We start from the raw sequence: 56593 nt of genomic DNA, 5'->3' as shown, positions 1-56593 counted from the left end.
CCTGGCCGCGCTCAGCCAAAACCTCACAGAGTGGCGCAGTCAGAAAGTTGAAGATCGGCGTTGCCACGGTGAAACAGATCACCATGCCTATGATAAAAGCGATCACGCTGTGAATCAGGCGGTTCCGAAGTTCGGCCAAGTGTTCAATTAGCGGCGCGCTGGACTCTTCGATCTCGTCGCTGTGGCTCATGCCTTATCCTCGGCGGCTTTAGTGGTCTTTTTGGCGGCGGGTTTCTTGGCCGCAGGTTTCTTAGCGGTAGATTTGCTCGCCGACTTGGCCGTGCTGGCCTTTGCAGCGGGCTTTTTCGCCGCGGGCTTTTTGGCGCCAGTCTTGGGCTTAGCGGATGTAGATTTGCTTGTGGTCTTAGCCGATGTCGCCTTTGCCGCCGGTTTCTTCGCCGCGGGTTTTTTTGCAGCCGGTTTTTTGGCTGCAGGTTTCTTGGCCGGCTTTTCGTCCGTCGGTTTTGCCACCTCGTCCGCCGGCTTGGCTTCGGCCTCAACTTCGTCTTTGGGCTTACCGCTGTTCATGGTCTGCTGGACAAAGCTCTCAGATGAAGACCGAACCTCATCCGCCACGGTCTTGATCGGGTTCGATGCCGTCTTCAGCATCTTGCCCACTTCATTGACACCGCTGTCATCCGCCGCCTCGTTCATCGCCCGGCTAAACTCGCGCGCCATGCCCTTGGCCTTGCCCACGAAATTGCCAACCGTGCGGAACATGCCCGGCAGATCCTTGGGGCCAACGACGATCAGTGCAACCACGCCGATGACCATCAGCTCCATAAAGCCCAGATCAAACATCTAAGGCTTAGACCTTGTCTTTTTCGTCAGCCGGGGTCACGTCTTTGGCTGCATCAGCGGCCTCTTCGGTGGCTTCATCCAGCTCTTTGCCGCCTTCAGCCACACCCTTTTTGAACGAGGTGATGCCCTTGCCCACTTCGCCCATCAGTGACGAGATCTTGCCGCGCCCGAAAAGCACCAGCACCACAACCGCGATCAGCAGAATGCCCGGAAGGCCAATATTGTTCAGCATGTTCTTTCTTCTCCCTAGTTCGGGGTCGCTTTGGCCCCCCCGAAAAAACTTTCCCTTTATGTAAGGCGATCATCATCGAGTGAAAAGGCCAAACCACATCAAGACCCGCATTTAGCCCGGAAATCCTTTTCGGAAGACAGCTAACCCACCATTTTTATCGTATTTTCAAACGCAATGCCCGACCAGCAACCGCCGGGAAAGAAAATTCAGCCATTACAAGCGCATCCACTGCCCTTTGAGCAGCTTTTCGATTTTCTGATACACCTGTTTCCGCATGCTTTGCCTATGCGGCATGTCTTGCAGCACCGCAAGATGGGCAATTCCGCCCCACCCGCCTATTTCATCTGACCATAAATATCTCCGCCAGAGGCAAATTCCGAGGCGGAGGCCAAAGGCCGACAACGAGACATGAAGCGCGCCGCAGGCGCTCCTTTTAACTTCCTCCTCCAAACACATCTCACAATATGTATAGTCAAAACGACACAGTTTGTCGTAGACGGACAAGCGATCCAACCGTATTCCCGCAGGGTATGCGGACCAATTGCAGGAGGCTTTCATGAAAACCACGACACGTGTGGCAGTGATCGGCGGCGGGGTCGTCGGATGCTCGGTTCTTTATCACCTGACCAAACTGGGCTGGTCCGATGTGATGCTGATCGAACGCTCGGAACTCACCTCTGGCTCCACTTGGCACGCGGCGGGTGGGTTTCACACGCTGAATGGCGACACAAACATGGCCGCCCTGCAAGGCTATACCATCAAGCTCTATAAAGAGCTGGAAGAGATCACCGGCATGTCCTGTGGCCTGCACCATGTGGGCGGCGTCACCCTCGCCGACAATCAGGACCGCTTTGACATGCTGCTGGCCGAGCGCGCCAAGCACCGCTACATGGGCCTTGATACACACATTGTCAGCCCCGAAGAGATCAGCAAGATCGCCCCGATCACCAACACCGATGGTATCCTGGGCGCGCTTTACGATCCACTCGACGGCCACCTTGACCCTTCCGGCACAACCCACGCCTATGCGCGGGCGGCCAAAATGGGCGGGGCGACGATAGAAACTCACTGCAAAGTCATTGAAACCAACCAGCGCCCCGATGGCACCTGGGATGTGGTCACCAACAAGGGCACCATTCACGCCGAGCACGTCGTCAACGCCGGCGGCCTCTGGGCGCGCGAGGTTGGCGCCATGGCGGGCGTCTACCTGCCCCTGCATCCGATGGAGCACCAATATATCGTCACTGACGAGATCGCCGAGATTTACGAGCGCACCGAAGAACACCCCCACGTGATGGACCCGGCAGGTGAATCCTACCTGCGGCAAGAGGGCCGCGGTCTCTGCATCGGTTTCTACGAACAACCCTGCAAACCCTGGGCCGTCGACGGCACCCCGTGGGATTTCGGCCATGAACTGCTGCCTGATGACCTCGACAAGATCGAGGAATCCATCGCCTTCGCCTACCAACGCTTCCCGGTTCTGGAAACCGCAGGCGTGAAATCCGTGATCCACGGTCCTTTCACCTTTGCCTCCGATGGCAACCCACTGGTCGGCCCTATCCCCGGCCTGCGCAACTACTGGTCCGCTTGTGGCGTCATGGCCGGGTTCAGCCAGGGTGGTGGCGTCGGCCTGATGCTGGCGCAATGGATGATCGAAGGCGAATGCGAACGCGATGTCACCGCCATGGATGTCGCCCGTTTTGGCGACTGGATCACCCCGGGCTACACCCGCCCAAAAGTCACCGAAAACTACCAAAAACGCTTCTCGGTCTCTTACCCGAACGAGGAACTGCCCGCCGCCCGCCCGTTCCGCACCACACCGATGTACGACACGTTCGACAAGATGGGTGCCGTCTGGGGCGCACAGTATGGCCTCGAAGTGGTCAACTACTTCGCTGAGGGTGACGAGCCCCGCTATGAAACCCCGTCCTTCCGCCGCTCCAACGCGTGGGAGGCCACCGCGCGCGAGGTCAAAGCCGTGCGCGAGGCTGTCGGCATTAACGAGGTCCACAACTTCGGCAAATACCGCATCACCGGCAAAGACGCCCGCGAATGGCTTGATCGCATCATGGCGGGCCGCATCCCGAAACCGGGCCGCGTATCCCTGACCCCGATGCTCAGCCCTAAGGGCCGCCTGATCGGCGATTTCACCGTGTCGTGCATCAACGAGACAACATTCCAACTCACCGCATCTTATGGCGCGCAGGCCAACCACATGCGCTGGTTCCTGCAAAATCAATCGGGCGACGTACGGATCGACAATATCTCAGATGAGCTCAACGGTTTCCAGATTGCTGGTCCCAAGGCGCGCGACGTCCTGCAGGCCTGCACCCGCGACAATATCAGCGACATGAAGTTCATGGACCTGCGTCGCGCCACCGTCGGTATGGCCGATTGCCTGATCCAGCGCGTCAGCTATACCGGCGATCTGGGGTACGAGATTTACTGTGATCCAATGTCCCAACGCGCCCTGTGGGATGCGCTATGGTCAGAGGGCCAAAACCACGGCATGAAACCCTTTGGTATGCGCGCGATGATGTCGCTGCGGTTGGATCGTTTCTTTGGCTCGTGGTTGTCGGAGTTCTCACCCGATTACACGCCTGTTGAAACCGGCATGGACCGCTTCATCAGCTGGGGCAAAAACGCCGATTTCATCGGTCGCGCCGCGGCCGAGGCGGAACGCGCGTCTGGGTCTGCCCGCAAGCTGGTGGCGTTTGAGGTCGACGCGCTCGATACCGACGTCAACGCCTACGAGCCCGTGTGGATCGACGGCGAAGTCAAAGGCTTTTGCACCTCGGGCGGCTATTCGCACCATGCCGGCAAATCCATCGCCATGGCCCTGATCCCGACAGAACTGGCGGTTGAGGGCTTGGAGGTCGAGATCGAAATCCTCGGCCAAATGCGCCCCGCCCGGCTGATCATCGAACACCTGTTCGACCCTGATTTCAGCCGTATGCGCGGGTAATTCACACACACATAATCCTAACAAAGGCGGCACTCACCTGCCGCTTTTTTATTTCGGAGCAGGTCAACGAAACCCGCCCGAGCTTGTCTCGGGCAGCGCCCGATCTCCCCCAAGGAGGGCGCTGCCCTTGTGCAAGAAAAAATCAACATCTCCAACTGAGACAAACGGCCTTACTTAGGACAAATTTCCACACCATTAACGGGATAATATCCACGCAACTCCACCAAAGATTACATTACGTTCACTTCTCATGTCCAAATTTCGTGTTCTTCCCAGAGACCAATGGCTCATGCCTCCCTGGCTCTTTTTTTTGTTTGCAATCTACGTGTTGCTACCAATTCCGCCTGTTGTTCTAAAATTGTTTGAAATACACTACCTAGCTTCCCCAAATTGGATCGAAAGAACACGCATTTGGGATATGGCATTCGGTTTATTCTTGATATGCCTTATCGGTTTTTACTTTCTCAAACATTGGCAAAGCCGAAAAATAAACTCGCATGAAAAAACCCGACCTTTATGGATATGGGCGTGTTTTGCCATTCCCATACTAAATTATACTTTTCTGTTTGAAGAACGCCCATTGGCCTATGGAATTCCCATTATAGCTGCCGCCATAACTAACGAAGAAGTACAGTTTTCCTACACTGTTGAACGTGCATATCCTTACTCATTGGGCGAATGCAAAAATCCGATTGAGGTTCTCGAGGCAAAATCCACGCTAGACGAGATCTGTAACGCACCGAATGAACTCGTCAATCAGTTAAAAAGAGGCGACACCGTCATCGTTTCTGGCAAAGGCACACAGATGGGCCTGTTTCCCGAAAGCGTTCGCAAAGTTGAGTGACCATCACTGAAAGCTCCCGCGCGAAACAGCGGGCACAGCCCGCCGCGCATCGGCGACGCGCCCCAACGCGGCGGCGATTGGGTAAGGATGTATTGCAACGGTCACGATCGACGGATTTGGCAAGATAAAGGGGCAATCACCACTGTTCGGATCACCCCCGCGCGCGTCGCCGCTCCGCGACTCTTGGATATACTGCATCAGGTAGGATCACCCTACCCCTCAGATGCCGCCCGCGCCTCAACCGCCTCAGCCAGTGCTTCGCTTTGCGCCGCCAGTTCGGCCATCGCTTCAGTCAGCCCTTCCGGCATCACCGGCACTTCAACCTCAATCCGTTCCGCCTCTGCCGCAGGCGCGGCCTTCAACTGGTTCAATTGCGCCTGCAATTCAGTCACCCGTTCTTCGGCCTCGCGCAGCTTGTCCTGAAACCCGGCGGTTTTATCCGCCAGCATCAGCCCCGCCATCAGCAACATGCGTGATTCCGGGATGCGCCCGATTTGCGACGCCAACACACTGGCCTCGTCATCCAGCATTTTCGCGGCCGAGTGCAGGAAATGCTCTTCGCCCTCCTGACAGGCTACTTCAAAATTCCGGCCACCAATTTCAACTTTAATTTCTGGCATCACACCACCTCCGATGTGCCTTGCAAGTCCAGCACGTTTTTCAACTCACCCAGAATAGCACTTGCTTCGGCCTCTTCCGCCGCTCGATCCGCGCGCAGCCCTTCCAACTCTGCCATCAGGCCCTTGTTGATCAGATGTGGCTCCCCCACTCCCGCCGCATTGGCATCTCGCAGCGCCTGATTATTGGCCCGCAACTGCCGGTTCGCTTCGCGCAGCGACTGCAATTCACCATCAAAACGTGACACGGCGGTCATCTGATGCTGATAGTTGGTTTGCGCCTCAACCCGCGCTACATCAGATCGGGCTTCTGCCTCGGCCTTGGCCGCTTCCAGGCTTTCGACCTGCGTCTTCAGGTTTGCATTCTCAGAGCTCACTCGCTCAAGTTCCGCCCGTAGCCGGTCCAACTCTCCGGTATCCGCCGCCGGTGCTTCAGCCACGTCAGGCAAGGCTTCAACCCCCTGCTCGATCCGCTCCAATGCCGCTGAAATCCTGTGTTTCAGATCATCAATGTCACTCATAATCATTGCCCCCTCTTACTTATGCTCCAGCCCGAACGAATCGTCCGCCAGCCAGATTATGCCCAACTCTACCCAATGAGCACAAAAAATGCGCCCCCTCTTGTACCGTAACACCCTGAACGGCACGCCTGCGCTTGATCTTTGCCGCTGGGCTGATATGCAGCGCTTACTCTGTTTCCCACTGCCAAAGGACGCGCCCCCGTGGACATCGCCGCACTTCGCACAGCCAACCCTGATCACTGGTCCAAGGCCGCCGCCATCCGTGCCCTGACCCTGGATGCGGTCCATGCCGCCAACTCCGGCCACTCCGGCATGCCGATGGGCATGGCTGATGTCGCCACCGTCTTGTTTGAAAAGCACCTCAAGTTTGATGCCTCTGCCCCAAACTGGCCAGATCGTGACCGGTTCATTCTGTCGGCCGGCCACGGCTCGATGCTGCTCTATTCCCTGCTGCACCTGACTGGCTACGAGGACATGACCCTCGAGCAGGTCAAGAACTTCCGCCAATGGGGCGCTATCACTGCCGGCCATCCCGAATACGGCCACGCCAAAGGCATCGAGACCACAACCGGCCCGCTGGGTCAGGGCATCTCGAATGCGGTTGGCTTTGCCATGGCTGAAGAAATTCTGCGCGCCCGCTACGGCAAGGCGCTACAAGATCACTACACCTATGTCATCGCCGGTGACGGTTGCCTGATGGAGGGTGTGAGCCAAGAGGCGATCACACTCGCCGGTCGCCACGCACTTGGCAAGCTGATCGTCTTTTGGGACAACAACAACATCACCATCGACGGCACCGTTGATCTGGCCGACCGCACCGATCAGGTGAAACGTTTCAAGTCCGCTGAATGGCAGGTTCTGGAAATCGACGGCCACGATCCACAGGCCATTGACGAGGCGATCACTGCCGCCAAGAAAACCAACAAGCCGACGATGATCGCCTGCAAAACCCACATCGCTCTGGGTCATGCGGCACAAGACACCTCCAAGGGCCACGGTGCCCTGACAGACAACGCACAGCTGAAAGCCGCGAAAGAGGCCTACGGATGGACAGGCGGCCCGTTCGAAGTGCCTGCCGACGTGAAATCCGCATGGGAGGCCATCGGCAGCCGTGGGTCCGAGGAGCGCACCGCTTGGGAGGATCGCCTCGCTGAGAAATCCGAACGCCGTCAGGCCGAATTCGCTCGAATCTTTGACCGCGACGTGCCAAAACGTCTGGCCGGTCAGATCCGTGCTTTTAAGCGCCGCATCGCGGAAGAAGCGCCAAAGGTCGCCACTCGCAAATCCAGCGAAATGGCGCTTGACGTGATCAACCCGATCCTGACCGAAACCGTCGGCGGCTCGGCCGACCTCTCGGGTTCGAACAACACCAAATCCGGTGACATGACCGTCTTTGACACCGACAACCGCAAGGGCCGCTATGTCCACTGGGGCATCCGCGAACACGGCATGGCGGCGGCGATGAACGGCATGGTCCTGCACGGCGGCATCCGCCCCTACGGCGGCACCTTCATGTGCTTCACCGACTACGCCCGCCCCTCCATGCGTCTGGCGGCCCTGATGCAGGTCCCAACGGTTTTTGTCATGACCCACGACAGCATCGGCCTGGGTGAAGACGGCCCAACCCACCAACCGGTCGAACATCTGGCCATCTCGCGCGCCACGCCCAACACTTGGGTGTTCCGCCCCTGTGACACCGTGGAAACCGCCGAGGCGTGGGAGCTGGCCTTCACCAGCAAAGAAACCCCATCGGTTCTGTCCCTGACCCGCCAAGGCCTGCCCACCCTGCGCACCGAGTACAAGTCGCGCAACCTGACCGAGCAAGGCGCTTATGTGCTGGCCGACTCTGACAGTAAACGTCAGGCCATCCTGATCGCCACCGGCTCCGAGGTTGAGATCGCAATGAAAGCGCGCGACCTGCTGCAGGCCGAAGGTATCGGCACACGGGTTGTCTCCATGCCTTGCATGGAGCTGTTTGCCGCACAGGATGAGGCGTACCGCCGCAAAGTCCTGCCCGCTGGCGCTGTCCGTGTCGGCATCGAGGCCGCCATGCGAAACGGCGGCTGGGATCGCTGGCTGCTGGGCGAACGCGGCCGCGAAGCCAAGGCCGGTTTCATCGGCATGTCGAGCTTCGGCGCCTCCGCCCCTGCAGGCGAGCTCTACCAACAATTCGGCATCACCGCCCAGGCCACGGTCGCCAAAGTCAAAGAGCTTCTGGGTTAATCGCCGCACAGATCCAACCACGTAGGCCGGGCTTAAGCCCGGCCTTTTTTATATTCATAGGGCCACGCCCGACTCTGGGAGGGCTCGCGGAATAACAACCACCGCAATCTGCCCCTCCCAAATCAAACTCCGTATTGATCAATTCGCTCCATTTCAAACGCCCTCCCGTGGGGAGGGTCGGGCGTGGCCCGGTGTTGCCGGGCAAATGACAATAGAAGTCTTCGCTTGCACAATTCACAAGGCTGGACATTACCATTCACAACCCAGCCCCCTTACCGCATCCCTGCGCCCATCACCGTGGGGGGTGGGGTGGGCGCGCGCGCCAAAGGCGCGCAAGGCAGAATGCCCTTACCAACGCTTCGAAAGGTGGGCAATTTCTGCCCGCCTGCCCCGTCACTTCAACCGAAACCGCTGCCTGAGCCCCAAGCCTAGAAAGAATAACAACGGCAAGCTCATCACCGTCTGAAACGCCGAAAAAACCTGCAAAATAGGAGGCAATTCACGCATAAATTCCCCAGTAAAATACAATCTTCCAAAGCCAAACGGAGGGAACATATTGGAAAAACTTAAACCCATTGCTGTATTGAATGTCGGGTTATCAATGTTGCCAACAAGCGCAAACCATCCCCAACAAAAATGTAATGAAAACAACGAGACGCCCACCAACCAAAGAAAAGCCAACGCATTCGCTGGTTTTTCAATAGAATGCCCATAATTGGAAAGCTGCTTGTAAAATGTATATGGTAATCGTTGAGCAAAGGTCCCGATTTGTCGAGCTGCCTCCATTTCCCTACGAAAAAAGAAATGCTCATCTTCGGGCAGATTCTGCTTACTCAACGCATGACGAATTATTGCGCAAGATTCCATCACTTCTGTCGGTAATTGTTCACTTCTTACAGGCCAAAGGGCTGAATCCGCCGAAAAAAACCACTTTTTCAGAAAACACTGTTCCCGTGAATACAGGATAAACATTTTTGAACTTTGCACCCCGAAAAGTAACCGGCTTTAAGAAAGCACAATCGCTAAACATTATCTCATAGCCTGAATCGCTTTCGCCGATAAAAAATAGGGTGCTTATAAAATACGCATAATCAGAAAACAAAGATCGCGCAAAGATTACTGTACCAGCGAATTCAGCACTAATGAAATATGTTGCGCCATTAAAAGCCGAACCAACAAAACTCGCATGCGACTTAAACAAACAATAGTCAAAATCGACTTCGCTTTCGAACTTCGAATTGGAAAATGTTACTCGCTCAAACTCCGTCGAGAAAAACTTCGTCTCCCCATGAAAATGGCAATCTTCGAATTTGGACGTTTCAATAAATACTGTATCAGAAAAATTGACACGCTTAGAAAACACAGATGATGCAAAATCTGCACTGTCTGAAAATTCGGCCGCTTCTAAGGAAATAGAAGATTTGTATTTGGAGTTTCTGAAATTTGCATGCTTCGAAAACGTTGCATTAATGAAGAAAGCAACCGAACAAAATTCCGTTCCCTCAAATCCGGCTTCGTCAAACTTTGCCCCCTTGAAGTCCGCTATTCCTTCAAACAATACATTTGAAAAATCTGCTCTTAGATCGAAGACTACTTCTTGAAAGAGAGTATCTTGACTAAAGACAAAATCTCTACAAATCAGAAAAATCTGAAAATGGCATTTATTTAACTCAATCCCTAAACTTAAATCTGGCAAGCCCGGATAGAGAACTTCGTTTCCATTTCGCCGTATAAATTCTTCTCAATGTAGTTTTGGAATTTCCTCTTGGATTTTTTGGCGGTCTTCATTACTCGGAAGTCTACCTTTAAACTTCTTCTCAATTTTTCTCCACGTTCGACGGTCATTCACTTCGTTAATCTTAGAGTTCCAAGCCGCGACATTCTTCTCATGCAACGCCCAATCAATCTCATCCCCATCTTGCTCTCCATAAAGGGTCATCAACACATACCAGCGGTTTTCATTTGCTGGTTTCAAATCACTCATGGCACGCTCGGGTTAAAAGGTTAATCAACCCCAAATTGCCTGAACGGCGCGACATATTCCACCGCAAACTGTAAATCCGTAGGGTGGGCTTTCAACCCACCGTCCCCGGCCAGCGACCAACACCGCGCGTTTTGTACGAAACCCACGTACAACCTGTACAACTTTTACAAAACTTTGCGGCTTAATGCGCCGCTTGCTTGTCGCTCACCGCGCTCCAGATTGGCATGATGATTTTGCTCACCACCGGGATCAAAACAAACCCAATCGCCAGCCCCAAAATTCCGTCCATCACCGCCTTGGCGCACCATTCCATGAACCCGACATAGGCAGCCGGCACCATGTGCCCAACGGCATAGGCCCAGTCATGAATATGATGCCCCAGCCAGCCATAGCCCATGACTTCAAGACTGTGCACAATGATCGATCCGCCGACCCACAGCATTGCGGCGGTTCCTACAATCATGAGCAATTTCAAAAACTTGGGCATCACTCTTACAATGCCGCGGCCCAGCGATCGGGTCACGCCCAAACGGCCATTCTTGGCCATGAACAGCCCTACATCGTCGGCTTTCACGATCAGGGCAACCGCTCCGTAAACGATCACCGTAATCCCGATGGCCACCGCGGCGAGGATCGCGGTTTGCATCCAGATGTTGGTGGGCGGAATGGCCGACAGCGTGATCGTCATGATCTCAGCCGACAGGATAAAGTCAGTCTTGATCGCCCCTTTGGCCTTTTCTTCCTCAAGGTGCGCGAGATCCTCCTCCTTATCAGTTTGTTTTTCATCATGTTTTTCATGCGGAAATAAAACATGCGCGATCTTTTCAGCACCCTCAAAACACAGGTAAGCGCCACCCAGCAACAGTAGTGGTGCTATCATCCATGGCGCAAATTCAGACAGCAAAAGCGCTGCAGGTAACAAGAATAACAGCTTGTTTTTAAAAGAACCTTTGGTGATCTTCCAAACGATTGGCAGCTCACGTTTGGGAGCGAACCCCTGCACATATTTCGGTGTCACCGCGGCATCATCAATCACCGCCCCCGCCGCCTTGGACCCCGCCTTCAGCGCCTGCGCCGCCACATCATCCACCGACGCCGCCGCCACCTTAGCGATCCCTGCAACATCATCCAGCAGCGCCAGCAACCCGCTCATGGCAGTCCCCTCAATCTCGTTATACGTTTGCTTTACTGTGAAACGTCTGAATGCCGGGTGCAAGACCTGCGGACGATCACCGACACGGAAACATCCTCGTCATTTCGCACTACAGCAATTTGTGATGAAAGTTATCGCTAACACGCAGCAAAGCGGGCTTTTTACGCTTTCACCCGACTGCCACCCATTTTATACCGCAGCCAAACCGCCTGTTCAGGAGAAGACGCAATGACCATCAAAGTTGGCATCAACGGCTTTGGCCGCATCGGCCGCTGCACCCTCGCCCACATCGCAACCAGCACTCGCGACGATATCGAAGTCGTCAAGGTCAATGCGACCGGCCCGCTTGAGACCGCAGCCCACCTGATCAAATACGACAGTGTTCATGGTCGTTTCCCCAATGATATTACTCTGGGTGAGAACTCCATGGATCTGGGCAAAGGCCCGATGCAAATGTATTCGACCTATGATATGGACGAGCTGGATTGGTCCGGTGTTGACGTTGTTCTGGAATGCACCGGCAAATTCAACGACGGTGAGAAAGCCCAAAAGCACCTTGAGCGTGGTGCAAAGAAGGTTCTGCTGTCTGCTCCCGGTAAAAACGTTGATCGCACCGTGGTTTACGGCGTGAACGATGCCGAAATGCTAGCGGGTGAAAACATGATCTCAAACGGATCTTGCACCACCAACTGCCTGGCCCCGGTTGCCAAGGTTTTACACGAAGGCATCGGCATTGAATCGGGCATCATGACCACCATTCACGCCTATACCGGTGACCAGCCCACACTGGACCGCCGTCACAAGGACCTGTACCGCGCCCGCGCTGCGGCGATGTCGATGATCCCTACCTCCACCGGTGCGGCCAAAGCTTTGGGGGAAGTTCTACCAGCGCTCAAAGGTAAATTGGACGGCTCCGCCATCCGTGTCCCAACTGCCAATGTCTCTGCCGTTGATCTGACATTTGTTGCGCAAAGAGACGTGACCGAAGCAGACGTGAATGAAATCGTCGCCGAAGCGGCAGCCGGTCCGCTCAAAGGTGTTCTTGGGTATGATCCGGAGCCAAAGGTCAGCATCGACTTCAACCACACCGAGGAAAGCTCGATCTTTGCGCCAGAGCAAACCAAAGTCATCGGTGGTCGTCTGGTTCGTGTTCTGGCCTGGTATGATAACGAATGGGGATTCTCTTGCCGGATGGCTGATGTGGCCGTTGCGATGGGAAAACTTGGTTAATAATCAAATCCTTGCACTTCAAGGTCCCGTCGGGCATACCCGGTGGGACCTTTTCTTTTGGGTGCGCCAAATGACCAACCAAGTCGCTGTTGCATTAGGTATTTTGATCGTCATCGCCCTTTGCGTCGATGGCATTGTGTTTGACTGGGCGAACACGGTCTTCGTCGGTCAGAAATTCGTCACTCTCGTGGAATGGCTTGCCTTTTGGCGTTAAACCTTACTTTCCGAAACGTTCGATCAGCGCGGATTTGACCGACGGCGTCACGAATTTGGAGATGTCTCCGCCAAGGCGGGCAATTTCCTTAACAAGTTTCGATGCAATTGCCTGATGCCCGGCATCGGCCATCAGGAACACGGTTTCAATGCTGTCGTCGAGAGCGCGATTCATCCCGACCATCTGGAATTCATATTCGAAATCTGCCACAGCGCGCAGCCCACGAATGATAATGCCCGCATCCACATCGCGGGCACAATCGATTAGCAAATTTTCAAAAGGATGTGCAATGATTTCTGTACCGGTTTGCGCACCTAATTTTGCGCATTCTTCCTCAATCATTGCGACACGCTCTTCAAGGGTAAACAAAGGTCCCTTATCGCGATTGATCGCAACACCAATGACCAAACGGTCAACCAAGGCTGATGCCCGACGGATAATGTCGATATGACCCAAAGTGATCGGGTCAAAGGTGCCAGGATAAAGGCCAATGCGCATTTTTTATCTCCGTCTATTCTGGTGCGCACGCAACAATATTGCGCGGCCAAATGCAAGTCATAGAACGAACAGTTATTGAGTGTTTTCGCCTTCAGTGGCCCATGATCATGCCTTGCAAGGCATCTTTTTCCATCGCCAGTTCCTGCATCCGGGCTTTGACCACATCACCGATGGTGACAATCCCGATTAATTTTCCATCTTCCACCACTGGCATGTGGCGAAAACGTCCGTCCGTCATCCGCTTAAGAACCACATCAGAAGTGTCCTGACGCGTGCAGCACACCGGATTGTGCGTCATCATCTTGTCAACGTTCTCATCTAAAGTGCTTGCACCCCGTACACCCAAAGACCTGACAATATCCCGCTCTGACAAAATCCCATCTGGAGTGTTACCTGATTTCGAGACAATCAACACACCAATGCGCCGTTCAGCCAGAATTTGCGTCGCTTCTGAGACTTTGGTGTCAGGTTTAACCGTGGTGACTGCATTGTCGCCTTTGGTGCCAAGGATTTGTTGTACAAGCATGTTGGTCACCTCTTTGAGCAATTATATTTCTTAACAACAGGTTCCGGTATCCTTAAGTCTCTGTCAAGTCTGCGCCTCAAGCCGAGCAACCTCTTTGCGCATGCCATCGACAAGAGCCGCAGAAAATCGATTTTGTCGTTCCAACCGCCGATCATCGGCGTGGCGTACCAAATAAAAACTACGCGTAAGGCTGACCTGATCCGTGAGGATTTTCTTCAATCCATCAAACCAAGGCATCGCAAAATCATGCACGACACCCAAGCCACATCCTTGGCGGACCCAATTGATCTGAACCGAAACAGAATTGGAGGCCAGATGAACACGCTCTAACCCTGTTGCGCTGAGATAATCTAACTCTTTGTCGAATATCATGTCCTGAATATAGCCAATGATCCTGTGCCCTTTCAGATCTTCAAGCGTTTCAATAGGCGGATGTTTTTCCAGATACGCCTCGGAAGCGGCCAAGTGCAGTTTGTAATCGGCAATCCTTTGCACCGTCAGCCTGCGCCCTGCTGTAGGCGGGCTAACGGCCACAACCATATCCGCCTCGCGCCGTGTCAGGTTGAACACGCGTGGCAAGGCCACAATCTGAATTTCAAGGTCGGGATTGGCATTTCCGATTTCTGCGCAGACCTTTGGCAGCAGAAAGTTCGCCGATCCATCCGGGGCGCCAATTCTGATCTGTCCTGTCAGCCCGCCGGTTTTACCTGCCATCTCTTCGGATGCTTCGATCATCGCCTGTTCCATGCGCTCCGCATGGCCCATCAATCGTTGCCCTGCATCTGTCAGCGCGTAACCCGTTGGAGATTTTGCAAAAAGCGGTGCGTTCAGATCATCTTCAAGCCGCGCGACACGCCGCCCGACCGTCGCAGGATCGACTTTGAGAATGCGTCCAGCCCTTGAGAGGCTTTCGCTGCGTGCCACCGCCAAAAAGATCTTGAGATCATCCCAATGCGCATCCATTCATGCGTCCTTTGCATTTTTGCATGATACTTTTGGGATATTGCCTGTTTTACGAATAAAATTGCAATGGTAAACATCATCCAAAGTTAAATGGAGGATCCCATGCAAGAACTCACGCACTTCCTGAATGGTCAGCAAAACAAAGGCACATCGGGCCGTTTTGCGGACGTTTTCAACCCCGCCACTGGCGAAGTTCAGTCGCAATGCCCAATGGCCAGCGTTGATGAAACCACAAAGGCCATCGAAGATGCCGCCGCCGCGCAAGTCGCATGGGGAGCAACCAACCCGCAAAAACGCGCCCGCGTTATGATGGCCATGGTTGGCCTGATGAACCGCGACATGGACAAACTGGCCGAGACCCTGTCCCGCGAGCACGGCAAAACAATCCCAGACGCCAAGGGCGACCTGCAGCGTGGTCTGGAAGTGATCGAATACTGCATCGGTGCGCCTCAGATGCTCAAAGGTGAATTCACCGACAGCGCGGGCCCTGGTATCGATATGTACTCGATGAAGCAGGCTCTGGGCGTTGTGGCTTCGATCATGCCCTTCAACTTCCCTGCAATGATGCCGCTGTGGCACGTTGGTCCTGCTTTAGCCTGCGGTAACGCCGTGGTTCTGAAACCATCCGAGCGTGACCCCTCCGTGCCACTGATGCTGGCTGAACTGTTTGTTGAGGCTGGACTGCCCGCCGGTGTATTCCAGGTTGTGAACGGCGACAAAGAAGCCGTTGATACCCTGCTCGACAGCGAAATCATCCAGGGCGTGTCCTTCGTCGGTTCCACACCGATTGCACAATACATCTATTCCCGCGCAACTGCCAACGGCAAACGCGCGCAGTGTTTTGGCGGCGCCAAGAACCACCTAATCGTCATGCCAGACGCTGATATGGATCAGGCTGCTGATGCCCTGATCGGTGCCGGTTTCGGCGCGGCTGGCGAACGCTGCATGGCGATCTCTGTCGCCGTTCCGGTGGGCGAGGAAACAGCAGATCGTCTGGTTGAAAAGCTGGTACCTCGCATCGAAAGGCTACGTGTTGCCCCCTATACAGACGGCGACGATGTTGATTACGGTCCTGTTGTCACCCGCGAAGCCAAAGAACGCATCATGGGCCTGATCCAGTCCGGCGTTGATCAAGGTGCTGAACTGGTTGTCGATAACCGCGAATTCTCGTTGCAGGGCTATGAAAATGGCTTCTTTGTTGGCCCCCACCTGTTTGACCGCGTCACCCCAGACATGGACATCTACAAGACCGAGATCTTCGGCCCCGTCCTGTCTTGTGTGCGTGCTGGCTCTTACGAGGAAGCAATTGGTCTGGCGATGGACCACGAATACGGCAACGGCACCGCAATCTATACCCGCGATGGTGACACCGCACGCGATTTCGCAAGCCGGATCAACATCGGCATGGTCGGCATCAACGTGCCAATTCCAGTGCCTCTGGCCTATCACACTTTTGGCGGTTGGAAAAAATCCATGTTTGGCGACTTGAACCAGCATGGTCCAGATTCGTTCAAGTTCTACACCCGAACCAAAACCGTTACCGCACGCTGGCCCTCAGGCATCAAGGAAGGTGGCGAGTTCAACTTCAAAGCTATGGACTAAGATTTTAATTATAATAAAGAAAGGGCGGCCGAATGGCCGCTCTTTTTGGCTCTGAATTTTATTGCAACTCCCTCTAATCCAAGGCCTCGATCATCACCTTTGCATTGACACTCTGTTTGGATGCGACTTTCCTAGCGTCATGTACATCAACAGAGAGAGCCCATGACTGCAGCAGCACCAGATTTCACCATTGGCATTGAAGAAGAATATCTATTGGTCGATCAGGACAGTCTAGCTCTGTCAGAAGCCCCTTCTGAGATGATGGAGGCCTGTCAAAGCGAGCTGCAAAATCAGGTTACGCCAGAGTTCCTCAAATGCCAGATCGAAATCGGTACCAAGGTCTGCGTGACTGTCGATGAAGGCCGAGAAGAGCTCAAACGCCTGCGCGCCTGCGTTTCAAAACATGCGGCCAAATACAACCTCGCCCCGATTGCTGCCTCGTGTCATCCGTTTTCAGATTGGCGCGATCAAAGCCATACGGAAAAAGAACGTTATAACGCCCTCTCCTCAGATCTGGCCGGTGTTGTGCGGCGCATGCTCATATGCGGCATGCACGTGCATGTCGGTATTGAACGACCCAATCAGCGCATCGATCTGATGAACCAGCTGTGTTATTTCCTGCCACACCTATTGGCCCTCAGTTGCTCCTCGCCTTTCTGGCAGGGACGCGACACTGGCTTGGATAGTTACCGCCTGACGGTTTTTGACAACTTGCCACGTACCGGTATGCCCCCCAATATGGACAGTTTTGGCGAGTACGAGCGCGCGGTTTCTGCCCTAACCGATTTGGGGGTTATTGAAGACAGTTCCAAAATCTGGTGGGATCTGCGCCCGTCGTCGCGCTTTCCAACCATTGAATCGCGGATCTGCGATGTCCAACCACGGCTCGAACATACACTGACTTTGGCCGCCTTGACGCAGGCTTTAACTCGCATGCTTTGGCGTCTAGCGACCAACAACCAGCGTTGGAGGATCTACGACAATTTTTTGCTTTCCGAAAACCGCTGGCGCGCACAACGTTATGCCACACGAGAAGGTTTGATCGACTTTGGCCGCCACGAGATTGTGCCGATGGAAGAGCTGGTCGAAGAAATGATCGGTCTTGTGCAAGAAGATGCTGAATTCTTCAAGTCCATCAAAGAGGTAGAACGCAGCCGCGAGATCCTCAACACGGGCACCAGCTCTGCGCGGCAACGGCAAACCTATCTCGATGCAATTGAAAATGGATATGATAAAGATCATGCCCTGCAAGCAGTAGTTCGACATCTGATCGAAGAATTCCACACGGATCTTTAAGGCCAATCTCCATCACAACTCCGTGAGGGGCAAAATGCCGCCCCTATTCCCCCTCGTTTTTAAACGTGTCTTTGCCTAAGTTGTCTGGAATTCGAGGCATCAGCAGAGACCCGTTATGACATTGAAGCACCTGAACCGCCGTACTGCGATTGTTACCGGCTTGGCCGCACTTGCGACCCCAAGCTTAATCCGTGCGCAGGAAGCGCCTGAAACCACGCGCCGCAACGCCTCGGCCTTCAAAACCCAACACTGGAGCGATCACTTTGACAGCCTTGGTAAAGGTTGCATCGTGGCGGACATCAGCAGCCGCGCTCTACACTACTGGGACACCAACGAGACCTATATTCTCTACCCCTCTTCCGTGCCGCAAACCGAAGAACTGACTAAACGCGGCTATACCGAAGTGGTACGCAAAGCCGAAAATCCCAGCTGGACACCGACAGCCTCAATGCGGGAACGCGACCCGGACCTACCTGAGCGCATGGAAGGTGGAGAAGCCGGCAATCCACTGGGCACCCGCGCCATGTATTTGGGATGGCCTGCCTATCTGATTCACGGCACCCACGACACCCGCAAGATCGGGCGTAGATCTTCAAGCGGATGCATTGGCCTTTACAATCAACACGTTGAAGCACTTTTTGAAAAAGTGGCTGTCGGAACCCAGGTATTGCTGCTCTAACAACTAAAGCTGCGATGACGCACACCTATGTAATGAATTGATTCATCGGTTTCAGAACGGGTTCTTTGTGAAGGCGCTCCCCGTGGCTTCAATGCTGCGCAGTTTGGACGGCTCGTTAATTAAGACGCCATGATAGATTTGGGGTTAGCAATGTTCGATAACTGCGCGCTTTGATAGGCGCTGATTGCTCTTTTGAAAACCTCTGTCGTCAAGGACGATACTGGCTCCGATCGCTCAAATCGGCCCAAATCTTCGGCAACTATTTTCAAAAGCGCTGGAGGTAAATGCCCTACGACCTGCTTCAGGCTTTGCTGCAGGTCAGCGTGCCCTTCATCAATACCCGACTGAAAAGACATGACCGGGTCAGGATACGTTGGCACAAATATAAGATCACTCATCATTACACACTCTTCTAACTCAGAACCCATAAACACATAGGTTCAATACTCGTTTTACGATTTCAATTATTGTTAAACAATTGGGCGAAAATGGGGCATTTTTCAAAGAAAAAAATTGACGTAAAGTCAACCTGCCAAAGAAGATATTAAATTTTCACAATAACTTACCCTGACTATCTAGCGCTATAATAGCACACCGCACAAGAACACTATGCTCGATACAAGCACCTGATAGGGTTGCCATATGGACAATATGCACGTTAATTAAACACACGTTCATTTCTATAATTGCGAGGCCCGCGATGGATTTTGCTCTAAGCCAAGAACAAAACGCGATTTTCGATATGGCCTATGCCTTTGGGCAAGAGCACATCGCCCCCTTTGCGCAAGAATGGGAACGTGCCGGCACCATTCCAAAAGAGCTGTGGTTAGAGATCGCACAGCTTGGATTTGGCGGGCTTTACGTGTCTGAAGACAACGGCGGTGCAGGGCTAACACGATTGGATGCCACGCTTGTGTTTGAAGCGCTCTCCATGGCCTGCCCCTCAGTTGCGGCCTTTCTGTCGATCCACAACATGTGTGCCAAGATGATTGACAGTTTTGCCACACCGGACCTGAAATCTCGCATGATGACCGACGTTTTGGCCATGAAAACAGTACTGTCCTACTGTTTGACCGAGCCGGGCTCAGGCTCCGATGCCTCAGCTTTGAAAACTCGAGCTGAATCGACGCGAGATGGCTATGCCCTCACTGGAACCAAAGCGTTCATTTCCGGCGGCGGCTATTCAGATGGCTATGTGGTTATGGCTCGAACAGGCCAAGACGGCCCCAAGGGCATTTCAGCATTTTACATCGAAGACGGCAGTAAAGGGCTGTCGTTTGGCGGACTGGAAGACAAGATGGGCTGGCGCAGCCAACCCACACGACAGGTCCAATTTGATGACTGCCTCACCCCATCCGAAAACCTGTTAGGGCAAGAAGGACACGGTTTTAAATACGCCATGATGGGACTGGATGGTGGACGGTTGAACATCTCAGCCTGCTCCTTGGGCGCCGCCCAACAGGCGTTGACCCAAACCCTTGCCTATATGGCTGAACGCCGCGCCTTTGGCCGCAGTATCGACCAGTTTCAAGCGCTGCAATTTCGCCTGGCCGATCTAGAGATCGAACTGCAAGCCGCCCGTATGTTCCTGCGCCAGGCGGCATGGAAACTCGATACAGGCGCGCCCGACGCAACCAAGTTCTGCGCCATGGCTAAGAAGTTCGTGACCGAGACCGGATCTAACACCGTCAACCAATGCCTGCAGTTGCACGGCGGTTATGGCTATCTGGCCGACTACGGCATCGAAAAACTCGTGCGCGACCTGCGCGTGCATGAGATACTCGAAGGGACAAACGAAATCATGCGCCTGATTGTGGCGCGGGATCTGTTGGATAACAAATGAGCCAAGTATTTCTGAGACTTAAGATTATTTTTAGAAAACTGCACTTAGGGCTCGTCAAAAACCTCGGCCCTGATTCAGGGCTAATTACCTCAGTGATTTATGGATGGATATGTTTGATAATTTGGCTAGCCTATTTGAGCGCTCCGATAATCTTCTCCGGCTCGCTGATGGTTTTGGCCTCAGAGAATATTATGATAATTGGAGATCTTGCGTTGAGCATTATCATTATGATTTCAACACTGTTCTTTATAATTTGCTGCGCTTGGATATTTCGTCAAATGCAATCCGATCTTTGTGGTTTCAGAGGACGCAATCCAAGAGAATGGGTAAATCGAGTATCCAAATTGGAACAACTGATCAAAAACTTGGAAAGAAATCGTGCCTGACATCCACATCCGCACTCAAGGCCACGCCGGGCGTATCACACTCAACCGGCCACAGGCGCACAATGCCATCACATATGAGATGTGTCTGGAGATCGAGTTAGCCCTGATCAACTGGCTCTCTGACGACAATGTTAAACTGGTCATCATTGACGCCGAAGGCGACAAAGCCTTTTGCGCCGGGGGTGATATTCAGGATCTCTACAAAGCTGGCCGTGCAGGCGACTTTGCTTATGGTCAAACCTTCTGGCGCGATGAATATCGCCTGAATGCGTTGATCGCGGACTATCCCAAACCCTATGTCGCCTTCATGCAGGGCTTCACCATGGGCGGCGGGGTTGGCATTTCCTGCCACGGATCGCACCGGATCGTCTGTGAAAACAGCCAGATCGCCATGCCCGAGGTCAGCATCGGCCTGGTGCCGGATGTGGGCGGCAGCCTGCTGCTGGCGCGTGCACCGGGGCGGTTAGGCGAATATCTGGGCACTTCTGCGGCCCGAATGCAGGCAGATTGCGCCATCTTTGCTGGCTTCGCAGACACTTATATCCCTCGTACACAATGGCCCGGTTTAATCGAAACGCTTTGTGAAACCGGGAATGTCGCGATCTTGGAACAACACAGCAAACCCGCCATCAGCGGCCCCCTGCGCGATCAAGCTACGCAGATCAATCGGTTTTTCGGCGGTGAGGCTTTGCGCGATATCAAGAATGCTCTGGTGGCAAACAACTCTGACTTTGCCAACGAAACCCTTAAAATGATGGCACGTAATTCACCGTTGGCCATGGCCACTGCGGTTGAACTGATCCACCGCGTGCGTAGCCCCAACGCCACCATACAGCGTGCGCTTGAGATGGAATATCGCTTTACTTTCCGGGCACAGGAAAAGGGCGATTTCCTCGAAGGGATCCGCGCTGCCGTTATCGATAAGGACCGCAGTCCTGAATGGCTGCACAGCTTTGACAATCCCCCTGCCCTTGAGGTGTCGCAAATGCTGATGCCCTTGGGCAAGAACACCCTGACTTTTGAGCATAAGGACGCCACATCATGAAAATTGGTTTTATCGGGCTGGGCAATATGGGTGGGCCTATGGCCGCCAATCTGATCAAAGCCGGGCATGAGGTCGTAGGGTTCGATACAGCAGATGTCTGCGTCGACGGGCTGGCAATGGCTGCGAGCGCCGCAGAAGCCGCAACAAATTCCGAAGTGGTCATCACCATGCTGCCCAACGGCGCGATCCTGCGCAGCGTGGCAGATCAGATCATTCCCGCCATGGGTAACGGATCCACGCTGATTGATTGCTCAACCGTCGATGTCGAAAGCGCCCGCGCGGTGGATGACCAGACCACCGCAGCCGGGTTGCTGTTTGTCGACGCTCCAGTGTCTGGCGGTGTCGGTGGCGCCTCTGCTGGTACGCTCACATTCATGGCAGGCGGGTCTGATGCTGCATTTGCCGTGGCAGAGCCGCTGTTCGATATCATGGGTCAAAAAGCCGTGCATTGCGGCGCAGCAGGCGCAGGTCAAGCCGCCAAGATCTGTAACAATATGATCTTAGGCGTCACTATGATCGCTACCTGCGAAGCCTTTGCTTTGGCCGACAAACTGGGGTTAGATCGCTCCAAGATGTTCGATGTGGTCTCCACCTCTTCGGGTTACAGCTGGACGATGAACGCCTACTGCCCCGCCCCCGGCGTTGGCCCAAAATCGCCTGCAGACAACGATTACCAACCGGGTTTCGCCTCTGAGCTGATGCTCAAAGACCTTGGGCTTAGCCAACAAGCCGCCGCCAGTGCCGATGCCGACACACCGATGGGACAACTGGCATTGGAGCTCTATCAGCGTTTCGTCGAAGACGAAGATGGCTTGGGCAAAGACTTCTCCGCCATGCTGCCCCGGTTCCAACATCGCGGGCGCAAATAAACCGCCATCGCGCGCGGGATTACGCGCAACTTGATATCTGCTGTGTCCATTGGCCGAGTGCCGGATTAAACTCGACCGCGGGAATCTTTGGAACCAATCCGAAATGGGCACATCATGCAAACCTCTCTGATCGGCTTTGTCGCAGCTATCGCAATGGCCTTCAGCCCCTCGTTCGCCGTTGCAAATAACGGTAAGGGCAAGAAGAAAAACCACAAGAATGATGGTTTTGAGGTCCAGCGCGTTGCCCCGCAAGGCGGCTCAAACTACGGTCATTGCCCGCCAGGCCTAGCCAAGAAGAACATTCCTTGCGTTCCTCCCGGACAGGCCAAGAAATACTATGGTGTAGGTGAATACCTTCCTGGCGGATACCATCGTATCAAAAACCCATCAAAATATGGGTTTCGCAAAAATGGCTATCATGTCCGCCTAGGAGACTATGTCTACACGATTAACGAGGACACCCACGAAATCTTGAATGTGATCGGCGCGGTTGCCGATGTGCTAGATTAAAGCGTCAAACTCTATTCCGCCGCAACCATCCGCGCCTCAAGCATTGGTTTGAGGTAGTGACCAGTATGACTGCGCGGCGCTTTGGCCACCTCCTCTGGTGTACCCTGCGCCACAATCTCTCCGCCACCATCGCCGCCCTCGGGGCCAATGTCGATAATATGATCAGCGGTTTTCACCACATCCAGATTGTGTTCGATCACGATCACAGAGTTCCCACCATCGACCAATTCATGGAGCACTTCCAGCAGCTTACGCACATCCTCGAAATGCAGGCCGGTGGTCGGCTCGTCCAATATGTAAAGTGTCCGTCCAGTCGAGCGTTTCGCAAGTTCCTTTGACAGTTTCACCCGCTGCGCTTCACCACCAGATAGGGTCGTCGCCTGTTGGCCTACCTTGATATAACCAAGCCCTACCCGTGCCAGCGCATCCATCTTGTCTCGAATGGACGGGATCGCTTTGAAAAACTCCTGCGCGTCCTCAACAGTCATATCCAGCACGTCAGCAATAGATTTGCCTTTGAACTTAATCTCCAACGTCTCTCGGTTATAGCGCGCGCCCTGACAGGTTTCGCAGGTGACATAGACATCGGGCAGAAAGTGCATCTCGATCTTGATCACACCATCACCCTGACAGGCTTCACACCGCCCGCCTTTGACGTTGAAGGAAAAGCGACCGGGCTTGTAACCCCGCGCCTTGGCCTCGGGCAGTCCGGCAAACCAATCGCGGATCGGGGTAAAGGCCCCGGTATAGGTGGCCGGGTTTGAGCGTGGTGTCCGCCCGATGGGCCGCTGATCGATATCAATGACCTTATCGAGATGCTCCAGCCCCTTAATCGTCTCACAGGGTGCGGGCGTCTGCCGCGCGCCGTTCAAGCGCATACTTGCAGTTTTGAACAAGGTCTCAATCGTCAGGGTCGACTTACCGCCGCCAGAAACCCCTGTTACACAGACAAACTGACCCAGTGGGAATTTTGCATCGACTTCCTTAAGGTTATTCCCTGTTGCCTTGATAACGTTAAGAGATTTTCCATTTCCCTTCCGGCGTTCCTCGGGAATGGATATCTCACGCTGACCGGTTAGATACTGCCCCGTGATTGATGCCGCGTCGGCCTGAATTTGATCCGGCGTACCGTGGCTGACCACCGCGCCTCCATGAACTCCGGCCCCGGGACCGATGTCGAAAACATAATCTGCGGTGCGAATGGCATCTTCGTCATGCTCAACAACAATCACCGTATTGCCCTGATCGCGCAGGTTTTGCAGCGTCTCCAAAAGCCGCCCATTGTCGCGCTGGTGCAGGCCGATGCTCGGCTCGTCCAGCACATACAGTACCCCGGTCAAACCACTGCCTATCTGGCTCGCCAGTCTGATCCGCTGGCTTTCGCCGCCCGAAAGCGTCCCGGCATTTCGACTAAGCGTCAGATATTCCAGACCAACATTGTTTAGGAATCCGAGGCGTTCGCGAATTTCCTTCAAAATCGCCCGCGCGATCTCGTTTTTTTGCGCTGTCAGATGCTCTGGCACCGTCTCGCACCAATCAAATGCCTCGCGGATCGACATCTGCACCACATGCCCCACATGCAGGTCCGCAATTTTCACCGCCAGAGCCTCTTCGCGTAATCGGTACCCTTCACATGTGCCGCAAGGTCGGTTGTTCTGATAACGTTCGAACTCTTCGCGCACCCAGTTGCTATCGGTTTCACGATAGCGCCGCTCCATATTGGGAATCACACCCTCGAAGACGCGACTAATCTGATAGACCCGCCCGCCCTCGTCATAGCGAAACTCGATCTCTTCCTCGCCTGAGCCATAGAGGAACACCTGCTTCACATGTGCCGGCAGATCCTTCCACTTGTCGTTCTTGTCAAACCCGTAATGTTTGGCAATGGCTTCAATCGTTTGCAGGAAATAAGGTGATTTGCCTTTCCGCCATGGCGCCAGCGCCCCGTCATAGACCTTGAGCGCCTCATCTGGCACCACTAGACGTTCGTCAAAGAACAATTCCATCCCCAACCCGTCACAGTCCGGACAGGCCCCAAATGGCGCATTGAAAGAAAACAGGCGCGGTTCAATCTCTGGAATAGTGAAACCGCTGACCGGACAGGCGAATTTCTCACTAAATGTAGTGCGCTCTGGGTCTCCCTCTCGCGGAGCTGTTTCCAGAACCGCAATTCCCTCCGCCAGATCCAACGCGGTGCGGAAACTGTCTGCCAGACGCGTCTCGATCCCCTCTTTCACAACGAGGCGATCCACCACAACATCAATGTCATGGCGAAACTTCTTGTCCAATGTGGGCGGCTCATCCAGTTCGTAAAACTGCCCATCCACTTTGACCCTCTGAAAGCCCTGCTTGCGCAGTTCCAGAAACTCCTTGCGATACTCACCTTTCCGGTCCCGCACGATAGGAGCCAGAAGATAAGCGCGCATGCCCTCTTCCATATCCATCACTCGGTCGACCATGTCTTGCACCTGTTGTGCCTCAATCGGTTTACCGGTCGCAGGGCTATATGGCGTGCCCACACGCGCAAAGAGCAAACGCATATAGTCGTAAATCTCGGTGACCGTGCCAACCGTCGAGCGTGGATTCTTGCTGGTGGTTTTTTGCTCGATTGAGATCGCCGGAGACAACCCGCTGATGTGATCCACATCGGGTTTTTCCATCATATCCAAGAACTGACGCGCATAGGCCGAAAGGCTTTCAACATAGCGTCGCTGGCCCTCGGCATAGATCGTATCAAAGGCCAGGCTGGACTTTCCAGAGCCAGAAAGCCCGGTGATCACAACCAGTTCATTGCGCGGAATATCCACATCAATGTTCTTCAGGTTATGCTCGCGCGCACCGCGCACTTCAATATTCTTTAACTCGGCCATCTGTGCCCCCGGATAATAGGTGGTTAACAGATATAGAACTCTGACTGAGTCTCCAACCAGAAAATGAGAACAATAAGGGAACATATATTTCCAGAAGCGTGCATCTGGGGCTCTGCCCCAGACGCCGAGATATTTACAGTCAGATGAAATAAACGCGTTGTTAATCAATATTCCATAGTTCTGTTTCTGCGGTACAGGCGGAGACGCCGATGACCGTGTCAGGTGAAACCCTCTGGCACAGCAGCCAGAGGGCGGATCCACAATTCATCTGACCATAAATATCTCCGCCGGAGGCAAATCCGAGGAGGACGCCAGAGGCGAACGACGAGATATAAAGCGCGCGCCAAAGGCGCGCTCAATTTCATTCAGTGATGTCGAAGCACACAAAAGGTGATCCTTTTGGATACAATATGTCTTGCAAGAGGCCTACCTTTCGGCTTTGGATAAAGCATCAGGGCTATTTGCGCCCGCTTGCTTCCGGAATATGACGATGAATAATCTCAACGGCATCTTGCTTGTGATCGCCTCTATGGCTGCTTTCACCGTTGAGGATATGTTTATCAAACAGCTTTCGACCTCAGTATCGGTGGGCCAAATTCTGATTATTCTGGGACTTGGCAGTGCCACGATCTTTGCGCTCTTGGCGCGACGCAAGGGGCATTCTCTTACCGCAGCTACGGCCTGGAAGCCCCTGTTCTTGATGCGCGCATTTGCCGAAGCCATTGCCGCCATGAGCTTTGCCACCGCCCTGTCCTTGGTCGATATTTCAACCGTCGCAGCCGTGTTTCAAGCCACGCCTTTGGCCGTCACCATGGGAGCTGCGCTTTTCCTAGGGGAAACCGTTGGTTGGCGGCGCTGGAGTGCGGTTTGCGTTGGTTTCATTGGGGTTATACTAATCATCCGCCCGGGCTTAGATGGGTTTGAGCCTCCAGCCCTCTTTGCTCTCATCGCAGTCGTGGGGGTTTGTGCACGGGATCTGATCACGCGCAAGCTCGACAACAATGTCTCATCCGCTGTTGTCTCTTTTCAGGGCTTCGCTGCCCTTATTCCCGCAGGTATCGTATTGATGTTGATCACTGGCAGCGCACCAATCAGTGTGGAAAGCACACAAGCTATGATGTTTGTTGGCGGTATCATCTTTGGTGCGATGGGCTATTACGGCATCGTCGCGGCCATGCGTGTTGGCGAGGCCTCGGCCGTCATGCCGTTCCGTTATACTCGTCTGGTGTTTTCGATGCTAGTCGGCATCGTCGTTTTTGGCGAACGCCCTGATCTGGTCACTCTTTTCGGGGCCAGCCTGATCATCGGAAGTGGACTTTACACCTTCTTACGGGAACGCGCCTTGGCCCAACCGGCATAGTGCTTCCCCTGCGACATGTTACCGCTAACATCGCTATATGTATTCCCCTTGGTGCGCAAACTTGTTATGGCGCAGGCAACGTATTTCTTTCTCCGTCCGAGGACACGACATGAGCACCATCATCGATATACACGCCCGCGAAATTCTGGATAGCCGGGGCAACCCGACGGTCGAGGTGGATGTCATCCTTGAAGACGGCACCATGGGTCGTGCCGCCGTGCCCTCTGGTGCCTCCACTGGCGCGCATGAGGCAGTTGAACGCCGTGATGGCGATAAATCCCGCTACCTCGGCAAAGGCGTACTGGAAGCCGTCGCTGCCGTGAATGGCGAGATTGCCGAAGAACTGGTTGGTATGGACGCCACTGAGCAGGTCGCAATCGATGGCGCGATGATCGAACTGGACGCCACCCCAAACAAAGCCCGCCTTGGCGCCAATGCCATTCTTGGTGTCAGCCTTGCCGTGGCCAAAGCCGCTGCTGATTTCACCATGCAACCCCTCTTCCGCTATGTCGGCGGCACTTCGGCGCGGGTTCTGCCAGTGCCGATGATGAACATCATCAACGGCGGTGAACATGCCGATAACCCGATCGACATTCAGGAATTCATGATCATGCCGGTCAGCGCGGGCAACATCCGCGACGCTATCCGCATGGGCGCCGAAGTGTTCCACACCCTGAAAAAAGAGCTGACCGCAGCAGGTCTCTCCACCGGCATTGGTGACGAAGGAGGTTTCGCCCCCAACATCGCCTCCACCCGCGAAGCACTCGATTTCATCCTGAAGTCCATCGAGAAAGCAGGTTACACGCCCGGCGAAGACATCTACCTCGCTCTCGATTGTGCCGCGACCGAGTACTACAAAAACGGCAAATACGTCCTGTCCGGAGAGGGCAAATCCCTCACGTCCGATGAAAACGCCGCCTATCTTGGGTCGCTGGTCAACGATTACCCGATCATTTCAATCGAAGACGGCATGGCCGAAGATGACTGGGACGGTTGGGTTGCATTGACCAAGGCCATCGGCGACCGCGTGCAACTGGTTGGCGATGATCTCTTTGTTACCAACCCCGCCCGTCTGGCCGAAGGCATCGAACGCAAGGCCGCCAACTCAATGCTGGTCAAGGTCAACCAGATCGGCAGCCTCACTGAGACCCTCAAGGCTGTCGACATGGCCCACCGCGCCCGTATGACCAACGTGATGTCGCACCGTTCAGGCGAAACCGAGGACGCCACCATCGCCGATCTGGCGGTTGCCACCAACTGCGGCCAGATCAAAACCGGCTCGCTGGCCCGTTCCGACCGGCTCGCCAAATACAACCAGCTGATCCGCATCGAAGAAGCTCTGGGGGATACCGCCGAGTACGCAGGTCGCTCGATCTTGCGATAAACAAATGACTGCATATACGCTCGAGGACCCGCGTCCACGGGCCAAAGAGAATCCTTATCCGTTCTTCCTGCCCTCTCCTGCTGAACTTGCAGGAGTTGGGCAAGAGGACTACGTCAAAATACTCTTTCGCAGCACTCAGCCTGAACCGGAATACGACGCTGAACGTATGTGGGTAATTGTCTCCGAACGAGATGGCGACGATCTCATCGGCCAGCTTGACAACGATCCTAGTGACATTCCAGGCCTATCTGCTGGTGACGTGGTTCGCTTCAATGTCCATCACATCTTGTCGATTATCTGGGATGATGAAGACCAAAAGAAACGGTTAGAGGAAGATAGCAACGATCAGGATCGCTTTTTCGAGCGTTGTATCGTAGATGAAGCCGTTATCGAAGGGCGCGCTCGTTCGCAGTACATCTATCGGGAACCGCCTGATAGCGACCCAGATGACAAACACCCGGACAGCGGTTGGCGCATCCGCGCTCACGTCGATGACTTATCCGAAGAGGAATACGAAGATACCCCCATCAGCTATGTCGCACTGGGCGTAGTTCTGAACCAAGATGCATCTTTCCTGCATCTACTCGACAATCCCGCAGGCGTGGCCTTCCTTCGAAATGACTCTGATGAATACCAGGCTGTGGAATACACCAGCGATCCGGTTGAAGAATGAAAGCTAAGGCGTTCGCTATGCGGGAACCAAGTTTCGAAAACAGTTTTCAGTGCGGTCATGCACTAATTTTGCTCAGAACATACGATCACTTGCTCGGGCATCCGCTCGCCACTAACCCAGAAGCCCTCTATCACGCGCCATTTCCAGTTCTGTCGCACAATACCGCCGACGACCCGATCTTCACCTACGGCAATCTCGCGGCGCAGAGGTTGTGGGAGGTCAGTTGGGACCAGATCACCCAAATGCCCTCGCGTCTGAGTGCTGAACTAGACGAACGCGCGACACGAGCTGCGATGTTGGCTTCGATCACGGAAAACGGCTTTATCGACAACTATCACGGCATCCGCATTTCCAGCTCGGGACGTCGGTTTGCCATTAAGAACGCCGTCATCTGGACATTGACTGATGATCAGGGGCACAAATGCGGGCAAGCTGCCACGTTCAACGAAATCGAGTTTCTATGACCGCTCAAGACATCATCGCCACCCTTGATCTGCAACCGCATCCCGAAGGCGGCCATTACCGCGAAACATGGGTGGCTGATAACGAGGGGCGGCCTGCGGGCACCTGCATCTATTTTCTGCTGCAAGGGCACGAACAGAACCGCTGGCACAAGGTGGACGCCGCCGAGATCTGGCACTTCTACAGTGGGGCCCCTTTGGTGCTATCGCTCGCAGCGGATGAAACCGGCCCGGCGATAGACCACACCCTCGGCGCAGATCTGGCCAACGGCCAACGCCCACAAGTCATCGTGCCTCCCAATCATTGGCAGATGGCCCGCTGCACGGGGAATTATACGCTGGTGGGTTGTACAGTCTCCCCGGGTTTTCAATTTGAAAACTTCATCCTTGCCGAACCCGGCTTCGATATTCCGCGTTAACGGCGCAGGTATTCGTGTGCAACGCAGGCCGGGGCCTCCTCACGCAGGATGACCTGCCCTATCTGATGCCAGTTGTCCCCGGAGAATACGGGGAAAAACGTGTCTGCGTCATCGACCATCAGATCCACCTCGGTCACGATCAGTCGATCTGCGATTGGCATCATTCCCGCGTAAAGCTGCCCACCGCCAATGCAATAGATCCGCCGATAGCCTTGCCCTTCAGCCTCGGCGATCGCGTCCTCAATGGTCCCAAACGTCCGCGGCGCACAATCCGGATTTGACGACACAACCAGATTAAGCCGCCCGGGCAAGGGCCGCACCGCTTCTGGCAAGCTGTTCCAAGTCTTGCGCCCCATGATCACGGCACCGCCTTCGGTCTCACGTTTAAAAAACGCCAGATCCTCGGGCAAATGCCACGGCATGTCGCCATCCCGGCCAATGGCCCCGTTTCGGGCGCGTGCCGCAATCAGCGTAATCATTCGTCAACTTCCCAATGCGAACGCACGAATTCGACCAACTGTCGGGTTGATCCATCTTTGTTGCTGGCGTTGACTTTGCCTTGCAACACCGGCTCCAACTCAAGCGCCAAAACCTTGCCCAGTTCAACCCCCCACTGATCGAATGAATTGATCCCCAGAATCACTCCTTCAACAAAGACGCGATGCTCATAGAGCGCAATGATCTGGCCCAATCGACGCGGGGTGAGCTTATCATAGATCAACGTGGTCGACGGACGATCGCCCTTAAAGACCCGATGCCGCGCTTGCCGTTCCAGCTCTTCCCCCTCGAACCCCTTGGCAGCCATCAAGCGCCGAGCGGTTGCAGGTGTACGCCCCAACATCAAGGCCTCGGATTGAGCCAGACAATTGGCCACCAGCAATTCATGCTGGTGGGTCATATCTGGTTCGTGCCCCTCCGCTGCGACCATGAACTCACATGGAACCACCTGCGTGCCCTGATGAATAAGTTGATAAAACGCGTGTTGGCCATTGGTGCCCGGCTCCCCCCAGACGACGGGGCCAGATCCGCCCTCAACTGGCGTGCCATCCATCGTCACACCCTTGCCATTGCTCTCCATCTCTAGCTGCTGAAAATAGGCGGGCAACCTAGCCAAGCGCTGATCATATGGCAAAACTGCTCGTGTCGGATACCCACAAACCTGATGATGCCACAGCCCCAACAGTGCTAGCATCACTGGCATGTTCTGCCCCAAAGGCGCATGCACGAAATGCTGATCCATCGCCTCACCACCTGCAAGGAATTCACGGAACCGTTTAGGCCCAATGGACAACATCAGCGAAAGGCCAATCGGCCCCCAGATCGAATAGCGCCCGCCAACCCAATCCTCGAACCCGAACACGCGTTCAGACGCGATACCAAAGGCTTTGGTCTTATCCTCGGCCGAGGCCAAGGCGACAAACTGGCTTGCCGGGTCTTCTACCGCCCGCGCCATCCATGCACGCGCAGTTTCGGCGTTGGTCATGGTTTCAACTGTCGTGAAGGATTTCGAGGCTACAATCACCAAGGTCCGTGTCGGATCCAGCCCCTCCAACTTGTCATGGATATCTGCCGCATCCGCGTTTGAAACAAAGTGACAGCGCGGCCCATCGCGGTACGGCAACAGCGCCTTTACTGCCATTTCAGGTCCCAGATGAGAGCCGCCAATACCAATATTCACCACATCCGTAATGGGCCCACCCGCCCCCTGATACTGGCCAGAGCGTAACTCCTCGGCAAAGCTCTCCATCTTTGTCAACCCTGCCCGCACGCCGGCCAGAACATCCTCACCTTCAAACATGATCGGGGCGGAAGACAAGGCGCGCAAAGCAATATGTAATACAGCACGCCGCTCGGTATCGTTGATTTTTTCGCCGGCAAACATCGCGTCGCGCTGTGCCTCGACACCGCGTTCGTTTACCAAGTCAAGCATGGCTTGACGCGCTTCAACTGTTAGAGACGTTTTGGAATAGTCAAACAACATCCCATCAAACGTGATCGAGAAATCCCTTGCACGACCGGTGCCATCAAATAGGTTTTTGATATCTGCGCCACAAAGCGCCTTTAGATCTGCCCACATCTTAGTTACCCACCTCTGCTTGGGCCAATCTACTCACAAATACGAATTTCATCTTAATAAAATTTCTCCAGCCCCCCCCACAAGTAAGAGCGGCAGCAACGCCCCCTTTTATGGAGCCCAATGCACTGTTGTTCCATCTAAAATTGCAGCTACCGGCGCATGCAGCGGATCTGTGCTGCGCGCGCGATCCAGCGCCGCGTGTTTCTTCGCACCCGTTATCACCAAATGCTTTGAGATTGCCCCATTCAACACTCGTGCCGTCATACTAACGCGAGGCTCAGGCGCACCAGCCGCACGCATCGACACCAATACCGGGGCATCCGGATCTAGCCCTCGCGCCAACTGATCCCCACCAGAAAAGAGCGAGGCCACGTGCATGTCACTGCCCATTCCCAGCAAAAGCACATCAATTGGCAACTTCGGCTCAATCCCTTCGGCCAATTGCGCCAGGATCTCCTCAGGCGCCTCTGCTTTATGATAAAGCGGGACTACATTCGCCGCGGCTGCACGATTTTGCAGCAGACGTTCCTGAATCAGCTTGGTGTTCGAGCGCACGTGTACCGGTGGTAACCACCGTTCATCACTTAGGGCAATATCCACACGGCTCCAATCGAGATCAGCGGCGCAAAGCGCGTCAAAGATCGGACCGGGAGTGCTCCCCCCTGGCACCACGAAAAATGCACGTTCCTCATGTTCCAAAACCGCCGTCAATTCGCCAGCTAGAACATTGGCCAAATCCATCGCCAACATTTCGGAATCTGCATATTCTACAAGTCTCATGCTTTAATCTCCCGCCAGCGGCGCCCGTCCCGGTGCATCAACATAAGCGCATCATCGGGGCCGGAACTTCCGGTGGCATAACGTATAGGTGGAACTGCATCATCTTCCCATTGCGCAATGATTGGGTCAGTCCAAGCCCAGGCCTCTTCGACCTCGTCTCCACGCATAAACAGAGTCTGGTTGCCACGGATCACATCCATGATCAACCGTTCGTAAGCGTCTGGAAAATCGGCCTCTTCCGGCCCCAATGCCTCTGCAAAACTCATGTCCAACGGCACGTCGATCAGCCGCATGCCCCCCGGACCCGGTTCTTTGATAGTCACACCAAGCTCGATGCCCTCGTTAGGTTGCAGCTTGATTGTTAAAATATTGCGATGCCGCCCGGCATCCTCATCAAAAATCGAGTGCGGCGCATCCTTGAACACAATTGCAATCTCGCTGGCCCGTTCGCGCAGGCGTTTTCCTGTGCGCAAGTAAAACGGCGTATTCGCCCACCGCCAGTTACTGACGTGCGCCTTGAGAGCCACAAAACTTTCCGTTGTACTCTCCGGGTTCTCCGCCTCTCGTCGATACCCGAGCAGATCTTCTGTGCCCTCATACTGGCCGCGCACAATGTCCTCTTCCCTCACCGGATCAAGCGCGCGAATAACTTTCAGCTTTTCATCACGCACCGCATCGGGGTTGAACTTCGCCGGTGGCTCCATCGCAATCAGGCACAACAGCTGCATCATATGGTTTTGCATCATGTCCCGCATCGCTCCGGCGCGATCATAGTATCCCCCGCGCCCGCCAACACCGACAGATTCAGCCACGGTAATCTGGATATGATCGACGTATTGACTGTTCCACAACGGCTCAAACAACATATTCCCAAACCGGATCGCCATCAGGTTCTGAACCGTTTCCTTGCCCAGATAGTGATCAATCCGGTAGATCTGGTTTTCCTCGAAATGCTCTGCCAGCACTTTGTTTAAAGCCCGCGCCGACTCCAAGTCACGCCCAAACGGCTTTTCCACCACGATCCGGCTTTCACCGTCGGCCATCCCATGCAGATGTAATCGCTCGGCCAACGGGCCAAACAAGCGCGGCGCAACTGAAAAATAAAACGCCCGAACTTTGTCCGACCGGGTCAGTTCCGCCAACTCAGCCCAGCCTGTTTCGCCAAGCGCATCAATCGTTACGTAATGCAACCGCGTCAGAAACTCATCCAGATGCGCGCATTCGCCTTTGGTCTTGGGATCAAACTCCGTGATCGCCTCACGTACAAAGTGCCGGTACTCCTCACTGTCCATGTCAGACCGTGCGGCCCCTATAATACGGGAATCCTCTTCCATCTGCCCTGCACAAAAACGCCGAAACAATCCGGGCAAGATCTTGCGCCGGGCCAGATCCCCGGTCCCGCCGAAAATCACCAGATCAAAGGGATCAACAGGGATGACCCTTGAAACCATGTTACGTGCTCCATCCTTGCGCGTGATTGACCCGCCGGTCTAACACAACCAACCCTAATGACCGATCACAAAGCTGTCACCAGCCCGCGCCTGACTTTCTTTCATAGAAAGAACCGGATATTTCGGAAAAGCAAACGAAAAGCGAGGCTTGCGATGAAAGATATCATCGATGCACCAAAGAGCAGTTTGAAATTTCGCGACCCTTTGTTAACGGCAGATGGTCAGACGCGCGCGACAGTGCCACTCAGTAACCCCGAAACCCTATGGTTCAACACCGGCACGCTGTGCAACATCACCTGCATCAACTGCTACATCGAAAGCTCGCCCAGTAATGATCGGCTGGTCTATCTGACGGTAGAAGAGGTCAACAACTATCTCGATCAAATCGAAGAGCGCAAATGGCCCATTCGCGAGATCGGCTTTACCGGTGGTGAGCCCTTCATGAACCCGCAGATGGTGGCCATGACCCGCACCTGTCTGGATCGTGGTTTTGATGTGCTGATCCTGACCAATGCCATGCGCCCGATGATGCGCAAGACCGTTCAGAACGGTTTGCTCGAAATCCCGACGGAACAGCGCGAGAAACTGATCTTCCGCATCTCTTTGGATCACTGGTCGCAATCAGCCCATGACGAAATACGCGGCAAGGGCGCCTTTGACCGCACGATTGAGGGCATGAAATGGCTGCGCGACAACGGTTTCCACCTCGCCGCTGCCGGCCGCACCATCTGGGGGGAAACCGATACCGAGACCCGCGATGGCTACCGTGCGCTCTACGCTAAGCACAGCTTTGACATCGACGCCGACAATCCCGGCATGACAGTTCTGTTCCCGGAAATGGATGAAACCGTCGAAGTCCCGGAAATCACCACCGCCTGCTGGGGCATTCTTGATAAATCCCCGCGCGATGTGATGTGCTCGTCCTCCCGCATGGTGGTGAAACGCAAAGGTGCGGATCACCCCACCGTGTTGGCTTGCACCCTCTTGCCCTATGACGAACAGTTCGAAATGGGCCGCACCTTGGAAGAGGCCGAGCGCGACGTTGCCCTCAACCACCCGCACTGTTCCAAATTCTGCGTGCTTGGCGGGGCCAGTTGCTCGGGCTAAGCCCTATTCCAGCGTATTCTTGTAGATCACACCATCCTTCATGATGATCCGGATGGTTTCCGGGCTGTCGGGGCGCGGTTCCGCATCAAACCACTTGTCCCCTGTGCCCACCACGCTGAAGTCTTCCAACGGGTTACCATCCACGATCAGAATATCGGCATAGGCCCCCTCTTCAATCACCCCTAGTTTTCCATCTGTGTATGGGTTCATGAAATCTCCGCTTAGCGCGACCAACTCCCCCCCAACCGAGGTCATTGTCACCAAAGACGTATATGGCCCGAAAAACTTGTTATTCAGATTTTTCTCATATGCGATCTGAATGTTGCATGCAGTCACAGAGCCCACGCAATCAACCTGGAATGTGCGTTTGACCGGACACTCCTTCATGTTGTCGATGTAATTCCCAAAGGTCGCCGATGCAGATATGGCTTTGGCAAGGCTGGCCGGATTATTGGCTACGGCAGGAATGGTTGTGAGCCCTTCATCAAACGCCGTCAGGTTTGTCGAAATATACGCACCTTTTTCATTCATCAGTGCTCCAATTTCACAATCGAAAGCAAAGCCATGCTCGATTGACATCACCCCCGCTTCAAGCGCGTTCATGATCGCTTCCTTGCGGTATGAGTGAGCCATAACATAGCTGCCATATTCATTTGCAACCTGTACAGCGGCCCCAATTTCTTCAGATGAGCCTGCCAAAAGTTGCCAAGGGTCAAAAGCCGACACCACCCCGCCGGATTGCATGTACTTTAGCTGCGTGGCCCCCATCCTAAAATTGTTACGGCCGAATTTCTGAACATCCGCAACATTGTCCACTTCTTGCGCCATATTCAAACGGCCGAAATTGGTAGACTCTCCCGGAGGTGAGGTAAAATTGGCAAAATCTGCGTGCCCGCCACGGGTTCCCAGGAATGCAGCCGAAGGATAGTATCGTGGTCCCAAGATCTCACCGGCGTCGATTGCACGCCTCAGGCCTCCGTTGCCCCCACCAGCATCACGAACCGTCGTAAATCCCTGCATAAGGTACATTTCCGCCATTCGCGCGCCATGAATGGCAAAATCTTCCCAGGTCGAGTTCGCCTCCATTGCCGGGATCGTCGGACCCATCAACATCAAATGTGCGTGTGTTTCGATAAAGCCAGGCATCAATGTGCGCCCTTCACCATCAATCACCGTCGCATCAGGTGCTTCAATCGCGTCCGTCGACACGCTCTTAATCAGGTTCCCCTCAACCAGAACAGAAGCGTTTTCAATCCGCGCCTCATTCACCCCGTCAAACACGTGCACATTTGTAATCAGTGTTTGCGGCTGTGCCTCTTCTTGCGCATGCGTCATCGATGCAAGCAGCAGCGCGCCAATCATTCCATAATATTTCATAGTGGTCCTCCCCAGGATCTCTACCTGAGGTAGCGCAAAACATCCCAAAAGTCACCAAGTGTCTAATTTTGTGCAATTTCCCCAACAAAAAAAGCCGAAGGTTTCCCCTCGGCTTTTCCAAAAGTCATTGCAGCGCAAACTTAGATGTGGATCGCCATACCATAGGCATCCAGCACCGATTCATGCATCATTTCCGACAGGGTCGGATGCGGGAAGACGGTGTTCATCAGGTCTTCTTCTGTGGTCTCCAGCTGACGACCAACCACATAGCCCTGAATGAGCTCGGTCACCTCGGCCCCGACCATATGCGCGCCCAGCAATTCGCCGGTTTTCGCATCAAACACAGTTTTGATCATGCCCTCGGCCTCACCCAGTGCAATCGCCTTGCCATTTCCGATGAAGGGGAAGCGCCCGACCTTGATGTCATAACCGGCTTCTTTTGCTTTGGCCTCCGTGAAGCCAACACTGGCCACTTGCGGGTGACAATACGTACATCCTGCGATGCTTTCTGGTTTTACCGGATGCGCGTGTTTACCCGCCACTAGGTCGGCGACCATCACACCCTCATGGCTTGCCTTATGGGCCAGCCATGGCGCGCCCGCGATATCGCCAATGGCATAGAGCCCATCGACTCCAGTGCGGCAGAACGCATCGGTCACCACATGGGTCCGGTCAATTTTCACACCAAGCGCATCAAGCCCAAGACCTTCAACATTGCCAACAATGCCCACGGCGGAAATCACCGTGTCAAACTCGTGCTTTTCAACTTTACCGCCCACTTCGATATGCGCGGTGATCTTGCCTTTGGCACGATCCAGCTGCTTGACCATGGCTTTCTCCATGATCTTCATCCCCTGTTTGACAAAGGACTTCTTGGCAAAGGCGCTGATCTCCGCGTCTTCGACTGGCAGCACGCGGTCCATCACCTCAACCACCGTCGTATCGGCACCCAAAGTGTTGTAGAAGCTGGCGAATTCGATCCCGATTGCGCCCGATCCAATGACCAGAAGTTTTTTCGGCATCCGCGGCGGCATCAGCGCGTGCTTATAGGTCCAGACCAGATCGCCATCCGCTTCAAGCCCGGGCAGTTCCCGCGCCCGTGCACCGGTAGCCAAAATGATGCTTTTGCCGGTTAGCTCTTCGGTGCCTTTGTCGGTTTTGACACTGACTTTACCCACACCGGTCACAGTGGCCTCGCCCATGATGGCTTTGACCTTGTTCTTCTTCAGCAGATGCCCAACGCCGCTGTTCAACTGCTTTGACACCGCACGTGACCGCTTGACCACCGCCTCCAGATCATAGCCGATACCCTCGGCCGACAGACCAAAGTCCTTGGCGCGATGCATCAGGTGAAACACCTCTGAGGAACGCAACAAGGCCTTGGTCGGGATACAGCCCCAGTTCAGGCAGATGCCGCCCATATGCTCACGCTCGACCACGGCCACCTTCAGGCCGTTCTGCGCCCCGCGAATAGCTGCAACATAGCCACCCGGCCCCGCGCCAATGACCACCATATCAAAGCTGTTATCTGCCATCTGAGACTCCGGTTCAAAATTTAGTTTGACCTTAAACTACTTTCAAACCGACCACAACGCAGCATGCGCCGAAAGACCGAAGGCCACTACCATCAGTCTCAACAACTTCAGCCATGTGTTCTAATCGCCTGTAAATTCAGGCTGCATTGGCCTTTTGCAGGTCACGCAAGGTGGCCGCATAGCCACCCTCGTCCAGATAGGCTTGCTCAGGTTTGGTACAGCGGCGCTGCAACGCTGCATTGCGATAAGGGAATCGGCCGAACATCCGGATCACTTCGCGATGTGCTTGCGCATGGAACAGGTTCGATGCGCCCCCTTCCGGCATCCGCTCCAGCATCAGACGCACGCAGCGGTCCTGATGGCAGAGATTCTCTGAATGCATGAACGGCAGGTAAAAAAATTGGCGCGCCGGTTCGTCAATGCGCATGTCCCATTTGCGGTGGATCGCTGCCGCAGCTGCCGCAACTGCGTTCTTGTCTGTTTTAAATGAGTCTGCATTTCCCCGGAACATGTTGCGCGGGAATTGATCCATCAGAATGATATAGGCAAGCGCCCCGCTCGGGTATGTTAACCAAAGGGCATAAGCCCCTTGCCGGGCATTGTGCCATGCCCCTTCAAAACGATCACGGATTTCTTGATCAAGGGTCTCAGAAGCCTCGTACCACCCCTTTGGGCCTACCTCGTCCAACCAAAAACTCAATACATCATCAGGGGTGACCATGGTTGTCTCCTTCATGCCCTTGGTCATATTCTTAAAGTTAACCCTAAGTCACGCGCAACAAAATTAACAGTAAACAAATACTACATTACATGTGCATTGTTACTTTAATGTTACTCTTTTGCGTCCTGTGCTTCCTGTTCTTCCAACGCGTTCTCAATGGCAACTTCTTGTGCAAACTCCACGGCCATCGGCGACGATGTCGGCGTCATCATGGTGAAGCTTTCAGTATCTTCAACAGATGGTGCTGCACGCTGCGTCATCCGGTAGGCTGCGTAACCTGCCATGGCGAAAGATAGGAACGCAATGAAGATAAACAACCCGCTCGGCCCAATTACGCCCATCATCCAACCCGTGATCGGGGGGCCAATGACCGCACCCAAGCCGTTAATGAACACCATACCGCCTGCAGCGGCAGCCATGTCATCGTGCTCAAGGAAGTCATTTGTATAGGCAATCAACAGAGAATACAGCGGGTTTGACATCCCTCCCACCATCAAGGCCGCGAGCAGCAGAAAGACATAAACATGTCCCAACACAACGGCAATGATGCACCCTACCCCGCAAAACAGCGCACCGATAAAGATCAGCACGCGGCGATCCATCCGGTCTGACAGCCAGCCAATTGGGAATTGCAGGATCAAAGGCGCAAGAAAGAACATCGATACCAGCGTCGAGATTTGAACGATGCTCAGCCCGGCCTCTATGCCGTAAATCGGGACCATGCCGAATTGCGCTGAGAAAATCCCGCCAAGTAAGAACATGCCCACACATCCCAACGGGGAAATTTTCATAATCTGCTTAAGACTCAACGGTTTCGATGTTGAAAACGCCGGTGTCGGGCTGACCGACAGCAAAATCGGCGCAAACGACAATGAAATCAGAACTGATGGGATGATAAACAGGATAAAGCCACCCGGATCGCCCAGAACCAGCAGATATTGCGCTGTGATCAGGCCAACCATCTGCATAATGATATAAAGCGAAAGCGCCTTGCCGCGGTTCTCGTTCTCGGCGGCTTCATTGAGCCAGCTTTCCGCCGTCACATAGATGCCAGAAAAACAGAACCCGACCATCACCCGTCCGATGCCCCAAAACAGCGGATCGGTCAGCGCCGGGAACAGAACCACCACCGCTGACAAGAGCGAGCCAAGCGCCGCAAACACCCGCACATGCCCGACTCGGCGGATCATATCCGGTGTGATGCGAGACCCAAACAGGAAGCCCACGAAATATCCGGCCATAACCAGCGACATCTCGAATGTGCCAAAGCCTTCGAGGTTGCCCCGGATGCCCAACAGCGTGCTTTGCATGCCGTTGCCAACCTGCAGGAACATGATGCCCATAAACAGCGGCCAGGTGCTGGTGATCACTCTCAACATCTCGGGTCTCCCGTTTCGTGTCGCGCTATCTTAGCGACGCCCACGCAATGATCTGGCTTATCCGCGACTCACTTGCCGCCAACACCGCCCCGTCGCACCGTTTCAGGTCGGGATCAACAGCGAAGAATCCCCGTAAGAGAAAAAACGATACTTTTGTGCAATCGCATGGGCATAAATTTGCCGGATCTCTTCCGATCCAATTAGGGCCGAAACCAACATCATCAGCGTCGAGCGCGGCAAATGAAAATTGGTCATCAACGCATCCGCCACTTGAAACGTGAATCCAGGATATATGAAAATATCCGTCTCGCCCTGCCAGGGCTCAATCTCCCTACCTCGTGCAGCACTTTCAATCAAGCGCAAGGCTGTGGTCCCCACCGGGATCACCCGGCCGCCATTGGCCTTGGTCTGGCGGATTTCCTCAGCGGCCTGCGCGCTTACATGTCCCCATTCGGCGTGCATCTTGTGCGTAGTTACATCCTCGACTTTCACAGGCAAGAATGTCCCCGCCCCGACGTGCAGTGTCACATGGGTAAACTGCACGCCCTTGTCCGCAAGCTCGGCCAGCAAAGCCTCATCAAAATGCAAAGATGCCGTCGGGGCGGCAACAGCCCCGGAGTTCTCGGCAAACACCGTCTGGTAGTCTTCGTGGTCTTGTTCATCCGCAGCACGCTTTGCCGCGATATAGGGCGGCAACGGCATTGAGCCTATCTCAGTCAATGCTGCGTCGAAGTCATCCCCCGTCATGTTAAAGCGCAGTACTCCTTGCCCGTCCGGCTTATCCGTCAACTCCGCCTCAAGCCCGGCTTCGAATTGAATAACCTCTCCTTCGCGGATCTTCTTTAGCGGCTTGATCATCGCCCGCCACGTGCCATCTGTCTCTGGGCTCAGCAAGGTGACTTCCATCCGTGCCTCGGTCCGTCCCTGTGGGCTCATCCGGGACCGCACACCTTGCAAGCGTGCTGGAATGACCTTGGTGTCGTTCAACACCAACCGATCCCCGGGTAGAAGCCAATCGCCCAACTGGTCCACGGTGCTATCGGTGATCTGCGCTCCCTGTGCCACCAACAACCTTGCCGCTCGCCGCGGGCGCGCTGGCCGCACCGCAATCAACTCTTCCGGCAGATCGAAATCAAAATCACTGGTTTTCATCGGTCGTTCTGCCGTCCTGTGTTGGTTTTTGGCGGCGGGCTCTCCTGCTCCACCGCTGCACCACCGTCTTGATCCTTGTTCGTTCCATCCCTCTTGGGCGCAGGTCGCCGGAATAGCTCGCGAAACAGTCCCGGCGCAAGAGCCGTTAGCGGATTCACATACACATCCGGATCATCCGCCGTGCCGGTGAGGGTGTAATTGAAACCGAACAGCCCCTCCCCCTTACGAGAATAGGCCCCACCCAACACGTTCAACACATAAACGGGCGAAATCACACCTTGGAAATCCATCTGTCCGCGGCCCGTATCATAATACCCATCAAGGGAAATCCCCATCGACGGCCCGACAGCCGATCCCGAGTAAACTGTCACACGATCCGGAGCCAGACGGAACCGGCCATCTACGGTACGAAAATGAATGCCGTCGCCCCCCATTTGCTCGACCAGCCCAACGATACTGACGGCATTCAAAAGCGCCGCCATGGTCGGCGCCTCGGTCAAGCGCATATTCTGGGCTTCAAGCTGCCCATCAAATTCGCCGGGCGTCTTCGCTGGAACCAACCGCAATTCCATTGTGCCACCTCGGGCGTTTTTCAGCAGACCAGCCGAGGCCATCACCCGCCCTGCCTCTTCAGACCTAATGATGAAGGCACTACCGCCTTTCTGCGGCACAATTCGGCCGCTGACCTTGCCCCCCTGGTTCACTTGCCCCGTGAACGGCCCCGAGGCCCCGTTGGTCATAGTCAAATCTGCTTTGAAGTTCGTCAGCGTGATTCCGTCAGTGATTATAAGTTCATCCAGAACCAAGGAAACCGGGCCCTTGTTGCCTTCACTGCGCGCCGCCTGCCCGTCCTGTGGCCCCTTCAGAACCGAGGCTTGCCGGACATCAAAAACACCACCGAGAACACGAACCGCAGGCGGCTGGTCTTTGCCCTGCCCCACCAGCTCCACCGGCGCATCAAGCCAGCTGCCTGCTTTTACACTGGTAAATGAAGCCCGATCTAATTCGCCATCCGGGCGCAGGCTCACATTGCCGCGCGCTTCCAACCCCGGGGCATTCAATAGGATTTTGTCAACCACAACCGGCTCGGCCAAACGACCGCTGACTTCCAATACCCCTTTGCCATCTTCCGACAGGCTCCAGTCCAATTCCCGAAGCCTCAACCCCAGCCCAGCCAGATCCGAAGTCAACAGGAACGATCCCGGTGCACCCTTGGGTAGTTCCAGCGTAATAGGTGCCTGCGCTACCCCCGTTAAACTCCCCGGCGGCAGGCCAATGCGAAACTCATCCAGAAACCGGCCAGACAGTTCAACCCAGCCTTCAACCTTGCTGCCGGGTTTACCACCCGGGCCCAGGTCGGCGCCCCAAAGTGCTTCAAACGGCACTTGACCAATGCGGCCAGACCCGGAGATTTCCAAACGGCTCGGCACCGCGCTCACTTGCAAGGCCTGCGCCGTCAAGACCTTTCCCGGGATCAGTTGCTCGCTGGTGACGTTCGACAGGCGGCCCTGCAGATCAAAACCGACGTCCTCTAGCAGCAAACGCTTTTTTAAGAGTATATCGATTTGGCCTGAGACCTCGGCCCGGCCATCCGCTAACACCACAGGCCGCCCAGCCTTCTTCATGAACTCAAACGGCTTTTCATCCAGCAACGCCAACCCGGCTGTGATCGTGCTTTTGGTGCGCAGCATAACCTGCGCCGGACCACCCCGAATATCGGTATTGGGGATCACAAAACTGGTGCCTGACACGTCAATGCGACCACCTTGCGGCGCCGTCACCTGCCCCTGATCCGCGGTAATGACAAACCGGCGGCCAGCCAGCGAGGCTCGCCCAGAAGCCCCTTCAATCGGTGGTAGGCCCTTTACGAACCGTGTCGCCATGTCGTGAAATTCGAACCCGAGGTAAAACTCCTGTTTTTGCCCGGGGGCCATCCGCATCGAAAACTGTGCGTTTTCCAGCGATGCGTCGATCACGTTATTTTTAATCCATGTCCGTGGCTTTGCCTTAAAGGCACCCGGCCACAGCTCCAACAGACGGTCTGTTCGAATTTGGTTCAAGCGAGTGTCAATCGCCACCGCCCAGCCCTCCGCCTTGGCCGCAACTTCGCCTGTCAAGTTGATCCGCATCGCCTGATCCAGAACCGACAGCTCGCCAATGGTCAAAACAAAAGGATCAAGGTTCAATCGGAGATCCGCATGAACGCCTTCCAAATGAACGGGTTCGGGATAAAGCCCTGCAGGGTTTGCATTCAGTTCTTGAATATCGATCTGGCCCAAAATGGCATTTGGCCATCCGGTATCCATCCCGACCAGAAGTGCCTTGCCATTTGCCGTGAACGTTCCCCACTTGCTATCGACAAAAAGTTCATCAAAGGTGAGTTTGTCCAACACCGGATCGAAACTGAAATAGCTTCTCATCGCAGTAAATGCGACGGGCTGAGCTGCTTCATTGGGCTGTATTACCCCCTCGGACAGCTGGAGCGTCGCATTAAGCCCGGCCAAGGCCCCTTTTTCATTCATCTCGCCTCGGATGGCTCCTGAAATCGGCGCGTCAATTGCGTTGAGCCAACTCATCACAGGGGATTGCCCTGCAATATCCTGTGACGCCATATCTTCAAGATTTATACCAAACTGCGCTGCAGCGCTCCCTATCTTCCCTTCATAGTTGACCGACAGCGTCGTGGCGTAGTCTCGCGCCCCTAAAAGCGCGAAGTCCCCTCGAATCTGTAGATCCAACCCTTTCCGCTCAAGAGACAGCTCTGCGCCATCAATTGCCCAAACTTTATTGACCCGGGCATCTTCGAAACCAATTGTCATATTTCGAAGAATAACTTCACGCAGTGCATTGAAATGGGGGTTTTCTAATACGTCATGAGCCTGCTCGATTACGGCGGCAAGGTTTGGCGCCTCCTCGACCGCAGGTAAAGCACCGCCAACCGAAAGACCTATCTGCCCATTCTCGTGACGACGCACGACGACCTGCGCACCGTTCACATAAACTGATCGTGGCTTAAATTGACCTTGCAGCATAGGCTTCAGCGCCAAAACGGTTTGGGCTTCAGCCAAGCGAACAAATGGCGCGGCGCTCGCATTTGACAAAGCAATGCCACGCAATTGCAATCGTGGCACCCAACCTTTTTCGATCACAATCGCAATACTTTCGACGGAGACCACAAAAGCATCCGTGTTTTGATTGAGTCGCGCCATGACGCGCTCTTCAACCCATTCAGGCACTTGCAGGCGCGTGCCCATCACAGCCATCAAAGTGAAGATGAGCACTGTGGCACAAACGCAAAAAAGCGAGATCGTCCAGATCCCGAGTCGCAGCCCGATACGGCGCTTTCTGCCCTTAACTTTCTTGGTCAAATCACTGCTCAAAGCTGCCCTTTTGCGATCTGCTTTATCTTTGCCCGTTGCGACCTAATATAAAAGCCAAAGTTTCACCATGAGGAATCACCATGCTCAATCCCGCCGATGAAGCCCCCGAATTTACCCTACCCCGTGATGGTGGCGAGGAGATCACCCTCTCCACGCTGCGTCCAGCACCTGTGGTGCTGTTTTTCTATCCACGCGATGACACTTCGGGCTGCACCAAGGAAGCTATTGCGTTTACTGAGTTGAATGCAGAGTTCGAAGCTCTCGGCGTAAAAGTTTTCGGCATCTCCAAGGACACCGTCACAAAACACGACAAGTTCCGAGACAAGCATTCGCTTGGTATTCCGTTGCTTTCTGATGCCGAAGGCGATGTCTGTGAGAGTTATGGCGTCTGGAAAGAAAAAAGCATGTACGGCAAGAAATTCTTCGGCATCGTGCGAACCACCGTTTTGATTGATGGTGATGGCGTGGTGGCCCGTGTCTGGCCTAAGGTCAAAGTTGTCGGTCACGCCGAAGAGGTTCTTGAGGCTGTCAAAGCACTTTAAAGGTTTCTCGTGACATCTAAAACGCTTTCCCAAATGGCCGTCGACGTGCTGACCACTGCTGACGGTCGTGCCAAAACGGCTTTATCACGCGACTACGCGCGCCAATGGTTTGCCGCGCGCGAGGCTGGAGACCCCATTGCCATTGGCGATGCTCAGCCTCCGTTACACCCCTCTCGCCCAGAAAAACCTGAATTACTCAACCCACGAGATGTGCCACGCCGCCGTCCCGGTTCCGCTCAGGGGCGTATCGCGATACTGCATTCCGTCGCCCATATCGAACTGAACGCTGTCGACCTGCATTGGGATATCATTGCCCGGTTCACCGATACAAAAATGCCCATGGGTTTTTACGACGATTGGGTCAAGGCAGCTGATGAGGAATCAAAGCATTTCAACCTGTTATGCGACTGCCTTGAAGCACAAGGCAGCCACTACGGCGCGATGGGCGCCCATGCCGGCATGTGGCGTGCTGCTGAAGACACGGTGGATGATTTCATGGGGCGACTGGCTGTCGTCCCCATGGTGCTTGAGGCGCGTGGTTTGGACGTCACTCCTGGGATGATCGACATATTCCAATCCGCCAAAGACACCCAGACGGTTGATGCGCTTAAGGTGATCTATGCCGAAGAGGTTGGCCATGTCGCCTATGGATCCAAATGGTTCCACTTTCTCTGCGGCCGTCATGATATGGACCCGAAAGAGGCCTTTCATCAGTTGGTCCGCAAATACTTTCACGGCGCGCTGAAACCTCCCTTCAACGAGGAAAAACGCGCAGAAGCAGGCCTGCCACCGGACTTCTATTGGCCTCTTGCTGACAAATTGCCGCCACATTCCCAAAACTAACGCTGGAAATCGGCGAATTCCCGCCATTTCCTTGGGGTTTCTGGCGGTGTTTCGTACTCATGACCTCAAATGCCTTGCCCAAAGGCAATCCTCTTTGTATGGACTTCGCAGAACGCACCTTAACAATAAAAAACTGCGTCGACCCATTGGGATAGGTAACCGGGACCAAAGAGACTTGCGCACTAGACTTGCTATCAAATTCAACACCTTACTCGAGCGCCACTTCCCTGAGCGCCGGGTATTTCTGAAATCCGATACTGACACGCGGTTCATCCGCCTGCGCCCTGCCTCGCAGTTGATTGCCTTCGCTGGCACCTCCGCGATTGTCGCTTGGGCCATCGTCGCCACCGCGATCTTGTTGATGGACTCGATCGGCTCGGGAAATTTCCGCGAACAAGCCAAACGCGATCAGCTCACCTATGAGCAACGCTTGAATGCACTGGCGCAAGAGCGTGATGCCCGTGCCGCTGAAGCCATCGCCGCTCAGCAACGCTTCAATTCCGCTCTGGAGCAGATTTCGACGATGCAGACTGAACTGCTCGATTCTGAAACACGTCGCCACGAGCTGGAAACAGGTATCGAGATTATCCAAGGCACCTTGCGTCAGGCCATGAACGAGCGCGACGATGCCCGCAGCGAAGCCGACGAACTGTCCGTCGCTCTGAATTCTGCCGGAAACATTGCAGGCGAAGACGGCAACACCGCATCTGACAATCAGGAAATCGCGTTCCTCACCGCAGCCTTGCAAGATACCGCTTACGAGCGCGATCAAATCACTGAAAACGCCCAGTCCGCTCTGATCGAAGCGGATGAAATGGCGACTCAAATTCAGTTGATGAAAGATAAGAACGACCTAATTTTCCGCCAGTTGGAAGAAGCGATGACCGTTTCTGTTGAACCACTGGAGAAAATGTTCTCCGCCGCTGGTATGAACACTGATAACATGCTGAAATCGGTCAAGCGTGGCTACTCCGGTCACGGCGGCCCTATGATGCCCCTGTCCTTTTCGTCGCGCGGATCAGAGCCTGCTGACGAAGATGCGCTGCGTGCCAACCGCATCCTCAACCAGATGGATCGCCTCAACCTGTATCGTATTGCGGCGCAGAAAGCGCCGTTCGCGCTACCCGTCAAAGGCGCGTTCCGCTTCACCTCGGGCTTTGGCTATCGTTGGGGTCGGATGCACAGCGGTTCAGACTTTGCCGCGCCACATGGTACGCCAATCTATGCCACCGCAGATGGAGTGGTGATTCAGGCAGGCTGGCAATCAGGCTATGGCCGCCTGGTCAAAATCCAGCACGAATTCGGGATTGAGACCCGTTATGCCCACAACTCCAAGATCTACGTGAAAAAAGGTCAAAGAGTCTCGCGCGGCCAGAAAATTGCTGCTATGGGCAATACTGGACGTTCCACCGGCACCCATCTACACTACGAAGTCCGCGTCGGCGGCAAGGCCGTCAATCCGATGATCTATATCAAGGCTGCAAAAGATGTTTTCTAAGAGCAAAATCAACGACCCCGCACCCAAAGCCGATGCTGCAAAATCGGCCACACGTGATTCTAAGCCACAAGCGGCCCCTGCCGAGGCGTCAAAACCTGATTTCAAAGCAGCAGCCCCAAAGGCCAAGCCCCCCGCATCGGTCCTGTCATCAGACCTGCACATCACCGGCAACATTAAGACCACCGGCGACATTCAGGTTGAAGGCACCATCGAGGGCGACATCCGCGCACACCTGCTGACTGTAGGTGAAGGCGCAACCATCAAGGGCGAGATCATCGCGGACGACGTGGTCATCAATGGTCGTATCGTTGGTCGTGTTCGCGGCCTCAAGGTCCGCCTGACGTCGACTGCCCGCGTCGAAGGTGACATCATTCACAAAACCATCGCCATCGAATCTGGTGCCCATTTCGAAGGCTCAGTTCAGCGTCAGGATGACCCGCTCAGCGCAAAGTCAGCCCCAGCGGCAAAAGCCGAAGGCTAACGCTTCGATAAAATCGAGAAATTGCAAAGGCGCCCTGCACGGCAGCGGCGCCTTTCTCATTTTCGATACCACCCTATGACACAGAACTAGAAACTGGCCTCATCAGATTAGACACGCCCTAAAGGTTAATTGTTAACCAAACGGAAACGATTGTGTCCCGGAACACAGACCCATAAACAGTAGCGCGTTACCTTCCCCCCAATTCAAAACTCATTTTTACGATTTCTTTTGTTGCGGTTCTTCCTCTCATTAAAGGAGACCAGCAATGCACCTGCGATCTATCCGCGAACGCATTATTCAGACGCTCAGTTTCGAAGTCATCGGTATCTGCTTCGTAAGTCCACTTTACGCCTTTGTTGTGGGGGCTGACATGGGTAAAAGCTTTGCGCTCATCACCCTGATCTCCATTGTCATTCTGACGTGGACCCCCTTGTTCAATACGCTCTTTGACTACATCGACGCCCTGCATTCCGGGCGCGTCGCCAGTGACCGACCCGGTCCCTTACGTGTGTTTCACGCAGTTATGCATGAGGTCAGCGCTATCGCCCTGACCTGCCCAATCCTCATCCACGTCGGTGGCCATAGCCTGCTGGGCGCCCTCAAAGTCAATCTCGGGCTCACTCTGACCTATACGCTTTACACTTACGTCTTTCACCTTGTTTACGACCACTTGCGCCCGGTAGAGGCAGAAGATCTCGAACTCGGCCAGCCTCAAAGCCTGTAGAAAAACGCCGTTGATGAGCTAAGGCACTTCGATTCAGCCAAGCGCCTTACTCCATACAAGCTCTCGAAATTCTTCGCCGAAACATTGGACAAGCTTGCCTAGTCTTGGTATCTCACTGCCGTGGGGTCCGCGAATGCCCCGTGAGGCTCAGGCTTAAATTTCGCTTCCCAGATCAACACAACAGGTCGCACTATGTGTCGGCCTCATCTTAGGAAGTGTCCCATGCCCGCCCTCAATGAAATCAGCCCCCACCAACTCAATCGCCTGATCGGCACCCCCGATGCCCCTGTCCTGTTTGACACCCGCATTGATCAAGACTTCGCGCAAGATCCGCAGCTCATCCCCGGTGCCATCCGTTGTGCCCACACCGACCTGCCCGCCATGCAGCGCAGGCTCGCGCAACGCAACACAGACAAAGCCGTCGTCTATTGCCAGAAGGGCCGCAAAATCTCCCACGGAGTCGCAGCACTGCTCCGCCAATCGGGGCAACAGGTCGAAGTGCTCGAAGGCGGGCAATTTGCCTGGCGTGACGCGGGTCTACCGATGATCAGTGGCCAGCTTGATCTGCCCCGTGATCCATCCGGGGCCACCCGCTGGGTGACCCGTCACCGCCCCAAAATTGATCGGATCGCCTGCCCCTGGCTCATCCGCCGCTTCATCGACACCGAGGCGCAATTCCTGTTTGTCCCGCCACAGGACGTGTCGCTTGTGGCCGAAAAGTTTAACGCCACGCCCTTTGATGTCGAAGACGTGCAATTCAGTCACCGTGGTGAAAGCTGCACCTTCGACACGATCCTGCAGGATTTCGGCCTGCACTCAGATGCGCTCACCCAAATGGCCACAGTCATCCGGGGTGCCGACACTAACAAGCACGACCTTGCACCACAAGCCGCAGGTCTGTTGGCACTTTCCACTGGCCTCTCGCGCATGTACCGCGATGACATCGCCCAATTGGATGCTGGCATGTTGCTCTATGATGCGCTCTTCCGCTGGGCCCGCGATGCCATGAGCGAAGGCCACGACTGGCCGCAGGCCCGATAAGATGCGATAACATCATGACCAATCCCAGCCTCAAAGACTCCCTGCCCGTTTGGTGGCGCATTGGTCTGCTGTCCTTTGGCGGACCCGCTGCGCAAATTGCCCTGATGCACCGGCTGATCGTTGATGAAAAACGCTGGCTGAGCGAACAGCAATACCTCAACGCGCTCTCCTTCTGCATGCTCCTGCCCGGCCCCGAGGCGATGCAACTGGCCACCTACACCGGATGGCGGTTGCACGGCGTGCGCGGTGGGTTGATCGCCGGGCTGTTGTTTGTCCTACCCGGCGCGGCGGTGATCCTGGCACTTGCCATGCTCTACGCACTTTACGGCAGCACCCCGGCGCTCGAGACCATCTTCCTCGGCATCAAGGCCGCCGTTCTGGTCATCGTGTTCGAGGCTCTTCTTAGGGTCGCCCGCAAGGGCTTGACCACCACCGCCCACCGCGCCATCGCCGCGCTGTCCTTTGTGGCTTTGTTCTTCTTCTCACTGCCTTTCCCAATGGTGATCCTGCTCGCCGGTCTCTACGGATACTTCACCACCCTCACAGACCCTGAACCGTCAGATGTGACCGCACCGGTTCGATGGCAATCCACCACAAAAACCATCGCAATCTGGTTGGCGGTCTGGATCCTCCCACTGCTCATACTGCCAACAATCACCAACTACGACGTGCTGGGCCAGATCGGCGCGTTCTTCTCAAAGCTTGCCACCGTCACCTTTGGCGGGGCCTATGCTGTGCTCGCCTATATGGCGCAGGAGGCGGTTGAGACCCATAGCTGGCTCTCCGCCGCTGAAATGGTCGACGGCCTCGGCCTCGCTGAAACCACCCCCGGTCCGCTGATCCTTGTCACAGAATTTGTTGGTTTCCTCGCCGGGGCCCGCGTGAACGGAGAGCTGAACCTCTGGCTCGGCACCCTCGCCGCGCTTACCACCCTCTGGGCCACATTCGCCCCCTGTTTCCTTTGGGTCTTCGCTGGTGCGCCCTATATCGAATGGCTCACGTCTAAGCCAAAACTCCGCGCCGCCCTCGCTGCCATCTCTGCCGCCGTGGTTGGCGTGATTCTGAACCTGTCGATCTGGTTCGCGCTGCATGTCCTGTTCACCCGCGTGGATACCCTTAACTGGGGCCCCATTTCGGCCATCTCCCCTGACCCAAGCAGTCTCAACATCGCCGCTATCGCCCTCATGGCCCTCGCCGCCCTTTTGCTCCTGCGACTGAAACAATCTGTCCTTGTCACCCTCGCTCTCTGCGCCGGGGGCGCTGCCCTGATGCTTGCACTATAAAATCAGCTATCCACTTGGCGTCAGGTCACATACAATTGCGCTCGCGGGTACATCTCCGCGATTGTAAAACCAATGAACAGTATCCCCATCCTCCAGTATTCCATCTATCCCTTCTGCGGAATATGTGGCTTCTCCTTCTGGGCGGCCTTCGACCCACTCACCCGAAATCACCTTGACGATTCCCGGTCGTGTCTCATGCGAATGTTTCGCGATCTGTCCGCCAGGCATGATCGTGATTGCGCGCAATTGCATGAAATATCCACCCAACCCGATTTGCCGCTGAAGCATGTCTTCTTCGATCACTCCAAGCTTTTCAAGCGACAGACTTTTGTGCTCCGTCGGCGGGTCAACCTGCGCCAAGGCAAAACCGGCAACCAGCCCAAAGCAGGTCATCAATGGCAATGAAAACAACCTAATGGGCCGTGAAGATCGCGCGCGATTGTCTAAATCATTTTGCATCTGCCTATCCTTCAAATTTTGAAAAAATCCAATTCAAGGCTAATATGGCGCCGGAGCCTTGAGCAAATGAAAGGAATTCAGTTCCGGTTGAGAGGAATTCACCCCGATGAAACGCAAACTCCCGCCATTCCCTGCTCTGCGGGCGTTTGAGGCCGCCGCCAGATTGGGCAGCTTCAAATCCGCCGCATCCGAACTATGCGTCACCCCTTCGGCAATCAGCCACCAGGTCAGCTTGTTGGAAACTTACATCGGTAAATCCATGTTTGTACGACAATCGAACCGGGTTGAGCTCACCCCTGATGGCCAGCACTATCTGACCAGCGTCGGACCTATTCTGGACGATCTCGATGCCAGCACGCGTGCCGTCATTGGCGAGCCCCAGCAAGGTCAACTAAGATTGAAAATGACCGAGTGGTTCGCAAAACGCTGGTTCATCCCACGGCTTTCGAACTTTCTGTGCACCTACCCAGACATTGACGTCAAAATTGAAACCGGCTTGCCTCCGACAGATTTCAGAAACGGCGAATTGGACATCGTGATCCATTGGGAAGATGCCCCTGTCCCCGGCGCTGTCATTGAACCATTTTTTACTTCAGGCCGCACACCTGTTTGCACACCTCAATATCTTGCGTCTCATCCTTCCCTGAAACGACCACACGACCTGCAACATCACGTTCTTTTGCGGGATGAAACCTCGGATGGCTGGCAAGAATGGTTTGATCTGGCCGGTGCCCCACAGGCCTGCCCGTCAGGCGGCCCGGTTTTCGCCCACTGCGAATTATCAACCAATGCGGCCTTAAACAATGCAGGCATTGTGTTGTCTTACACCGCTTTGATTGATGACTTTTTAAAATCTGGCGCGTTGCGGCCAATATTTGATCTGCACACCCCGGTCCGCACCCTCTACTCACTCGCCTATGAGCAATGCCAATCTAACTCATCTCACATCATGATCTTCAGAGAGTGGCTTTTTGGGCAAGTCCTGCAAGATTCTAGCAATACCCTCGCGGCCTGAAAAACTGCAACGCCCTTTGTTTGGAGCATGGCAGATTTATGGCCCGAAGATTTTCATTCCTTTCTCGGCGGGGGTGTGCAACTCTATAGCCTCAATTGATTTGAGCGAATTTATTTGATGACTGGCAACGCATCTCACGGTGACAAGGCCACAATAGATCAGTGGTCGGATCTCAAGCGCGCGGCACGAAACGCAGAATGGAACGTGCCAGAGGGACGTCTTGGCGACATTGTCCGACAACTGCGCTGTCGCGGCGAAGCGGCCCGGCGCCGGGCTTCCTGGATTCTGGCCCTGCTTGTCTTTGTGATTTTTATTGGCTTGCTCTTCTATCTTGGCCTGCCCTTCTGGCAGCAGTTCGCAGACGGGCGTAAACAGACATTAACCCAGCATATTAGCGATATTGAAACCCGTCTGGGTGGTCTCGACCGAGATCGTGAAACCCTCAAAACCGACCTCTCGAACTTTCTACACGAACGCCCAGAACAGTTACGCGCGCCAGACGGAAATGGCCTTAACGATCCGCTCCAGGTTGGAGAGGCAATATATATCAGCAGCTTCGACTATGGTGGCGTATGGCGCGCAGCGCAAGACGGCGCATCCTTTGAAGAGCTAAAGGAGCCAAACGGAATGGGCCTTAATGCACCGGTTCAGATCGGAGAGGCGATATATATCACGGGCTTTGATCATGGTGGCGTATGGCGCGCTGCACAGGACGGCGAACCCTTTGAAGAACTAAGGGCACCAGACGGAAACGGCCTTAACGGTCCAGTCCAGATCGGAGAGGCGATATATATCACGGGGCAATTCAGCGGTGGTATATGGCGCGCAGCGCAAGACGGCGCATCCTTTGAAGAGCTAAAGGAGCCAAACGGAATGGGCCTTAATGCACCGGTTCAGATCGGAGAGGCGATATATATCACGGGCTTTGATCATGGTGGCGTATGGCGCGCTGCACAGGACGGCGAACCCTTTGAAGAACTAAAGGAGCCAGACGGAACCCACCTCTACCCACCGGTCCAGGCCGGAGAGGCGATATATATCGCAGGGCCATTCAGTAGTGGCGTATGGCGCTCAGCGCGAGACGGCGCACCCTTTGAAGAACTAAAGGGGGCACCGGACGTAAGCGGCTTTAACGCGCCGGTTCAGTTCGGAGAGGCGATATATATTACTGACTATGATGGTGGTGGCATATGGCGCGCAACGCAAGACGGTACATCCCTTGAAGAGCTGCTAGTCATAGATGGAGATAACGTCAACAATCCAGTCCAGATCGGAGAGGCAATATATATTACGGGGCAATTCAATGGCGGCGTATGGCGCTTAGCGCATGACTCCACATCCTTTGACGAACTGCGAGCGCCCGACGGAAATGGTCTCAACAATCCCGTCCAGATCGGAGAAGCGATATATATCACGGAACAGTTTGGTAGTGCCGTATGGCGCTTAGCGCAAGAAAGCACATCCCCTGAAAAGCTGCTGGTCGCAGATGGAAACGGCTTTTACGATCCGGTCCAAATCGGAGAGGCGGTATATATCACGGGGCAACTCGGTGGCGTATGGCGCGCGAAGCAGGACGGTGCACCCTTTGTGGAGTTGTTGGTCCCAGACGGAGTCGAATTCAACGCGCCGGTCCAGGCCAAAGCGACAATATATTTCATGGGATCGAACCACGGTGGTGTGTGGAAGCTACCAAGTTCGTTGCCAGAGCGCGTTATGGCTCTCGAAAGCGATGCGAAAATGCGCGACTTTTTCGACACACTCCAATTAGATCTGAAAAATCGCGACACGATCAAACAAATGGACGCAGAGCTACGACGAATTGAGATTGAACGCGCGGGCCTCCACAAAGTCAGATCCAGCACCCAAGACCGGCGTGACCGTTTTGATGAGCTCCCGTGGGCCGTTCTGGCCAAAGCGGACTATGCGATGTCCTTCGATCAGTTTTTGGAAAAGTGCCGCGCGCCCAATGCGGATTCTGAAACTCTCACCAAAACCTGCCTTGAGACCTGGCAAAGTAACCAAGAAGCCACCGAAAGCGATTGGTGGGAAACCCTCAGCACGCAAGTCCCGCCCGGCATCTTGTTGCTGTTCTTGCTCGGAACCCTTGCCGCGCTTTATCGCTACAACATGCGCCTGGCCGGTTTCCATCATTCGCGGGCGGACATTCTGGAATTGCACAGCGCCGGGTTCGTCAAACCCCACAACATGGATGATCTGTCAAAACTCGCCGCCGCCCTCGCCGCGGACAATGTTTCCTTCGGGAAGATGCAGGTGGGATTTGGCACCGGATCCATCGGGATCGAGCGGGCGGGATCGCCGTCGAATTAGAAAAGCTTTCAACTTCGTTAACCAATGCGTCGGGTCAAAAAGGCTTTTGTACAAAACCCGCGTACAACCTGTACAACCTGTACGTAAATCAGGCTTCCAACTCCGCATCCCAATACAGGAAATCCAGCCAACTGTCGTGCAGGTGATTGGGGGGGAATTTCCGACCGGTATTGCGCAACTGCTCCGCAGCCGGTGCCCTGGGCGGCTTACGCAGTGACATGTGTGCCTGATGTAAGCTCTTGGAACCTTTACGTAAATTGCATGGGCTACAGGCCGCAACCACGTTTTCCCAACTGGTTACCCCACCTACAGCACGCGGAACCACGTGATCAAACGTCAGATCCCCTGTCGTCCCGCAATACTGGCACTGAAATTCGTCCCTCAAAAATAAATTAAAGCGCGTGAAGGCCACGCGCTTTTGAGGTTTTACATAGTCTTTCAAAACGATCACACTGGGAATGCGTATCTCAGTACTGGGACTTCGGACCGTTTCTTCATATTCCGCAACGATATCAACACGTTCCAGATAGGCTGCTTTGATCGCATCTTGCCAACACCACAGCGATAACGGGTAGTAGGACAAGGGTCGGTAATCCGCATTTAGCACCAGTGCCGGATGCTGCTTCAACGCCGCCGGTTCTCTGACAAACTCTGCTCTAAAATCCTCTGCCATACCTTTCAATCACTCCTGCCCGGTTGACCGTTATCGCGGTTCCAGAGCGGGACAACCCGCCCCTTGTTATCCTCCACTATATATCGTGGTTGCCATCTGACAACCCCCACATATTGCAGGATCAAAACCGGAATACCGCGATTCCATTACGGCAATGTGACAGTTATCCACAGCCTATGGTTAAACATAGAACGTTTAGATTCCGAAAACAGTCGCCTTCAGCAATCCAAGGTTTTGCCGAAAAGGTGAAACTTCTAACTGACCAAGGCCAACTTTCGCGGGTGATCTGGCAGCCCGTTTCAGCACTCCAGATGTCTGCCAAAGGGGTAAAAGCGCAGGCTGACTTTGTTTCGGAATCGAAGATTTGTTCGCGCGCGCGGCGTGCAAGAATTGCAATCCCTCATGCGCCAGTTTTCCCACCGTCTCAGGGCGCCCATCGACCAATGGAATACGACCTGCGGCCTCTAAATTCGGCACCGCACGCAACCAGTTTGCCACCCCCTGCGCATAGCCAAATTCCCGGGCAAGTGTGTCACACTGCGTACCAGTGGACCGCAACGCGACGGCAAGCAAATTTCC

At 54.6% G+C, this 56593-nt stretch carries 56 protein-coding genes (2 of these 56 cut by a window edge); 28 read left to right on the top strand and 28 right to left on the bottom strand.

Features of this window, described 5'->3' with window-relative positions:
• The 3 genes in view from tatC to ROA7450_RS11415 are tightly spaced (at most 7 nt apart) and all read right to left on the bottom strand, a layout consistent with a single transcriptional unit that may run on beyond the window.
• Positions 1 to 190, bottom strand: partial view of a twin-arginine translocase subunit TatC gene (gene tatC, locus ROA7450_RS11425; protein ID WP_085805845.1) — the beginning only. The gene continues 713 nt to the left of window position 1, outside the view; only the first 190 of its 903 coding nucleotides appear in the window; it begins with the start codon at positions 188 to 190; its stop codon lies beyond the left edge, outside the window.
• Complete coding sequence (tatB, locus tag ROA7450_RS11420) at positions 187 to 801, bottom strand: Sec-independent protein translocase protein TatB (protein ID WP_085805844.1); 615 nt, start codon at positions 799 to 801, stop codon at positions 187 to 189. Before tatB ends, tatC begins: the two co-directional genes overlap by 4 nt.
• 7 nt (positions 802 to 808) lie before the next feature.
• Positions 809 to 1033 (bottom strand): twin-arginine translocase TatA/TatE family subunit, encoded by a 225-nt coding sequence (locus ROA7450_RS11415; RefSeq protein ID WP_085805843.1) that lies wholly within the window; start codon positions 1031 to 1033, stop codon positions 809 to 811.
• A 174-nt stretch (positions 1034 to 1207) separates the two neighbouring features.
• Here ROA7450_RS11415 and ROA7450_RS20985 point away from each other — a divergent pair, with 174 nt between their 5' ends.
• The 3 genes from ROA7450_RS20985 to ROA7450_RS11405 all read left to right on the top strand — a co-directional run bounded on the left by ROA7450_RS20985 (position 1208) and on the right by ROA7450_RS11405 (position 4842).
• The gene (locus ROA7450_RS20985) at positions 1208 to 1381 is read left to right on the top strand and encodes a hypothetical protein (RefSeq protein ID WP_159454038.1); all 174 of its coding nucleotides are present in this window, start codon (positions 1208 to 1210) and stop codon (positions 1379 to 1381) included.
• A 208-nt stretch (positions 1382 to 1589) separates the two neighbouring features.
• Complete coding sequence (locus ROA7450_RS11410; RefSeq protein ID WP_085805842.1) at positions 1590 to 3998, top strand: GcvT family protein; 2409 nt, start codon at positions 1590 to 1592, stop codon at positions 3996 to 3998.
• Positions 3999 to 4248: 250 nt separating this feature from the next.
• Positions 4249 to 4842, top strand: coding sequence for a hypothetical protein (locus tag ROA7450_RS11405; RefSeq protein ID WP_143534431.1), 594 nt, complete (start codon positions 4249 to 4251; stop codon positions 4840 to 4842).
• Positions 4843 to 4845: 3 nt separating this feature from the next.
• On the opposite strand, the gene ROA7450_RS11400 is transcribed toward ROA7450_RS11405, so the two are convergent.
• From ROA7450_RS11400 to ROA7450_RS11390, 3 genes are read right to left on the bottom strand one after another with little or no spacing between them, the layout of a single operon-like run.
• Positions 4846 to 5040, bottom strand: a complete 195-nt coding sequence (locus ROA7450_RS11400) for a hypothetical protein (protein WP_085805840.1) — start codon at positions 5038 to 5040, stop codon at positions 4846 to 4848.
• A gap of 14 nt (positions 5041 to 5054) precedes the next feature.
• The gene (locus ROA7450_RS11395; RefSeq protein ID WP_085805839.1) at positions 5055 to 5462 is read right to left on the bottom strand and encodes a cell division protein ZapA; all 408 of its coding nucleotides are present in this window, start codon (positions 5460 to 5462) and stop codon (positions 5055 to 5057) included.
• Complete coding sequence (locus tag ROA7450_RS11390; protein ID WP_085805965.1) at positions 5462 to 5980, bottom strand: hypothetical protein; 519 nt, start codon at positions 5978 to 5980, stop codon at positions 5462 to 5464. The genes ROA7450_RS11395 and ROA7450_RS11390 overlap by 1 nt, the downstream gene beginning before the upstream one ends.
• A gap of 201 nt (positions 5981 to 6181) precedes the next feature.
• Between ROA7450_RS11390 and tkt the strand changes: the two genes are divergently transcribed.
• Positions 6182 to 8203, top strand: a complete 2022-nt coding sequence (gene tkt / locus ROA7450_RS11385) for a transketolase (protein ID WP_085805838.1) — start codon at positions 6182 to 6184, stop codon at positions 8201 to 8203.
• Positions 8204 to 8596: 393 nt separating this feature from the next.
• On the opposite strand, the gene ROA7450_RS11380 is transcribed toward tkt, so the two are convergent.
• The 4 genes from ROA7450_RS11380 to ROA7450_RS11365 form a co-directional block, all read right to left on the bottom strand.
• Positions 8597 to 9070 carry a hypothetical protein gene (locus ROA7450_RS11380; protein WP_234999501.1) on the bottom strand — a complete coding sequence of 158 codons (474 nt, stop codon included), beginning with the start codon at positions 9068 to 9070 and terminating at the stop codon, positions 8597 to 8599.
• Positions 9071 to 9089: 19 nt separating this feature from the next.
• Positions 9090 to 9899 carry a pentapeptide repeat-containing protein gene (locus ROA7450_RS11375; RefSeq protein ID WP_159454036.1) on the bottom strand — a complete coding sequence of 270 codons (810 nt, stop codon included), beginning with the start codon at positions 9897 to 9899 and terminating at the stop codon, positions 9090 to 9092.
• A 45-nt stretch (positions 9900 to 9944) separates the two neighbouring features.
• Complete coding sequence (locus ROA7450_RS11370; protein ID WP_143534429.1) at positions 9945 to 10187, bottom strand: hypothetical protein; 243 nt, start codon at positions 10185 to 10187, stop codon at positions 9945 to 9947.
• A gap of 181 nt (positions 10188 to 10368) precedes the next feature.
• Positions 10369 to 11340, bottom strand: a complete 972-nt coding sequence (locus ROA7450_RS11365; RefSeq protein WP_085805834.1) for a DUF808 domain-containing protein — start codon at positions 11338 to 11340, stop codon at positions 10369 to 10371.
• Positions 11341 to 11568: 228 nt separating this feature from the next.
• Here ROA7450_RS11365 and gap point away from each other — a divergent pair, with 228 nt between their 5' ends.
• Both gap and ROA7450_RS21175 read left to right on the top strand, forming a co-directional pair.
• The gene (gene gap, locus ROA7450_RS11360; protein ID WP_085805833.1) at positions 11569 to 12570 is read left to right on the top strand and encodes a type I glyceraldehyde-3-phosphate dehydrogenase; all 1002 of its coding nucleotides are present in this window, start codon (positions 11569 to 11571) and stop codon (positions 12568 to 12570) included.
• Positions 12571 to 12640: 70 nt separating this feature from the next.
• The gene (locus tag ROA7450_RS21175; RefSeq protein ID WP_200812953.1) at positions 12641 to 12784 is read left to right on the top strand and encodes a hypothetical protein; all 144 of its coding nucleotides are present in this window, start codon (positions 12641 to 12643) and stop codon (positions 12782 to 12784) included.
• A 3-nt stretch (positions 12785 to 12787) separates the two neighbouring features.
• Here the strand turns inward: ROA7450_RS21175 and coaD are convergent, their stop codons facing one another.
• The 3 genes from coaD to ROA7450_RS11340 form a co-directional block, all read right to left on the bottom strand.
• Positions 12788 to 13282 (bottom strand): pantetheine-phosphate adenylyltransferase, encoded by a 495-nt coding sequence (gene coaD / locus ROA7450_RS11350; RefSeq protein ID WP_085805831.1) that lies wholly within the window; start codon positions 13280 to 13282, stop codon positions 12788 to 12790.
• 91 nt (positions 13283 to 13373) lie between these two features.
• Positions 13374 to 13808 (bottom strand): CBS domain-containing protein, encoded by a 435-nt coding sequence (locus ROA7450_RS11345; RefSeq protein WP_085805963.1) that lies wholly within the window; start codon positions 13806 to 13808, stop codon positions 13374 to 13376.
• A gap of 63 nt (positions 13809 to 13871) precedes the next feature.
• A complete protein-coding gene (locus ROA7450_RS11340; RefSeq protein ID WP_085805830.1) occupies positions 13872 to 14771 on the bottom strand; it encodes a LysR family transcriptional regulator in 900 nt (299 codons plus the stop codon).
• 102 nt (positions 14772 to 14873) lie between these two features.
• Between ROA7450_RS11340 and ROA7450_RS11335 the strand changes: the two genes are divergently transcribed.
• The 3 genes from ROA7450_RS11335 to ROA7450_RS11325 all read left to right on the top strand — a co-directional run bounded on the left by ROA7450_RS11335 (position 14874) and on the right by ROA7450_RS11325 (position 18348).
• Complete coding sequence (locus ROA7450_RS11335; RefSeq protein ID WP_085805829.1) at positions 14874 to 16373, top strand: CoA-acylating methylmalonate-semialdehyde dehydrogenase; 1500 nt, start codon at positions 14874 to 14876, stop codon at positions 16371 to 16373.
• 162 nt (positions 16374 to 16535) lie between these two features.
• On the top strand, positions 16536 to 17669 hold the full coding sequence (locus ROA7450_RS11330; protein WP_085805828.1) for a carboxylate-amine ligase: 1134 nt from the start codon (positions 16536 to 16538) through the stop codon (positions 17667 to 17669).
• 115 nt (positions 17670 to 17784) lie between these two features.
• Positions 17785 to 18348, top strand: a complete 564-nt coding sequence (locus ROA7450_RS11325) for a L,D-transpeptidase (RefSeq protein WP_085805827.1) — start codon at positions 17785 to 17787, stop codon at positions 18346 to 18348.
• 119 nt (positions 18349 to 18467) lie between these two features.
• Here ROA7450_RS11325 and ROA7450_RS11320 read toward each other — a convergent pair whose 3' ends face one another.
• On the bottom strand, positions 18468 to 18776 hold the full coding sequence (locus ROA7450_RS11320) for a hypothetical protein (RefSeq protein ID WP_085805826.1): 309 nt from the start codon (positions 18774 to 18776) through the stop codon (positions 18468 to 18470).
• A gap of 272 nt (positions 18777 to 19048) precedes the next feature.
• Here ROA7450_RS11320 and ROA7450_RS11315 point away from each other — a divergent pair, with 272 nt between their 5' ends.
• The 4 genes from ROA7450_RS11315 (at position 19049) to ROA7450_RS11295 (ending at position 23001) form a co-directional block, all read left to right on the top strand.
• Positions 19049 to 20191, top strand: a complete 1143-nt coding sequence (locus tag ROA7450_RS11315) for an acyl-CoA dehydrogenase family protein (protein ID WP_085805825.1) — start codon at positions 19049 to 19051, stop codon at positions 20189 to 20191.
• Between the two features lie 378 nt (positions 20192 to 20569).
• Positions 20570 to 21622 carry an enoyl-CoA hydratase/isomerase family protein gene (locus tag ROA7450_RS11305; protein WP_085805823.1) on the top strand — a complete coding sequence of 351 codons (1053 nt, stop codon included), beginning with the start codon at positions 20570 to 20572 and terminating at the stop codon, positions 21620 to 21622.
• Positions 21619 to 22491 (top strand): 3-hydroxyisobutyrate dehydrogenase, encoded by an 873-nt coding sequence (gene mmsB / locus ROA7450_RS11300; RefSeq protein ID WP_085805822.1) that lies wholly within the window; start codon positions 21619 to 21621, stop codon positions 22489 to 22491. Before ROA7450_RS11305 ends, mmsB begins: the two co-directional genes overlap by 4 nt.
• A gap of 114 nt (positions 22492 to 22605) precedes the next feature.
• Positions 22606 to 23001 carry a hypothetical protein gene (locus ROA7450_RS11295; RefSeq protein WP_085805821.1) on the top strand — a complete coding sequence of 132 codons (396 nt, stop codon included), beginning with the start codon at positions 22606 to 22608 and terminating at the stop codon, positions 22999 to 23001.
• Positions 23002 to 23012: 11 nt separating this feature from the next.
• On the opposite strand, the gene uvrA is transcribed toward ROA7450_RS11295, so the two are convergent.
• Positions 23013 to 25871, bottom strand: a complete 2859-nt coding sequence (uvrA, locus tag ROA7450_RS11290; RefSeq protein WP_085805962.1) for an excinuclease ABC subunit UvrA — start codon at positions 25869 to 25871, stop codon at positions 23013 to 23015.
• A gap of 490 nt (positions 25872 to 26361) precedes the next feature.
• Between uvrA and ROA7450_RS11285 the strand changes: the two genes are divergently transcribed.
• From ROA7450_RS11285 to ROA7450_RS11265, 5 genes are all read left to right on the top strand, one after another.
• Positions 26362 to 27231, top strand: coding sequence for a DMT family transporter (locus ROA7450_RS11285; protein WP_085805820.1), 870 nt, complete (start codon positions 26362 to 26364; stop codon positions 27229 to 27231).
• A 109-nt stretch (positions 27232 to 27340) separates the two neighbouring features.
• On the top strand, positions 27341 to 28615 hold the full coding sequence (gene eno / locus ROA7450_RS11280) for a phosphopyruvate hydratase (RefSeq protein WP_085805819.1): 1275 nt from the start codon (positions 27341 to 27343) through the stop codon (positions 28613 to 28615).
• Positions 28616 to 28619: 4 nt separating this feature from the next.
• The gene (locus ROA7450_RS11275) at positions 28620 to 29288 is read left to right on the top strand and encodes an immunity protein Imm33 domain-containing protein (protein ID WP_085805818.1); all 669 of its coding nucleotides are present in this window, start codon (positions 28620 to 28622) and stop codon (positions 29286 to 29288) included.
• A gap of 68 nt (positions 29289 to 29356) precedes the next feature.
• Positions 29357 to 29752, top strand: a complete 396-nt coding sequence (locus tag ROA7450_RS11270) for an MEKHLA domain-containing protein (RefSeq protein WP_234999500.1) — start codon at positions 29357 to 29359, stop codon at positions 29750 to 29752.
• On the top strand, positions 29749 to 30168 hold the full coding sequence (locus ROA7450_RS11265) for a cupin domain-containing protein (RefSeq protein ID WP_085805816.1): 420 nt from the start codon (positions 29749 to 29751) through the stop codon (positions 30166 to 30168). The genes ROA7450_RS11270 and ROA7450_RS11265 overlap by 4 nt, the downstream gene beginning before the upstream one ends.
• Here the strand turns inward: ROA7450_RS11265 and ROA7450_RS11260 are convergent.
• The 4 genes from ROA7450_RS11260 to zwf form a co-directional block, all read right to left on the bottom strand.
• The gene (locus ROA7450_RS11260; RefSeq protein ID WP_085805815.1) at positions 30165 to 30647 is read right to left on the bottom strand and encodes a dihydrofolate reductase; all 483 of its coding nucleotides are present in this window, start codon (positions 30645 to 30647) and stop codon (positions 30165 to 30167) included. The genes ROA7450_RS11265 and ROA7450_RS11260 overlap by 4 nt on opposite strands.
• Positions 30644 to 32245 (bottom strand): glucose-6-phosphate isomerase, encoded by a 1602-nt coding sequence (gene pgi, locus ROA7450_RS11255; RefSeq protein WP_085805814.1) that lies wholly within the window; start codon positions 32243 to 32245, stop codon positions 30644 to 30646. The genes ROA7450_RS11260 and pgi overlap by 4 nt, the downstream gene beginning before the upstream one ends.
• A gap of 108 nt (positions 32246 to 32353) precedes the next feature.
• Entirely contained in the window at positions 32354 to 33025 is a 672-nt protein-coding gene (gene pgl, locus ROA7450_RS11250) for a 6-phosphogluconolactonase (protein WP_085805813.1), read from the bottom strand.
• A complete protein-coding gene (zwf, locus tag ROA7450_RS11245) occupies positions 33022 to 34476 on the bottom strand; it encodes a glucose-6-phosphate dehydrogenase (protein ID WP_085805812.1) in 1455 nt (484 codons plus the stop codon). The genes pgl and zwf overlap by 4 nt, the downstream gene beginning before the upstream one ends.
• A 153-nt stretch (positions 34477 to 34629) precedes the next feature.
• Between zwf and ROA7450_RS11240 the strand changes: the two genes are divergently transcribed.
• Positions 34630 to 35583 carry a radical SAM protein gene (locus tag ROA7450_RS11240; RefSeq protein WP_085805811.1) on the top strand — a complete coding sequence of 318 codons (954 nt, stop codon included), beginning with the start codon at positions 34630 to 34632 and terminating at the stop codon, positions 35581 to 35583.
• 3 nt (positions 35584 to 35586) lie between these two features.
• Here the strand turns inward: ROA7450_RS11240 and ROA7450_RS11235 are convergent, their stop codons facing one another.
• From ROA7450_RS11235 to ROA7450_RS11210, 6 genes are all read right to left on the bottom strand, one after another.
• Entirely contained in the window at positions 35587 to 36960 is a 1374-nt protein-coding gene (locus tag ROA7450_RS11235; protein ID WP_085805810.1) for a metal-dependent hydrolase family protein, read from the bottom strand.
• A 140-nt stretch (positions 36961 to 37100) separates the two neighbouring features.
• Positions 37101 to 38495: a dihydrolipoyl dehydrogenase gene (lpdA, locus tag ROA7450_RS11230; RefSeq protein WP_085805809.1), complete on the bottom strand. Its 1395-nt coding sequence runs from the start codon at positions 38493 to 38495 to the stop codon at positions 37101 to 37103.
• A 136-nt stretch (positions 38496 to 38631) separates the two neighbouring features.
• Positions 38632 to 39216, bottom strand: coding sequence for a DUF924 family protein (locus ROA7450_RS11225; protein ID WP_085805808.1), 585 nt, complete (start codon positions 39214 to 39216; stop codon positions 38632 to 38634).
• A 110-nt stretch (positions 39217 to 39326) separates the two neighbouring features.
• Entirely contained in the window at positions 39327 to 40595 is a 1269-nt protein-coding gene (locus tag ROA7450_RS11220) for an MFS transporter (RefSeq protein ID WP_085805807.1), read from the bottom strand.
• 102 nt (positions 40596 to 40697) lie between these two features.
• The gene (gene queA / locus ROA7450_RS11215) at positions 40698 to 41747 is read right to left on the bottom strand and encodes a tRNA preQ1(34) S-adenosylmethionine ribosyltransferase-isomerase QueA (RefSeq protein ID WP_085805806.1); all 1050 of its coding nucleotides are present in this window, start codon (positions 41745 to 41747) and stop codon (positions 40698 to 40700) included.
• Positions 41744 to 45115 carry a YhdP family protein gene (locus ROA7450_RS11210; protein ID WP_143534427.1) on the bottom strand — a complete coding sequence of 1124 codons (3372 nt, stop codon included), beginning with the start codon at positions 45113 to 45115 and terminating at the stop codon, positions 41744 to 41746. The genes queA and ROA7450_RS11210 overlap by 4 nt, the downstream gene beginning before the upstream one ends.
• A gap of 92 nt (positions 45116 to 45207) precedes the next feature.
• Here ROA7450_RS11210 and ROA7450_RS11205 point away from each other — a divergent pair, with 92 nt between their 5' ends.
• The 7 genes from ROA7450_RS11205 to chrA all read left to right on the top strand — a co-directional run bounded on the left by ROA7450_RS11205 (position 45208) and on the right by chrA (position 51539).
• Positions 45208 to 45669, top strand: a complete 462-nt coding sequence (locus ROA7450_RS11205; RefSeq protein ID WP_085805804.1) for a peroxiredoxin — start codon at positions 45208 to 45210, stop codon at positions 45667 to 45669.
• Positions 45670 to 45702: 33 nt separating this feature from the next.
• Positions 45703 to 46512 carry a ferritin-like domain-containing protein gene (locus ROA7450_RS11200; protein ID WP_085805803.1) on the top strand — a complete coding sequence of 270 codons (810 nt, stop codon included), beginning with the start codon at positions 45703 to 45705 and terminating at the stop codon, positions 46510 to 46512.
• Positions 46513 to 46687: 175 nt separating this feature from the next.
• Complete coding sequence (locus ROA7450_RS11195) at positions 46688 to 48010, top strand: M23 family metallopeptidase (protein ID WP_200812952.1); 1323 nt, start codon at positions 46688 to 46690, stop codon at positions 48008 to 48010.
• The gene (locus ROA7450_RS11190; RefSeq protein WP_085805802.1) at positions 48000 to 48491 is read left to right on the top strand and encodes a bactofilin family protein; all 492 of its coding nucleotides are present in this window, start codon (positions 48000 to 48002) and stop codon (positions 48489 to 48491) included. The genes ROA7450_RS11195 and ROA7450_RS11190 overlap by 11 nt, the downstream gene beginning before the upstream one ends.
• A gap of 265 nt (positions 48492 to 48756) precedes the next feature.
• Complete coding sequence (locus ROA7450_RS11185; protein WP_085805801.1) at positions 48757 to 49215, top strand: PACE efflux transporter; 459 nt, start codon at positions 48757 to 48759, stop codon at positions 49213 to 49215.
• A gap of 222 nt (positions 49216 to 49437) precedes the next feature.
• Positions 49438 to 50256: a chromate resistance protein ChrB domain-containing protein gene (locus tag ROA7450_RS11180; protein WP_085805800.1), complete on the top strand. Its 819-nt coding sequence runs from the start codon at positions 49438 to 49440 to the stop codon at positions 50254 to 50256.
• A 14-nt stretch (positions 50257 to 50270) separates the two neighbouring features.
• Positions 50271 to 51539, top strand: coding sequence for a chromate efflux transporter (chrA, locus tag ROA7450_RS11175; RefSeq protein ID WP_085805799.1), 1269 nt, complete (start codon positions 50271 to 50273; stop codon positions 51537 to 51539).
• Between the two features lie 6 nt (positions 51540 to 51545).
• On the opposite strand, the gene ROA7450_RS11170 is transcribed toward chrA, so the two are convergent.
• Positions 51546 to 51932 carry a cupin domain-containing protein gene (locus ROA7450_RS11170; RefSeq protein WP_085805958.1) on the bottom strand — a complete coding sequence of 129 codons (387 nt, stop codon included), beginning with the start codon at positions 51930 to 51932 and terminating at the stop codon, positions 51546 to 51548.
• Between the two features lie 172 nt (positions 51933 to 52104).
• Here ROA7450_RS11170 and ROA7450_RS11165 point away from each other — a divergent pair, with 172 nt between their 5' ends.
• Both ROA7450_RS11165 and ROA7450_RS11160 read left to right on the top strand, forming a co-directional pair.
• Entirely contained in the window at positions 52105 to 53013 is a 909-nt protein-coding gene (locus tag ROA7450_RS11165) for a LysR substrate-binding domain-containing protein (RefSeq protein WP_085805798.1), read from the top strand.
• A 117-nt stretch (positions 53014 to 53130) separates the two neighbouring features.
• Positions 53131 to 55341, top strand: coding sequence for an NHL repeat-containing protein (locus ROA7450_RS11160; RefSeq protein ID WP_085805797.1), 2211 nt, complete (start codon positions 53131 to 53133; stop codon positions 55339 to 55341).
• Between the two features lie 88 nt (positions 55342 to 55429).
• Here ROA7450_RS11160 and ROA7450_RS11155 read toward each other — a convergent pair whose 3' ends face one another.
• Positions 55430 to 56014 carry an HNH endonuclease gene (locus ROA7450_RS11155; RefSeq protein WP_085805796.1) on the bottom strand — a complete coding sequence of 195 codons (585 nt, stop codon included), beginning with the start codon at positions 56012 to 56014 and terminating at the stop codon, positions 55430 to 55432.
• A gap of 195 nt (positions 56015 to 56209) precedes the next feature.
• A protein-coding gene (locus ROA7450_RS11150) for a phytoene/squalene synthase family protein (protein WP_085805795.1) crosses the window boundary here: on the bottom strand, positions 56210 to 56593 show its 3' end. The gene runs 384 nt beyond the window's last position; only the last 384 of its 768 coding nucleotides appear in the window; its start codon lies off the right edge, out of view; the stop codon is at positions 56210 to 56212.

Source organism: Roseovarius albus, from assembly GCF_900172335.1.
GTDB lineage: Bacteria > Pseudomonadota > Alphaproteobacteria > Rhodobacterales > Rhodobacteraceae > Roseovarius > Roseovarius albus.
Note: the sequence above shows the minus strand (reverse complement) of the source record. Positions and strands in the feature narration are given on the sequence as shown.

Excerpts from the sequence above, each read along its gene's own strand:
- ROA7450_RS11225 (WP_085805808.1), bottom strand. The coding sequence starts at position 39,216 with ATGGTCACCCCTGATGATGTATTGAGTTTTTGGTTGGACGAGGTAGGC.
- ROA7450_RS11275 (WP_085805818.1), top strand. The coding sequence starts at position 28,620 with ATGACTGCATATACGCTCGAGGACCCGCGTCCACGGGCCAAAGAGAAT.
- ROA7450_RS11380 (WP_234999501.1), bottom strand. The coding sequence starts at position 9,070 with ATGGAATCTTGCGCAATAATTCGTCATGCGTTGAGTAAGCAGAATCTG.
- ROA7450_RS11185 (WP_085805801.1), top strand. The coding sequence starts at position 48,757 with ATGCACCTGCGATCTATCCGCGAACGCATTATTCAGACGCTCAGTTTC.
- ROA7450_RS21175 (WP_200812953.1), top strand. The coding sequence starts at position 12,641 with ATGACCAACCAAGTCGCTGTTGCATTAGGTATTTTGATCGTCATCGCC.
- ROA7450_RS11400 (WP_085805840.1), bottom strand. The coding sequence starts at position 5,040 with ATGCAGTATATCCAAGAGTCGCGGAGCGGCGACGCGCGCGGGGGTGAT.
- ROA7450_RS11205 (WP_085805804.1), top strand. The coding sequence starts at position 45,208 with ATGCTCAATCCCGCCGATGAAGCCCCCGAATTTACCCTACCCCGTGAT.
- pgi (WP_085805814.1), bottom strand. The coding sequence starts at position 32,245 with ATGTGGGCAGATCTAAAGGCGCTTTGTGGCGCAGATATCAAAAACCTA.
- ROA7450_RS11370 (WP_143534429.1), bottom strand. The coding sequence starts at position 10,187 with ATGAGTGATTTGAAACCAGCAAATGAAAACCGCTGGTATGTGTTGATG.
- ROA7450_RS11165 (WP_085805798.1), top strand. The coding sequence starts at position 52,105 with ATGAAACGCAAACTCCCGCCATTCCCTGCTCTGCGGGCGTTTGAGGCC.
- ROA7450_RS11405 (WP_143534431.1), top strand. The coding sequence starts at position 4,249 with ATGTCCAAATTTCGTGTTCTTCCCAGAGACCAATGGCTCATGCCTCCC.
- mmsB (WP_085805822.1), top strand. The coding sequence starts at position 21,619 with ATGAAAATTGGTTTTATCGGGCTGGGCAATATGGGTGGGCCTATGGCC.
- chrA (WP_085805799.1), top strand. The coding sequence starts at position 50,271 with ATGACCAATCCCAGCCTCAAAGACTCCCTGCCCGTTTGGTGGCGCATT.
- ROA7450_RS11265 (WP_085805816.1), top strand. The coding sequence starts at position 29,749 with ATGACCGCTCAAGACATCATCGCCACCCTTGATCTGCAACCGCATCCC.
- ROA7450_RS11410 (WP_085805842.1), top strand. The coding sequence starts at position 1,590 with ATGAAAACCACGACACGTGTGGCAGTGATCGGCGGCGGGGTCGTCGGA.
- ROA7450_RS11260 (WP_085805815.1), bottom strand. The coding sequence starts at position 30,647 with ATGATTACGCTGATTGCGGCACGCGCCCGAAACGGGGCCATTGGCCGG.
- pgl (WP_085805813.1), bottom strand. The coding sequence starts at position 33,025 with ATGAGACTTGTAGAATATGCAGATTCCGAAATGTTGGCGATGGATTTG.
- ROA7450_RS11395 (WP_085805839.1), bottom strand. The coding sequence starts at position 5,462 with ATGCCAGAAATTAAAGTTGAAATTGGTGGCCGGAATTTTGAAGTAGCC.
- ROA7450_RS11235 (WP_085805810.1), bottom strand. The coding sequence starts at position 36,960 with ATGAAATATTATGGAATGATTGGCGCGCTGCTGCTTGCATCGATGACG.
- ROA7450_RS11345 (WP_085805963.1), bottom strand. The coding sequence starts at position 13,808 with ATGCTTGTACAACAAATCCTTGGCACCAAAGGCGACAATGCAGTCACC.
- eno (WP_085805819.1), top strand. The coding sequence starts at position 27,341 with ATGAGCACCATCATCGATATACACGCCCGCGAAATTCTGGATAGCCGG.
- ROA7450_RS11340 (WP_085805830.1), bottom strand. The coding sequence starts at position 14,771 with ATGGATGCGCATTGGGATGATCTCAAGATCTTTTTGGCGGTGGCACGC.
- ROA7450_RS11285 (WP_085805820.1), top strand. The coding sequence starts at position 26,362 with ATGAATAATCTCAACGGCATCTTGCTTGTGATCGCCTCTATGGCTGCT.
- ROA7450_RS11155 (WP_085805796.1), bottom strand. The coding sequence starts at position 56,014 with ATGGCAGAGGATTTTAGAGCAGAGTTTGTCAGAGAACCGGCGGCGTTG.
- ROA7450_RS11220 (WP_085805807.1), bottom strand. The coding sequence starts at position 40,595 with ATGTTGAGAGTGATCACCAGCACCTGGCCGCTGTTTATGGGCATCATG.
- gap (WP_085805833.1), top strand. The coding sequence starts at position 11,569 with ATGACCATCAAAGTTGGCATCAACGGCTTTGGCCGCATCGGCCGCTGC.
- tatB (WP_085805844.1), bottom strand. The coding sequence starts at position 801 with ATGTTTGATCTGGGCTTTATGGAGCTGATGGTCATCGGCGTGGTTGCA.
- ROA7450_RS11160 (WP_085805797.1), top strand. The coding sequence starts at position 53,131 with ATGACTGGCAACGCATCTCACGGTGACAAGGCCACAATAGATCAGTGG.
- zwf (WP_085805812.1), bottom strand. The coding sequence starts at position 34,476 with ATGGTTTCAAGGGTCATCCCTGTTGATCCCTTTGATCTGGTGATTTTC.
- queA (WP_085805806.1), bottom strand. The coding sequence starts at position 41,747 with ATGAAAACCAGTGATTTTGATTTCGATCTGCCGGAAGAGTTGATTGCG.
- ROA7450_RS11240 (WP_085805811.1), top strand. The coding sequence starts at position 34,630 with ATGAAAGATATCATCGATGCACCAAAGAGCAGTTTGAAATTTCGCGAC.
- ROA7450_RS11415 (WP_085805843.1), bottom strand. The coding sequence starts at position 1,033 with ATGCTGAACAATATTGGCCTTCCGGGCATTCTGCTGATCGCGGTTGTG.
- ROA7450_RS11295 (WP_085805821.1), top strand. The coding sequence starts at position 22,606 with ATGCAAACCTCTCTGATCGGCTTTGTCGCAGCTATCGCAATGGCCTTC.
- ROA7450_RS11330 (WP_085805828.1), top strand. The coding sequence starts at position 16,536 with ATGACTGCAGCAGCACCAGATTTCACCATTGGCATTGAAGAAGAATAT.
- ROA7450_RS11315 (WP_085805825.1), top strand. The coding sequence starts at position 19,049 with ATGGATTTTGCTCTAAGCCAAGAACAAAACGCGATTTTCGATATGGCC.
- ROA7450_RS11335 (WP_085805829.1), top strand. The coding sequence starts at position 14,874 with ATGCAAGAACTCACGCACTTCCTGAATGGTCAGCAAAACAAAGGCACA.
- ROA7450_RS11170 (WP_085805958.1), bottom strand. The coding sequence starts at position 51,932 with ATGACCTGCTTTGGGCTGGTTGCCGGTTTTGCCTTGGCGCAGGTTGAC.
- coaD (WP_085805831.1), bottom strand. The coding sequence starts at position 13,282 with ATGCGCATTGGCCTTTATCCTGGCACCTTTGACCCGATCACTTTGGGT.
- ROA7450_RS20985 (WP_159454038.1), top strand. The coding sequence starts at position 1,208 with ATGCCCGACCAGCAACCGCCGGGAAAGAAAATTCAGCCATTACAAGCG.
- ROA7450_RS11190 (WP_085805802.1), top strand. The coding sequence starts at position 48,000 with ATGTTTTCTAAGAGCAAAATCAACGACCCCGCACCCAAAGCCGATGCT.
- ROA7450_RS11325 (WP_085805827.1), top strand. The coding sequence starts at position 17,785 with ATGACATTGAAGCACCTGAACCGCCGTACTGCGATTGTTACCGGCTTG.
- ROA7450_RS11180 (WP_085805800.1), top strand. The coding sequence starts at position 49,438 with ATGCCCGCCCTCAATGAAATCAGCCCCCACCAACTCAATCGCCTGATC.
- ROA7450_RS11320 (WP_085805826.1), bottom strand. The coding sequence starts at position 18,776 with ATGGGTTCTGAGTTAGAAGAGTGTGTAATGATGAGTGATCTTATATTT.
- lpdA (WP_085805809.1), bottom strand. The coding sequence starts at position 38,495 with ATGGCAGATAACAGCTTTGATATGGTGGTCATTGGCGCGGGGCCGGGT.
- ROA7450_RS11200 (WP_085805803.1), top strand. The coding sequence starts at position 45,703 with ATGGCCGTCGACGTGCTGACCACTGCTGACGGTCGTGCCAAAACGGCT.
- ROA7450_RS11390 (WP_085805965.1), bottom strand. The coding sequence starts at position 5,980 with ATGAGTGACATTGATGATCTGAAACACAGGATTTCAGCGGCATTGGAG.
- ROA7450_RS11365 (WP_085805834.1), bottom strand. The coding sequence starts at position 11,340 with ATGAGCGGGTTGCTGGCGCTGCTGGATGATGTTGCAGGGATCGCTAAG.
- uvrA (WP_085805962.1), bottom strand. The coding sequence starts at position 25,871 with ATGGCCGAGTTAAAGAATATTGAAGTGCGCGGTGCGCGCGAGCATAAC.